Annotated in this window: 38 protein-coding genes and 1 tRNA gene; 21 read left to right on the forward strand and 18 right to left on the reverse strand. The window is 51.3% G+C overall.

The genetic code is table 11. The annotated features are described in order from the left end of the window. From J0A65_RS19530 to J0A65_RS19565, 8 genes are all read left to right on the forward strand, one after another. Nucleotides 1-746: 4Fe-4S binding protein (locus J0A65_RS19530; RefSeq protein WP_206596018.1), on the forward strand; the 746-nt coding region annotated here is incomplete at its 5' end. 23 nt (nt 747-769) lie between these two features. After that, the gene (gene nosZ / locus J0A65_RS19535) at nt 770-2,677 is read left to right on the forward strand and encodes a TAT-dependent nitrous-oxide reductase (RefSeq protein WP_206596019.1); all 1,908 of its coding nucleotides are present in this window, start codon (nt 770-772) and stop codon (nt 2,675-2,677) included. Between the two features lie 38 nt (nt 2,678-2,715). Further along, entirely contained in the window at nt 2,716-3,993 is a 1,278-nt protein-coding gene (locus tag J0A65_RS19540) for a nitrous oxide reductase family maturation protein NosD (protein ID WP_206596020.1), read from the forward strand. Next, entirely contained in the window at nt 3,993-4,910 is a 918-nt protein-coding gene (locus J0A65_RS19545; protein WP_206596021.1) for an ABC transporter ATP-binding protein, read from the forward strand. Before J0A65_RS19540 ends, J0A65_RS19545 begins: the two co-directional genes overlap by 1 nt. Next, a complete protein-coding gene (locus J0A65_RS19550; RefSeq protein ID WP_206596022.1) occupies nt 4,907-5,737 on the forward strand; it encodes an ABC transporter permease in 831 nt (276 codons plus the stop codon). The genes J0A65_RS19545 and J0A65_RS19550 overlap by 4 nt, the downstream gene beginning before the upstream one ends. A gap of 22 nt (nt 5,738-5,759) precedes the next feature. Continuing rightward, on the forward strand, nt 5,760-6,281 hold the full coding sequence (locus J0A65_RS19555) for a nitrous oxide reductase accessory protein NosL (RefSeq protein WP_206596023.1): 522 nt from the start codon (nt 5,760-5,762) through the stop codon (nt 6,279-6,281). Between the two features lie 8 nt (nt 6,282-6,289). Next, a complete protein-coding gene (gene tatA / locus J0A65_RS19560) occupies nt 6,290-6,442 on the forward strand; it encodes a twin-arginine translocase TatA/TatE family subunit (protein ID WP_206596024.1) in 153 nt (50 codons plus the stop codon). Nucleotides 6,443-6,543: 101 nt separating this feature from the next. Beyond that, the gene (locus J0A65_RS19565; RefSeq protein WP_206596025.1) at nt 6,544-6,867 is read left to right on the forward strand and encodes a c-type cytochrome; all 324 of its coding nucleotides are present in this window, start codon (nt 6,544-6,546) and stop codon (nt 6,865-6,867) included. A gap of 30 nt (nt 6,868-6,897) precedes the next feature. Here the strand turns inward: J0A65_RS19565 and J0A65_RS19570 are convergent, their stop codons facing one another. Beyond that, nucleotides 6,898-7,308, reverse strand: coding sequence for a ribonucleotide reductase subunit alpha (locus J0A65_RS19570; protein ID WP_206596026.1), 411 nt, complete (start codon nt 7,306-7,308; stop codon nt 6,898-6,900). A gap of 104 nt (nt 7,309-7,412) precedes the next feature. Next, the gene (locus J0A65_RS19575) at nt 7,413-8,603 is read right to left on the reverse strand and encodes an HPP family protein (RefSeq protein ID WP_232850059.1); all 1,191 of its coding nucleotides are present in this window, start codon (nt 8,601-8,603) and stop codon (nt 7,413-7,415) included. Nucleotides 8,604-8,818: 215 nt separating this feature from the next. On the opposite strand from J0A65_RS19575, the gene nrdG reads away from it, so the two are divergent. After that, nucleotides 8,819-9,310: an anaerobic ribonucleoside-triphosphate reductase activating protein gene (gene nrdG / locus J0A65_RS19580; RefSeq protein ID WP_206596028.1), complete on the forward strand. Its 492-nt coding sequence runs from the start codon at nt 8,819-8,821 to the stop codon at nt 9,308-9,310. Beyond that, the gene (nrdD, locus tag J0A65_RS19585) at nt 9,297-11,078 is read left to right on the forward strand and encodes an anaerobic ribonucleoside-triphosphate reductase (RefSeq protein ID WP_206596029.1); all 1,782 of its coding nucleotides are present in this window, start codon (nt 9,297-9,299) and stop codon (nt 11,076-11,078) included. Before nrdG ends, nrdD begins: the two co-directional genes overlap by 14 nt. A 4-nt stretch (nt 11,079-11,082) precedes the next feature. Here the strand turns inward: nrdD and J0A65_RS19590 are convergent, their stop codons facing one another. The 3 genes from J0A65_RS19590 to ubiT are packed head-to-tail and all read right to left on the reverse strand — an operon-like array spanning nt 11,083 to nt 12,402. Beyond that, nucleotides 11,083-11,496, reverse strand: a complete 414-nt coding sequence (locus J0A65_RS19590; RefSeq protein WP_206596030.1) for a bacteriohemerythrin — start codon at nt 11,494-11,496, stop codon at nt 11,083-11,085. Continuing rightward, the gene (locus tag J0A65_RS19595; protein ID WP_206596031.1) at nt 11,493-11,918 is read right to left on the reverse strand and encodes a hemerythrin domain-containing protein; all 426 of its coding nucleotides are present in this window, start codon (nt 11,916-11,918) and stop codon (nt 11,493-11,495) included. The genes J0A65_RS19590 and J0A65_RS19595 overlap by 4 nt, the downstream gene beginning before the upstream one ends. 7 nt (nt 11,919-11,925) lie before the next feature. Next, the gene (gene ubiT / locus J0A65_RS19600) at nt 11,926-12,402 is read right to left on the reverse strand and encodes a ubiquinone anaerobic biosynthesis accessory factor UbiT (protein ID WP_206596032.1); all 477 of its coding nucleotides are present in this window, start codon (nt 12,400-12,402) and stop codon (nt 11,926-11,928) included. 236 nt (nt 12,403-12,638) lie between these two features. Here ubiT and ubiU point away from each other — a divergent pair, with 236 nt between their 5' ends. The 5 genes from ubiU (at nt 12,639) to J0A65_RS19625 (ending at nt 20,360) form a co-directional block, all read left to right on the forward strand. Then, complete coding sequence (gene ubiU / locus J0A65_RS19605; RefSeq protein ID WP_206596033.1) at nt 12,639-13,634, forward strand: ubiquinone anaerobic biosynthesis protein UbiU; 996 nt, start codon at nt 12,639-12,641, stop codon at nt 13,632-13,634. A 3-nt stretch (nt 13,635-13,637) separates the two neighbouring features. Next, nucleotides 13,638-14,522 (forward strand): U32 family peptidase, encoded by an 885-nt coding sequence (locus J0A65_RS19610; protein WP_206596034.1) that lies wholly within the window; start codon nt 13,638-13,640, stop codon nt 14,520-14,522. 116 nt (nt 14,523-14,638) lie between these two features. Further along, entirely contained in the window at nt 14,639-17,302 is a 2,664-nt protein-coding gene (locus J0A65_RS19615) for a nitrate/nitrite transporter (RefSeq protein WP_206596035.1), read from the forward strand. Between the two features lie 12 nt (nt 17,303-17,314). Beyond that, nucleotides 17,315-18,505 (forward strand): NnrS family protein, encoded by a 1,191-nt coding sequence (locus J0A65_RS19620; RefSeq protein ID WP_206596036.1) that lies wholly within the window; start codon nt 17,315-17,317, stop codon nt 18,503-18,505. Nucleotides 18,506-18,578: 73 nt separating this feature from the next. Further along, nucleotides 18,579-20,360 carry a thiamine pyrophosphate-binding protein gene (locus J0A65_RS19625; RefSeq protein ID WP_232850060.1) on the forward strand — a complete coding sequence of 594 codons (1,782 nt, stop codon included), beginning with the start codon at nt 18,579-18,581 and terminating at the stop codon, nt 20,358-20,360. Here J0A65_RS19625 and J0A65_RS19630 read toward each other — a convergent pair. After that, complete coding sequence (locus tag J0A65_RS19630) at nt 20,350-21,108, reverse strand: HesA/MoeB/ThiF family protein (protein ID WP_206596037.1); 759 nt, start codon at nt 21,106-21,108, stop codon at nt 20,350-20,352. The genes J0A65_RS19625 and J0A65_RS19630 overlap by 11 nt on opposite strands. 120 nt (nt 21,109-21,228) lie before the next feature. Between J0A65_RS19630 and J0A65_RS19635 the strand changes: the two genes are divergently transcribed. Both J0A65_RS19635 and ytfE read left to right on the forward strand, forming a co-directional pair. Beyond that, a complete protein-coding gene (locus J0A65_RS19635) occupies nt 21,229-21,747 on the forward strand; it encodes an NTP transferase domain-containing protein (protein ID WP_206596038.1) in 519 nt (172 codons plus the stop codon). A 155-nt stretch (nt 21,748-21,902) separates the two neighbouring features. Then, the gene (gene ytfE / locus J0A65_RS19640; RefSeq protein ID WP_206596039.1) at nt 21,903-22,586 is read left to right on the forward strand and encodes an iron-sulfur cluster repair protein YtfE; all 684 of its coding nucleotides are present in this window, start codon (nt 21,903-21,905) and stop codon (nt 22,584-22,586) included. A gap of 142 nt (nt 22,587-22,728) precedes the next feature. Here ytfE and J0A65_RS19645 read toward each other — a convergent pair whose 3' ends face one another. The 3 genes from J0A65_RS19645 to J0A65_RS19655 are packed head-to-tail and all read right to left on the reverse strand — an operon-like array spanning nt 22,729 to nt 26,415. Next, entirely contained in the window at nt 22,729-23,865 is a 1,137-nt protein-coding gene (locus J0A65_RS19645) for a methyl-accepting chemotaxis protein (protein WP_206596040.1), read from the reverse strand. After that, the gene (locus J0A65_RS19650; protein WP_206596041.1) at nt 23,866-24,084 is read right to left on the reverse strand and encodes a hypothetical protein; all 219 of its coding nucleotides are present in this window, start codon (nt 24,082-24,084) and stop codon (nt 23,866-23,868) included. It lies immediately after the preceding gene. 57 nt (nt 24,085-24,141) lie between these two features. Continuing rightward, nucleotides 24,142-26,415, reverse strand: a complete 2,274-nt coding sequence (locus J0A65_RS19655; protein WP_206596042.1) for a nitric-oxide reductase large subunit — start codon at nt 26,413-26,415, stop codon at nt 24,142-24,144. Nucleotides 26,416-26,637: 222 nt separating this feature from the next. On the opposite strand from J0A65_RS19655, the gene norR reads away from it, so the two are divergent. Further along, complete coding sequence (gene norR, locus J0A65_RS19660) at nt 26,638-28,167, forward strand: nitric oxide reductase transcriptional regulator NorR (RefSeq protein WP_206596043.1); 1,530 nt, start codon at nt 26,638-26,640, stop codon at nt 28,165-28,167. 468 nt (nt 28,168-28,635) lie between these two features. Here norR and J0A65_RS19665 read toward each other — a convergent pair. After that, a tRNA-Val gene (locus tag J0A65_RS19665) sits at nt 28,636-28,712 on the reverse strand. Between the two features lie 136 nt (nt 28,713-28,848). After that, on the reverse strand, nt 28,849-29,067 hold the full coding sequence (locus J0A65_RS19670; protein ID WP_206596044.1) for a PGPGW domain-containing protein: 219 nt from the start codon (nt 29,065-29,067) through the stop codon (nt 28,849-28,851). Nucleotides 29,068-29,205: 138 nt separating this feature from the next. Between J0A65_RS19670 and ydiJ the strand changes: the two genes are divergently transcribed. After that, on the forward strand, nt 29,206-32,232 hold the full coding sequence (ydiJ, locus tag J0A65_RS19675; RefSeq protein ID WP_206596055.1) for a D-2-hydroxyglutarate dehydrogenase YdiJ: 3,027 nt from the start codon (nt 29,206-29,208) through the stop codon (nt 32,230-32,232). A 28-nt stretch (nt 32,233-32,260) separates the two neighbouring features. Beyond that, nucleotides 32,261-32,479, forward strand: a complete 219-nt coding sequence (locus tag J0A65_RS27945) for a DUF4826 family protein (RefSeq protein WP_416135320.1) — start codon at nt 32,261-32,263, stop codon at nt 32,477-32,479. Nucleotides 32,480-32,511: 32 nt separating this feature from the next. On the opposite strand, the gene J0A65_RS19685 is transcribed toward J0A65_RS27945, so the two are convergent. The 7 genes from J0A65_RS19685 to J0A65_RS19715 all read right to left on the reverse strand — a co-directional run bounded on the left by J0A65_RS19685 (nt 32,512) and on the right by J0A65_RS19715 (nt 38,586). Beyond that, nucleotides 32,512-32,970, reverse strand: a complete 459-nt coding sequence (locus J0A65_RS19685) for a GNAT family N-acetyltransferase (protein ID WP_206596046.1) — start codon at nt 32,968-32,970, stop codon at nt 32,512-32,514. 68 nt (nt 32,971-33,038) lie between these two features. Continuing rightward, on the reverse strand, nt 33,039-34,283 hold the full coding sequence (locus J0A65_RS19690) for an adenylate/guanylate cyclase domain-containing protein (RefSeq protein WP_206596047.1): 1,245 nt from the start codon (nt 34,281-34,283) through the stop codon (nt 33,039-33,041). A 116-nt stretch (nt 34,284-34,399) separates the two neighbouring features. Beyond that, nucleotides 34,400-35,773, reverse strand: coding sequence for an adenylosuccinate lyase (purB, locus tag J0A65_RS19695; protein ID WP_206596048.1), 1,374 nt, complete (start codon nt 35,771-35,773; stop codon nt 34,400-34,402). A gap of 14 nt (nt 35,774-35,787) precedes the next feature. Continuing rightward, complete coding sequence (gene hflD / locus J0A65_RS19700) at nt 35,788-36,417, reverse strand: high frequency lysogenization protein HflD (RefSeq protein WP_206596049.1); 630 nt, start codon at nt 36,415-36,417, stop codon at nt 35,788-35,790. A gap of 1 nt (nt 36,418) precedes the next feature. Further along, nucleotides 36,419-37,519 (reverse strand): tRNA 2-thiouridine(34) synthase MnmA, encoded by a 1,101-nt coding sequence (mnmA, locus tag J0A65_RS19705; protein WP_206596050.1) that lies wholly within the window; start codon nt 37,517-37,519, stop codon nt 36,419-36,421. Nucleotides 37,520-37,605: 86 nt separating this feature from the next. Then, nucleotides 37,606-38,049 carry an NUDIX hydrolase gene (locus J0A65_RS19710; RefSeq protein WP_206596051.1) on the reverse strand — a complete coding sequence of 148 codons (444 nt, stop codon included), beginning with the start codon at nt 38,047-38,049 and terminating at the stop codon, nt 37,606-37,608. After that, nucleotides 38,050-38,586, reverse strand: coding sequence for an rRNA large subunit pseudouridine synthase E (locus J0A65_RS19715; RefSeq protein WP_206596052.1), 537 nt, complete (start codon nt 38,584-38,586; stop codon nt 38,050-38,052). 329 nt (nt 38,587-38,915) lie between these two features. Between J0A65_RS19715 and J0A65_RS19720 the strand changes: the two genes are divergently transcribed. Further along, the coding region (locus J0A65_RS19720; RefSeq protein WP_206596053.1) for an NADP-dependent isocitrate dehydrogenase at nt 38,916-40,596 on the forward strand (1,681 nt) is incomplete at its 3' end.

Below are 40,596 nucleotides of genomic sequence, written 5' to 3' on the forward strand. Positions count from 1 at the left end.
TGTCGGTGGTGAACGTGTTGACCTTTGTCCACGCTATGATGCAGGATTTTCGCTGGGAGCTGTTCCTGATTGACCCAGTGATCTTCATTCTCTGGACCTTCACGGCCGCCTGTATATTGCTATGGGGGCGCGGGGTGTTCTGCGGTTGGTTATGTCCTTTCGGCGCCCTGCAGGAACTGATAAACGAAGCCGCGCGTAAATTAAAAATCCGTCAGTTTGAACTGCCGTTCGCCGTGCATGAGCGACTCTGGGCCATCAAGTACATTATTCTGCTGCTGTTGTTCGGTATTTCGCTGGAATCCCTGGCCACTGCCGAGCGTTTTGCTGAAGTTGAGCCCTTTAAGACCGCTATAACCTTGAAGTTCGACCGTCAGTGGTGGTTTGTGTTGTATGCGGCCATCCTGCTGATTATCAATATTTTCACCCGCAAGGTTTACTGCCGCTATATCTGCCCATTAGGCGCGGCGCTAGCTATTCCCACCAAGCTTAAGTTGTTTGATTGGCTGAAACGCCGCAAAGACTGTGGTAACCCCTGCAAGCTGTGCGCCATCGAATGTGAAATCCAGGCCATTCATCCTGACGGGCATATCAACCACAACGAGTGCCATTACTGCCTGGATTGCCAAATGACCTATCACAACGAACGTAAATGCCCGCCTCTGGTCGCGAAGAACAAGAAACGCCAGCGCGCCGCCAAACAGGAGGCGGGGCAAATCCCGGTCGTTCAGATTGAATCACAAGCTTAACCCTGTTTCTAAAGGAGACAACCATGACAAGTAATAAAGACAACGACAAGCAAGGTATGAGCCGCCGCAGCTTTTTAGGTGCGACCGCCATGACGGGGGCCGGTGCCGCCGTGTTGGGGGCAGTGGGTATTGGTTCAACGGTAATGAGCAAGGAAAGCTGGGCAGTGGCAGTAAAGGACGCCAAGCAAAAAGCCCATATTGCGCCCGGTGAGCTGGATGAATATTACGGTTTCTGGAGCGGCGGCCACCAGGGCGAAGTAAGAGTCTTGGGTATTCCGTCCATGCGTGAGCTGATGCGCATTCCGGTGTTTAATATTGACTCCGCCACCGGTTGGGGCATTACCAATGAAAGTAAGGCCATTATGGGTGAGAGTGCCAAGTTCTTAAACGGTGACTGTCACCACCCGCATATCTCAATGACTGATGGTCAATATGACGGTAAGTATTTGTTTATCAACGATAAAGCCAATAGTCGTGTAGCACGTATCCGTTTGGATATTATGAAGTGCGATAAGATGCTGACGGTACCTAATGTGCAGGCAATTCATGGCTTGAGGCTGCAAAAAATGCCTCATACCAAATATGTGTTTGCCAATGCCGAGTTTGTTATCCCGCATCCCAACGACGGCAAGCACTTCGACCTGCAGGCCGACTACAGCTACACCATGTTTAACGTGATTGATGCGGAAAAGATGGAAGTGGCGTTTCAGGTCATGGTAGACGGTAATCTGGATAACTGTGACGCCGATTACAGTGGTAAGTATGCCGCTTCCACCTGCTATAACTCAGAAAAAGCCTATGATCTGGGCGGTATGATGCGTAACGAGCGCGACTGGGTGGTGGTGTTCAATATTCCGGCCATTGAAAAAGCGGTGAAAGCCGGAAAGTTTGTCACCCTGGGTGACTCCAAGGTGCCTGTGGTAGACGGACGTAAAAAAGACGGCAAGGACAGTCCTTTTACCCGCTATGTGCCGGTGCCGAAAAACCCCCACGGTCTGAACACCTCTCCGGATGGTAAGTTCTTTATCGCCAACGGCAAGCTGTCGCCGACCGTAACTATGATTGCCATTGATAAACTCGACGATCTGTTTGCCGGTAAGATAAGTGATCCCCGTGATACCGTGGCTGCCGAGCCTGAACTGGGCTTAGGGCCGCTGCATACCACCTTTGACGGACGCGGTAACGCATACACCACCTTGTTTATCGACAGCCAGGTGGTGAAATGGAATATGGCCGATGCTATCAAGGCTTACCAAGGACAGAATGTCAGCTACATCCGCCAGAAGCTGGACGTACAGTATCAGCCAGGACACAACCATGCCTCTTTGACCGAAACCCGCGATGCGGACGGTAAATGGCTGGTGGTATTGTGTAAGTTCTCCAAAGACCGCTTCCTGCTGACCGGTCCTTTGCATCCTGAAAACGACCAGCTTATCGACATTTCCGGTGAGGAAATGAAACTGGTGCATGACGGTCCGACTTATGCCGAGCCCCATGACTGTATTCTGGCTCGTCGTGACCAGATCCACCCGCGCAAGATTTGGGACCGTAATGACCCCTTCTTTGCTCCAACAGTGGAAATGGCCAAAAAAGACGGCATCAAACTGGAAACTGACAACAAGGTTATCCGTGACGGCAACAAGGTTCGTGTGTACATGACCTCTGTGGCACCGACTTACGGCATTACCGAGTTTAAGGTTAAGCAGGGCGATGAAGTGACTGTGGTGATCACCAACCTTGACCAGATAGAGGACGTATCGCACGGCTTCTGTATGACCAATCACGGTGTCAGCATGGAAATCAGCCCGCAGCAAACGGCCTCTGTTACTTTTGTAGCGGACAAGCCCGGCATGCATTGGTACTACTGCAACTGGTTCTGCCATGCCCTGCATATGGAAATGGTCGGCCGTATGTTGGTTGAGCCTGCGTAACAACGGGAGCCGGTGGGGTGACCCACCGGCCTTTTGCTATGAACAGACGTAAAGCGTTATTGGCCGTTTGCTTACTTGGGCTTAGCTTAAGTCCGCCTTTGTCGGCAACTGAGCAAACGTCCAAGTCTCTACCACTGGTTGCTACAGATGAGGGTGTTTGGGTATTGCCTGCGGGTGTGTATAGCGGCAATTTTCAGATTGTGCAAAGCCAAGTTGTTCTGTGTCAGCCTGGTGCGATTCTGGATGCACAGGGGCAAGGCCATGTACTGGAAATCCGTGCCGCCAATGTCACCCTTAAGGGCTGTGAACTTCGCGGTGGTGGCCGTGATTTGACCGCTATGCACTCTGCTATCTTTATTCACCCACAAGCCCAGGGTACGGTAGTCCAAGGCAACCGAATCAATACCCCGGGATTTGGGATTTGGGTGGATGGAGCGCCGCAGGTGCAGATTCTGGACAACCATATCAAGGGTGATGCCAGCTTACGTTCTCAGGACAGAGGCAATGGTATCCACCTGTATGCCGTGCGTGATGCCAGGGTGATAGGTAATGAAGTGCGCGACGGGCGGGACGGAATTTACATCGATACATCCAATCACAACCTGCTGGAACATAATCTGCTGGAAGACGTGCGCTACGGTATCCACTACATGTTTTCCCATAACAATCAGGTGATTGCCAATACAACCCGGCGCACCCGCACCGGTTATGCGCTGATGCAAAGCCGCCAGTTAACCGTTGTCGATAACCGCTCAGAGGATGACCAGAACTACGGCATCCTGATGAATTACATTACCTACTCAACACTAGCCGGTAATTATGTCAGCGGGGTGAAAAGTGGCAGTACCGGTGACAGCATGATTCAGGGCGCTGAAGGCAAGGCGTTGTTTATTTACAACTCGGTATTTAACCGTATTACCGACAATTATTTTGCCCACAGTGCCCTTGGTATTCATCTTACCGCAGGCTCAGAAGACAACCAGCTCAGTGGTAATCGCTTTGTGGCCAATCGCCAGCAAGTGAAATATGTGGCGACCCGCACTCAGGAATGGTCGCTGGATGGCCGGGGGAACTATTGGAGCGATTATCTGGGCTGGGATCGCAATGCAGACGGTATTGGCGATGTGCTCTACGAGCCCAATGACAATATTGACCGTCTGGTGTGGATGTATCCGCAAATGAAGCTATTGATGCACAGCCCCGCCGTGGAGCTGTTGCGCTGGGTACAGCAGATGTTCCCGGTGATTAAGTCTCCTGGTGTCAGAGACAGTTATCCGCTGATGTCTGCCACACCAGAAAAACAGGATAAAGGCTAATGAAACTGGTTGAGTTACACAGTGTTCGCCATTGTTATGGGAAGTTGCAAGCCCTGCATGATTTGACCTTAAGCCTTAACGAAGGCGAAGTGTTAGGGCTGTTTGGGCATAACGGTGCAGGCAAAACCACCACCATGAAGCTTATTTTGGGGTTATTGCGTGCCAGTGCCGGGCAAGTGAGTGTGTTTGGTGCCTCGCCACAGCAAGCTAAGGTGCGACAGCAGTTAGGCTATCTGCCGGAGAATGTGTCTTTTTATCCACAGTTAACCGGGCTGGAAACCCTGCGTTACTTCGCCCGGCTTAAATCCGCGCCGTCTGTGCAGGTTGAGGCCTTACTCGAACAGGTAGGATTGGCCCAGGCCTGTAAGCGTAAAGTGAAAACCTATTCCAAGGGCATGCGTCAGCGCCTGGGGCTGGCGCAGGCATTGTTGGGAAAACCCCGCTTGTTGCTGCTAGATGAGCCCACGGTGGGCCTGGATCCTATCGCCACCCGTGAGTTGTACGCCATGATCCAGCAATTACGTGAAGGGGGAACGGCAGTGATTCTGTGCTCCCATGTGCTGGCTGGTGTGGAAGCTTTTATCGACCGTGCTGCGATTATGGCAAGCGGTTGCTTGCAGGCTGAAGGCACGCTGAGCGAGCTGCGCAGCCAAGTAGGTTTACCCAGTCTGATTAGAGTCAATGGCCTGCTACAGGCCAGTCATTGGCAGGCACAACTTAACAGTGAAGGTTTTCAGGCTCGTCTGGTGGGGCAGGATAACCTTGAAGTGGCCACCCATAACGGTGCCAAGCAACAGGTGCTGAAACTGCTGTTAGAGCAGGGCGATGCCGAGGATATCGAAGTGCGTCAGGCCAGCATGGAAGAGATATACAGCCATTTTATGACCCAGCCATTTGCTCAGAGGAATGCGCCATGAAGAGCATTTTTTATATCGCCTTAAAAGAGTTGCAAGACGGCCTGCGCAATCGCTGGTTACTGGCCATTAGTTTGCTGTTTGTGATGCTGGCGGCGGGTATTGCCTGGTTTGGTGCGGCCGCCGCCGGTCAAGTGGGATTTAGTTCCATCTCATCCACCATCGCCAGTCTGGCCAGCCTGGCCACTTTTATCATTCCGTTGATTGCCTTGTTGCTGGCGTACGACGCTATTGTGGGGGAAGACGAGGGCGGCACCTTGTTGCTCCTGCTCACTTACCCTTTGGGCAAGCGTCAGTTATTACTGGGCAAGTTTGTCGGACAAGGCTTGATTTTGGCGCTGGCCACCTTGATTGGCTTTGGTGGTGCAGCGCTGGCCATCGGCTTGCTGGTGCCCGATATCGACAAGCTGCAATTATTTGTGGCCTTTGGTCGCTTTATCGCGTCAGCCATTTTGCTCGGCTGGGTGTTTATCGCCATGGCTTATGTGCTGAGCAGTCGGGCGCGGGAGAAATCCAGCGCCGCGGGTATGGCGCTGGGTATTTGGTTTTTATTTGTGCTGGTGTTTGACCTGGCCTTATTGGCCCTGTTGGTGCTGAGTAAAGGCCAGCTTAATCCAGACTGGCTGCCCTGGTTATTACTGCTCAATCCCGCCGATATTTTCCGCCAGCTGAATCTCAGTGGCCTGGATGGCTCCCTGCAGCTAAGCGGCGTGATGTCGCTGGGACAGGATTTGGCCGGTGCCAGTGGCACGTTATGGGCGGCGCTATTGGGCTGGATGGTGCTTTGCCTGGTGCTGGCACAGCGCAGTTTTATACGCAGACCGATTTAACCAAAGATGTAGGAGAAACACAGTGCGATTAGCAAATTTAGTCTGGCTGGTACCGGCCGTATCCCTGTTGCTCGGCGGTTGCGGTGATAAAGTCGCCCAGAACGAGATGATACAGCCAACAGCGTTTCACAGCGATGATGAATGTCATGTGTGCGGTATGGTGATTACCCGCTTCCCAGGGCCGAAGGGGCAGGCATTGGATGCTGCGGCGCAACAGGTAAGAAAATTTTGTTCAGCCTCTGAGATGCTGAGCTGGTGGATGCAACCAGAAAATCGTCAGGCCAATCTGACCTTGTATGTACATGATATGGGCAAAAGCCAGTGGGATAAGCCCGACGATGCGCATCTCATCCCTGCTGCACAGGCATTTTATGTGCCTGCACCAGATTTGCCGGGCGCCATGGGGCTGTCTCTGGGTAGTTTTTCTGATAAGCAAGCGGCGCAGCAGTTTGCCGATGCGCAGCACAGCGAGGTGCTGAGCTTGGATGAAGTGGTCGCAAGACTTAGCGCCGCACCTGTTGCAGCGCATCACGGCCATCACTAGGAGGCTGTATGGGCATTAGTATTTGGCAGCTAGCCATTGTGCTGTTAATTGTATTGTTGCTGTTCGGTAGCGGTAAATTGCGCCATATCGGTAGCGACCTGGGCGGTGCCATTAAAGGCTTTCGCCGGGCATCCAGCCTGGAGCACAAAGATCAGGAATAACGACTTACCCCTTTTGGGGTACTCACAAGGTCTTGCAGCGTAATGCGAGGCCTTGGCGTAGCATATAGACAGTTAAGCCAATAAAACAAAGAGGTGTAGTGATGAAGAGAATTTTTTTAGGTGCAGCGCTGCTGGTGTTAGGTAGTCAGGCTGCTGTTGCGGCAGGTGATGCCGAAGCGGGTAAAGCCAAGTCCGGTATGTGTGTGGCCTGTCACGGGGCTGATGGTAATAGTTTAGCGCCCATGTATCCGAATCTCGCTGGTCAGCATGCTCAGTACCTGGAAAGTGCCATTAAAGCTTATCGTGATGGGCAACGCACCGGGGGTACCTCTGCGATGATGGCGCCTATGGCGGCGAATCTAAGTGATCAGGATGCAGCAGATCTGGCTGCCTATTTCAGTCAGCAAAAACTCAAGCAAAAATAATCCGAGTGGGGAGGCCGCGAAGGCCACCCCTTAACCCGGCAGCAAATTCAGGATCTCCCCCTGCCGACTAAAGGCCAAAAAGTCGGTAATCTGACCGCTATTGATTTTATTCATCATCAGGTGCAAGGGCTGTGCGGCTTCATCGCTATTAGGAACCTGTCCTGCGCGGCCTGCCAAGGCGGCCACAAAGGCCACATCCCAGCTGATGCCGGTATGCAATGACTCATCCACTAAGGTTTGAAAGGTCCGAACCTCATCGGGTAGCTTGTCTACACAGAGCACCGGATTTAAGGTGCCGCCGTCGCCTTGTTCAAATTGCTGCTTTTGTTTATCTGTATGGCCGGTAGGCAGTTCAGCCTTGGCAAATACAAATAACAAACGTTGTGGCTCTGGCTGCGACAGGGCCGCACTGATCAGGGCTGAGTAACTGTTAATCTGCATGACTTTGTCTCACATCGGTGGAGACTGGCCAGTGTAGCGCTCGTCGTGGTGCTCAGCACTGCCCCCTAAGAGGCAGTGGCTTAACTCTTGTTGGGTAGTGCATGTCAGGCTACGGCCTGGCTTTGTCTACTGTTAGCATATAATGCGGCAATTAAGTCCGATTGTGTGACCATGCCCACCAATTGCTGGTTTGCATCTAATACCGGTACCTGATGCAGTCCTTGCTCTGATAGCTTTGGGATCAGCTCGATAATATGTTCATCGTCGCGTATTGCGGTCACAGCGCTTCGCATTATATCCGCCACCTGTCTGCGATGATGCTTATGCCATTGACGTTTGGCGCTGCTGTGCAGACTGAGGTTAATCATATGTCTGAGCAGTCCCCAGTAGTGGGGCACGCTGATATCTTTCAAAAAGTCAGTGACCGACAGCATACCAAGCAACCGTCGGTCATCCGTCACCACAGGTAACGTACGAATCTTATGCTTTTGCAATAAACGCCAAGCGTGCGCCAGAGAGGTATTTGGCGTCACCGTAATCAGATCCTGCGACATAATATCCCGGCACAAAATAGCGCCCAACTGGCGTTGATAGGCGTGTAACTGCGCCTGTTGATATATCTGCTCCAGATCGGCTTCACTGACATCCACTACAGTTTGGTAATGATTCAAAGCGTGCAGCAAATCCTCTGGCTGCAGACCGGCACGCTTCATTGGGCTGACATCATTATGCAGATGAACAGGATCGAAATTACGTTGTTGGCGCGGTTGTAGCAGACGATTTAACAACAAGGCCATCATCAGCATCACCATGACATTCAGCGCCACAGGCAAAAATAAAAACTCATAGCCCAGCAGTTGCTCGCTTGAAGCAATAACCGGTACTAGGGCCGTAGCGCCGCCGGGAGGGTGCATACATTCAAACAGATACATGGCAAACAGTACCAAGGCAATGGTTACGGCGGCCATCACCGCCATATCGGTAAAAAGGTGTGAGCACAGCAAACCAATGGCGGCGGAAATTAAGTGACCTGCAGCAAATGACCAGGGTTTGGCCAGTGGGCTGGAGGGCAGGCCAAACAGCAGAACCGCTGAGGCGCCCATAGAGGCTAATAGCACCACGGTACTGGCAGGATCCGCCAGGTGTTGACTGCTAAAGGTAACCACAAACAGGGCGATACAGGCGGCACCTGCGACTTTTAGACGCTCAGCAACCGGAATACTGGATAAGCGCTGGCTATCTGCTTTGATAATGCCCAGCCGCGTCAACAGCGGGCTAACAATTTTGCGCAACATCAATCTCATAACCTAACCCGCTGGGCCGGTATCCAAAAAATGGCAGCGGCCCAGGTAAACAACAGACGCGGCAGTGTACAAGGGCAAAGGGAGTAGTTCTTGGTTTATTTGGTTATAAGCTAAACCTCTGGTGTGTGATTTATTGATCCAGATCAATGTGTATTTTGTGTCTGAGACTACCTTTAAACACAATATATTGTGCCTTGGTGGAAAAAATGACACAAGATGCATGGTTGAAGCCGTTTAACAGCTTTCCTCCCCAAATCTGCTTTCAGGAAGTGCCGGATCAGGTATCACTGGCCTTTAGCGTAACCGGCTGCCCACTGCGTTGCCCTGGCTGTCACAGTCAGGATAGTTGGGATCCCAAAGTGGGAGAAGCGCTTACACCGGCGCGCTTTCGCGCTTACCTTATACGTTATCAACACCTGATTGATTGCGTGTTGTTCTTTGGCGGTGAATGGTACCCAAGTGCGCTACAGGAACTTCTGGATATTGCCCATCAGCAGGGGCTTAAAACCTGTCTGTATACCGGTATGGATAACGTACCTGCACGTCTAATCCGCCGTCTGGATTATTTAAAAACCGGTCGTTGGCTGGCCAACCGGGGCGGTTTGTCCAGCCCCAACACCAATCAACGTTTCATGGAGCTTGCCTCAGGCAACCTCCTTAACTTTCGTTTTATGGAGAGAGAGCATGCTGCAGCTTAATGATGAACAACTACAAGACAAACTGGATTTTATCCATGCTTACCAGCATGCCGTTAATGCGGCAGACGGTTCAAAACTGGATGCCAATGCCAATGTTACCCACAAGAACATCGCGACGCTGGAAGCTGAGCTGATGAAAGACTGTGTGATCCAGATAAATCGGGCCTTAGTGAAAAACAAAATTGCCGCTTTGTTCGGGGATGCCTTAGGCGAGGAATACGTGCGCCAAATTGAGCAGCACGAGATTTATGTGCACGACGAAACCAGTCTTAAGCCTTATTGCACCTCCATTACTATGTACCCATTCTTATTGGATGGCCTGACTAAGCTGGGTGGCGAGTCCAAAGCCCCGCAACATTTGGAGTCCTTCTGCGGCAGTTTCGTCAATCTGGTGTTTGCTATCAGTGCGCAGTTTGCCGGGGCTGTGGCGACGGTGGAATTCCTGACGTATTTTGACTACTTTGCCCGTCGCGACTATGGCGAAGACTATCTGAGCACACACAGCAAAGCCATTGAAAACCACCTGCAACATGTGGTCTATGCCCTCAACCAGCCTGCGGCAGCCAGGGGCTATCAGAGTGTTTTCTGGAACATATCTTTGTACGATCGCCATTATTTTGAGGCCATGTTCGGTAATTTTGTTTTTCCGGATATGACGGCACCCAACTGGACGTCAGTCAATGCCCTGCAAGGCTTTTTCCTTGACTGGTTTAATGCTGAGCGCAGCAAGGCGATTCTGACCTTTCCGGTAGTGACGGCTGCCATGCTCACAGAAAAAGGCAAGGTGAAGGATGAAGCATTTGCCCGCTGCTGTGCCCGGAATATGAGTGAAGGCGGTTCATTCTTTATTTATCAGTCACAAAGTGCCGACTCACTGGCGTCCTGCTGCAGGTTACGCAATGAAATAACAGACCATACCTTTTCTTATAGTTTGGGGGCCGGAGGTGTAGCCACAGGCTCAATTAACGTGATCACCCTGAATATGAACCGTCTTATTCAGGACGGTCGGGATTTGGCCCAGGAAGTTGAGAAGCTGCATAAATACCAGGTGGCCTATCGTAAGTTAATGGAGGAGTATCATCAGGATGGCTTACTGAGCGTTTACGATGCGGGTTTTATCAGCCTGGATAAGCAATTTCTTACCATTGGCATCAATGGCATGGTGGAAGCCGCCGAGTTTTTAGGCTTAGAGGCCGGTGTAAACCCTGATTATCAGGCATTTGTCGACAGCCAGTTGCGGGTGATATACGAGGCAAACCGCCGGGCTCGTGAGACCTGGGGTTATTTGTTTAATACCGAGTTTGTGCCTGCTGAGAATCTGGGCATTAAGAATGCCAAATGGGACCGAAAAGACGGCTATTTTGTGCCCCGTGATTGCTACAACAGTTATTTCTATGCTGTGGAAGACGAGCGTATTAACCATTTGGATAAGTTTGTGTTGCATGGTGAGCAGATGACCCGTTATCTGGATGGTGGCTCGGCACTGCATCTGAATCTGGAAGAGCGCTTAACTGAGGAAAACTTCCTTAAACTTTACAATATTGCGGCCCAAACCGGTTGCAATTACTTCTGCATCAACGTGCGTATTACCATCTGCAACGCTTGTGAGCATATTGATAAGCGTACCTTGCAACATTGCAGTGCCTGCGGTACCACAGATGTGGATCACGGTACCCGGGTGATAGGCTACTTAAAGCGGGTGTCGGCGTTTAGTCAGGGGCGCCGGCATGAGCATGAGCTGCGCCACTATCATCGCCAATCGGCCTGAGGGATCAGGCCGTCTGCAGCTCCCGGTCTGAATTAAGAATATGGGAGCTGTACCACTCTGCCAACGAAGCCAGTTGTTCATTAACCGACAGCGCGGACATATGAATATCTGACCCCAGGCGCTCGATAAATGCTTGCATGGCTTGTAAGAAATGCTTGTGGTTGAGCTGATGCAGCCTTTGTTGTTGGTCACTGAGTTTTTGCAGATAGGGCGTCTCGGTGACGAAGTGACGCTGCGTCAACTCCAGCAGGTTGTTCGCCAGCGGCAATACCCTGGGGTTCGGCCAATTTTCGCGGATGGCGGCGTGCAGCAGATTGATAGTATCCAGCAACTGGCGATGCTGGCAGTCAATCTCAGGGATCCCTATTGGCATATTGACCTCACACCACAACACCAGGTGAGCGCGATCTTCCATCATGGATAAAGCTCCATTAACACACGCGTCACGGCATCGGTATTGAGCATTTTGTCGCAAGTGGGGTAGAGCTCAAATTCATCATTTTCAATATGGTCAACCAGCATCAGCTCTAAGGTGCGATCGTCCTCCAAACTATCAATGCGCTTGTCCAGCAGGTTCTCAATCCACTCTAACTGCTGACGCAACTGCTGGTGTTCCTGTTGTGCCTTGCTGATTAACTCAGGCGCGGCAGATACCAATGCCAGCTCGGGAAGCAAGCGCTGCTCTTCATGACGTATATGCAATTCCAGGCCGGTTTTGAACTTATCGAACAGTTGTCTGGACATCACCGGATCGTCCTTTTTTAAGCGCCGATAGGCAATAAACAACAGCTCCAGCCCTTGTAAATTGGTATTGAACAGTTGGGTGATGATTTTTGACATAAATACCTCAGCGCAAAGATTGATAAGCACTGGCGTAATGGGCCAGAGGGGTACGTACAAAGACCGGTAATTGCGTCAGCTCCAGGCTATCGAGCAGATTTTTAAGGGCCAGACCCAATTCGGTGTCGCCACTGATGGACAACTTGCGTTGAAAAAACAGGGTATCGGGATCCACCGCCTGACTGGCCATGAGCAGCAGGCTTTCCAGATCGCCACTGAAACATACCTGTGCCTGCCCACGCCTGTGTACCTGAATCTGTTGCTCAGCAACCTGAAAATACCAACGTTGGTTGATATCGGTGATATGCACTTCTACACAGGCCGAGGCCATAAAGTCCAATTCACCCTCAATCAGCAGCGGCTTTAGCACTTGCGTGAACAAGCGCTCGGTGATGGCTCGTTGCAGCGCTACGGGGGTCTTTCCGAATAACTGTAAGCCCGGTTTTAGTAACCTCGTGCCATATTGGCGTAGCAATGCATGCATGGTGTTTTCCGTGGTTGTTCTGTGACTTAAGACTACGCCACCTTGGGCAGTAAAAATTAATCTACATCAAAGATGCGCAGGATGACGCTGGGCAGAATGGGTACTCCCTTTGGTGGATAGCATTAAAAGCGCGGGGTCGTACACTCGGCCCCGGTTAAATGACGGTTACACCCTGGTCAGTTAGATGGAGCTTGCCGAGTACAAAGGCTGCAAGCGCTGGCTATTTTGGAGTAGTTATGGAATTGCTTTGTCCCGCCGGCAGCATGCCGGCCCTGAAACGTGCCGTCGAGCAAGGGGCGGATGCGGTATATCTGGGTTTAAAGGATGATACCAACGCCAGGCATTTTGCCGGGTTGAATTTCACTGACGATAAGGTCGGCCAGGCCGCCGATTTTTTGCATCAACATCAGCGTAAGTTGCATATAGCTATCAACACCTTTGCCCATCCGGATGGCTGGGAAAGATGGCGTTATGCTGTAGATATGGCAGTGAAAAATGGCGCAGATGTACTGATCGTCGCCGATCTTGCAGTGTTATCTTACATCAGCCAACACTACCCTGATGTGGAGCTGCACTTATCTGTGCAAGCGTCAGCCACCAACACGGCGGCCATTACTTTCTATCAGCAACAATTTAATGTGCGCCGGGTGGTATTGCCAAGGGTGCTGTCTATTCATCAGGTTAAACAGTTGGCGCGTCAATGCTCGGTTGAACTGGAGGTGTTTGCCTTTGGCAGCTTGTGCATTATGGCCGAGGGGCGCTGTTATCTGTCGTCCTATATGACGGGAGAATCGCCTAACACCGCCGGGGCCTGCTCGCCCGCGGCTCATGTGCGTTGGCAGGAAACTTCGCAAGGGTTGGAGTCGCGCCTAAACGGGGTGCTGATTGACCGCTACGGCAAGCAGGAAAAAGCCGGTTACCCGACGCTATGCAAAGGACGTTTTGACGTGGATGGCCAGACCTATCATGCCCTGGAAGAGCCCACTAGTCTTAACACACTCGACTTGCTGCCCGAGCTGGTTAATTGCGGGATCAAGGCGGTCAAAATTGAAGGCCGTCAGCGCAGCCCGGCTTATGTGCAGCAGGTAACGTCTGTATGGCGACAAGCCATTGACTGCTGTTTGCTTGACCCGCAGCAATATCAGGTGGCCGCAGCCTGGCAGCAGCAATTGCAGGGACTGTCCGAAGGCAGTCAGACGTCACTCGGCGCTTATCACAGAAAATGGCAGTAAATTATGCAATACGCACTGGGACCTATTCTTTATTTCTGGCCTAAGGCCGATGTGGAGGCCTTTTATCAAGCGGCGCTTAGCAGCAGCGCCGATATTCTCTATGTGGGCGAAACCGTTTGCTCCAAACGTCGGGAGCTGCGCACCCGCGACTGGCTGGCATTGGCAAAAACCTTGGCCGCTAGCGGTAAACAAGTGGTGCTGTCTACCATGGCGCTGCTGGAAGCCCCCTCAGAGGTAACGACCCTGAAAAGCTATTGTGACAATGGCGAGATTCTTATTGAAGCCAATGACATGGGGGCTATTCAATTCCTTCGTGAAAACAACAAACCTTTTGTGGCAGGTCCTGCCATCAACTGTTACAACCATTATGGACTGAAAACCTTGCTGGATATGGGCATGCAGCGCTGGGTGATGCCGGTTGAGCTGTCCCGGGATTGGTTGGTGAATATGCTGAATAAGACAGAAGAGCTTGGCGTAAGACAGCGCTTTGAGGTGGAGGTTTTTGCTTATGGCTATTTGCCTTTGGCTTATTCAGCGCGCTGTTTTACTGCCCGCTCAGAAAACCGCCCCAAAGATGACTGTCAGCTTTGTTGTATCCATTATCCAAACGGTCGTCTGACTCGCAGTCAGGAAGGTCAGGCACTATTCACCTTAAACGGTATTCAGACCCAATCCGGGCAGTGCTACAACCTGATAAATGACTTATGCAGCATGCAAGGACTGGTGGATATTGTGCGCTTAAGTCCGCTGGGATTGGAAACCCTGGACTGGCTTGAACAATTCAGGGGCAACGAACAAGGTCAACACCCTCAACAAGTAGCCAAAAGCTGCAATGGCTACTGGCACGCCATAGCCGGTATGCACAGAACGTCCAGCAGCGCCTCCTGACCTAACCGGGCTACTCCTTGCGGGGTAGGGGGTGGCCTGCTTGCTGCCCCTTTGTCTGTATAGTGCCGCACGCTTCCTATCTCTATGATCAAGAAGAGATAACCGGGAGTAATAACATGATTGAGGCAGGTACGGTTTCCCCTAAAGACCAACGTCACGCCCTGTGGCTGACCACGTTGGCCTTTACCCTTTGTTTTGCGGTCTGGACGCTGTTTTCTATTCTTGGCATTAAGATCAAGGATGAACTTGGCCTGACCGATACCGAACTGGGATTGCTGATGGCAACCCCCATTTTGACGGGCTCCATCAGTCGCTTGTTTCTGGGGCTGTTGACCGACAGATTCGGCGGTCGCTGGGTGTTTGGGCTGCTCATGCTCACCACCGCGGTAGCGGTATTTATGCTCAGTCTGGCGGACAGCTATGTGCTGCTATTACTGGGAGCACTCGGCATCGGATTAGCCGGCGGCGGTTTTATTGTCGGTGTGGCCTACCTATCCAACTGGTATGAGGAAGGTAAACAGGGCACGGCGCTGGGTATTTTCGGGGCGGGCAATGTGGGGGCGGCGCTGACTAACTTTGCTGCGCCATTTTTGCTGTTGGCGGTAGGCTGGCAAAGTACCGCACAGGTGTATGCTGCGGTGATGGCTGCCATGGGACTTGGCTTTATTCTGTTTGCCAAGGCCGATCCCAGCCACAATCAGCGTCAACAAAGCGCAACCAGTCTGACGGCGCAGTTGATGCCGCTGACCGAACTGCGGGTCTGGCGCTTCTCCTTGTATTACTTTTTTGTATTTGGTGCTTTTGTGGCCCTGGCGTTATGGCTGCCTCACTACCTGATGGAAGTTTACCATCTGGATCTGGCTACGGCTGGTATATTGGCGGCGCTATATACCATTCCCGCCTCATTGTTTCGCATCTTAGGTGGTTGGCTGTCTGACCGCTACGGGGCAAGGAAGGTCATGTACTGGACGCTGATCGCCTCGGTCATTTGTACCTTTTTACTTAGCTATCCACCTACCGAATATCAAGTGCAGGGGATTCGCGGTGAGTTGAGCTTCTCCTTGCATACCAGTCTGCCGATGTTTGTTCTGCTGACTTTTATACTGGGTTTTTTTATGTCCTTGGGTAAGGCCGCCGTGTTTAAACATATCCCGGTTTATTATCCCAAGCACGTCGGGGTAGTTGGTGGTGCCGTCGGCATGGTCGGTGGTTTGGGGGGATTCTTCCTGCCACTGACCTTTGGCATGTTAAACGACGTGGTGGGTATCTGGCAGAGCAGCTTTATGCTGTTGTTCCTGGTTTGCGCGCTGGCCTTGTGGTGGATGCATTTCGCCATTCGTCGCGCTGAACGTCGTGAGTGGCAGGCCGGTGAGGAAGTCACCGACTTGCCTGAAATGACCACAGACAGCTGGCTGCTGGAAGACTGGCGGCCAGAAGACAAAGGCTTCTGGCAGGAAAAAGGGCGCAGTATTGCGACCCGGAATCTATGGATTTCCATTCCTAACCTGTTTCTGGCCTTCGCAGTGTGGTCCATCTGGAGCATTATGGTAGTGAAAATGCCCAAGCTGGGCTTTACCTACAGCCCTAATCAACTGTTCTGGCTGGCGGCTTTACCCGCGCTATCGGGTGCCACCTTGCGTATTTTCTATGGCTTTATGGTGCCTATATTCGGCGGCCGGCGCTGGACCGCTATTTCCACAGCCTCACTTATTCTGCCTTGTTTGTGGATGGGGATCGCCTTACAAGATACCGATACCCCTTACCTGGTTATGTTGATCCTGGCGCTGCTGTGCGGTTTGGGTGGGGGAAACTTCTCATCCAGTATGGCCAATATCAGCTTTTTCTATCCCAAGGCGGAAAAGGGTGCCGCACTGGGGTTGAATGCCGGACTCGGCAACCTTGGGGTGTCAGCCATGCAGCTAATCGGGCCGTTGGCGATTTCTGCCAGTTTGTTTGGTGAGATGGGCGGCGAGCCGCTGGTATTGCTCGACAGTACCGGTGCCAGCCATTCGCTGTGGCTGCAGAATGCGGCCTTTATCTGGATCCCCTTTATCCTGTTTGGCGCTATCGCGGCCTGGTTTGGCATGAATGATATTGCTGATGCCAAGGCATCCTTCAAAGAACAAGCGGTGGTGTTTAAACGCAACGATACCTGGATCATGTGCTGGTTATATCTGGGCACCTTTGGCAGTTTTATCGGCTTTGCGGCCGGTTTTCCCCTGCTGTGTGGCTTGTTGTTCCCGGATGTAGACCCGGTTAAGTACGCCTTTATCGGCCCTTTGGCTGGTGCACTAGCCAGGCCATTTGGCGGCATCATCTCCGACCGCTTGGGCGGTGCTAAAGTGACATTGTGGACCTTTGCCATCATGGCGTTAGGGGTGATGGCGGTGCTGCATTTCTTACCTGATGCGCAGCAAAGTGGCAGTTTTGTGGGCTTCTTTGCCTCTTTCATTGTGCTGTTTATTGCCAGCGGTATAGGTAATGGCTCGACCTTCAGGATGGTTCCACTGATTTTTCTGACGTTGCGAAGCCGCGCCCTGGGCGCCAGCGGCGCAAAACGGGCAGAAGTGGAAGGCAACCGTGAGAGTGCGGCGGTATTGGGCTTTATCTCGGCCATTGCGGCCTACGGTGGCTTTTTTATCCCCAAGGCGTACGGTTCATCTATCGCGGCCACAGGTTCGGTGGCCATGGCCTTATACGGGTTTGTGGTGTTTTATATCAGCTGCGTGCTGATTACCTGGTGGTACTACGCCAGGAAGCAGGCTCCCATCCCTTGTTAATGGAGTTTTGATATGACGGTTTCTGCCCCACAAGAATTACCTGCACCTCTATTCAGACTAGGGTTCAGGCCGATGTTTCTGGTAGCAGCGCTGTTTGCCATAGTGGCAATCGGTGCCTGGGGAGGGACCTTCGCCGGATGGTGGGGGCTGACCCCTTATGGCGGCAGTTATTTCTGGCATGCCCATGAAATGCTGTTTGGCTTTGTCGCGGCCGTGGTAACCGGCTTTTTGCTCACCGCGGTACAAAACTGGACAGGGGTACCGGGCCTTAAGGGCAAGCCATTAGCCCTGCTGGTACTGGTCTGGGCGGTGGGCAGAGTATTGATGTGGTGGGGACCCGGCTGGCCACATTGGCTGGTGGCCTCGCTGGATCTGTTGTTTTTGCCCATGGTAGCCGGGTTTATGGCCTATCCACTGATTAAGGTCAGCCAATGGCGTAATCTGTTCTTTGTTCCTGTGCTGGCGCTGATGACCTTGGCTAACTTCCTTACTCACCTGAGTGTCATAAATGGCGAGGCGCATTGGTTTAAACAGGGCAGTTACTTAATGTTGATGCTGGTTACGCTGCTAATGGCAGTGATAGGTGGTCGGGTCATTCCCATGTTTACCGCCAATGGCACAGGGACAACCAAAGTCGTGCCCATTGCCTGGCTTGAGAAAGCCGCTTTACTCTGTATCTGGTTGTTGGTGCTGAATGTGCTGTTTGGCAACCTGCTGCCAGCCAATGTGCTGGGCTTACTTTGCCTGCTTGCTGGCAGTTTGCATTTGTTCCGCTGGTGGCGCTGGCGGGTACGGCTGACCTTGACAGTGCCCCTGTTGTGGTCACTGCATATCGCTTATTTATTTATTCCTCTTGGTCTGTTTGCACTGGCCGGGCACTACCTGGGTGATTGGCTGCCCCTAAGCACTGCAGCACATCTGCTCACTGTTGGCGGCATGGGCGGAATGATTATGGCCATGATGGCCAGGGTGTCGCTTGGCCATTCCGGCCGACCGCTGCAACCTCGTCCCATTATGAGTCTGGCATTTGCGTTGATCTTTTTGGCCGCCCTAGTGAGGGTCCTGGGCAGCTGGCTGTTGCACCAGCAGATCCTGACCGTATTCGTGCTGGCCAGTATTTTGTGGTGTTTGGGCTTTGCCATTTTTACCTTTGTTTATTGGCCGGTGCTGACAAGACCGCGTGTCGATGGCAAGCCTGGTTAAAGATTTTCTGTCTGGTAGGTAGGAAAATTGGGGCGAGCTGACCTGAGATCTTAACCTCTCTTTGGGTGTAACTATGTATTGTTACGAGCAAAATTTAGGTAAAGCCTACGCTGCGCGTTTACCAACTCTTGGGCAATGTATGGCCGGGGTTTTAGGCTTTTTTGGTGTACAGCGCATCTATGGTGTAGGCGGCGATTTTGCCGCCAACCTGATTAGTGCTTTTGAAACCAGTCTGGAGCTATGCCCTTCCAGCAATGAAATGCATGCCGCTTTCAGTGCCTGTGCCCAGGCGGAGTTGGATGGTCTGGGCGTCTGCTTGACGACCTATACCGTGGGCAGCTTACCTTGTCTGTCAGCGGCGGCGCTGGCCATGGCAGAAAACCTACCTGTGGTATTTATTTCTGGTGCGCCGGGGGAGAGCGAAATCGGTGATGTGGCAATTCATCATACAGTACATGGCCGCAGTGCCTGGCAAACCAGACTGGATGCCGCCTTGCAGGCCTTTGCCGGGCTGGGAATGCGTGCAGAGCGCTTGCAGGGGCAACGAAACAGCGGCCAGCCGAATATGGCCGGCGAGCATTTTTTACAGTTAGTGAATCACGCCTGGCAGCATCGCCAGCCGGTGTTTGTTGAGGTGCCACGCGATCAGGTGTTTGCCCTGACTCAGGCCTTATCGCTGCCCGCGCATCCTGGGTTATTACGACCAGTCGAACAAGTGCTGTCAGGTGCAGGCCTTATTGCTGAGGAAATTGCCCGGCGTTTACGTGACTGTAAATACCCTGTGCTTTTTATTGGTGATGCGGTCAAGCATAACCCACGACTCAGGGCGCAGTTACTGGCGTTTTGTGAGCGCTTGTCTATCCCTTTTGCCACCAGTTGGTTTGCTAAAGGCTTGTTTGACGAGTTTCATCCCCTTTGTCTGGGTGCTTACAACGGGGTATTTTCTGATAATCCCAGCCGTGTCTATATAGAGCAACAGGCAGACTATGTGCTGGATGTTGGCAGCAACATCTTCAGTCAGGACACCAACACCGCGTTTTCCACCGGCAGCCATTTTATCCACGCCATGCACAACAAGACGGTATTAAAAGGTACATCGGTTGGTGAAGGAGACTTGATTGAATTATTTGATTGTCTGGCAGCCTGTCCCTTGCCGTCTTTTGACTTAACTCTGCCAGACTGGGCTGCGCTGACAGTGGAGCCACAAGCGAAGCTGGACTTTCACAATCTGGCCCAGACCCTTAATTACCTGCAGACTCGGGATCCTCACCCTTTTCTCTATCTTCCTGAGGTAGGCAACAGCTATTTTGCCAGCTATGGATTGCGTAACCGGCTTGGTATTGTCGGCCGGGGTTGGCTGACCAATCCCTGGTATGGTGCGATGGGCACCTGTCTACCTTATGCCCGTGAGGCTGCTCGTTGTATCAAAGACAAGCAAGGTGATGAACGGGTGGTTGTTATAGTGGGAGACGGTGGGCTGCATTTTCAACTCAATGAGTTGATTGAGCTGCAAAAAGATAAGGCAGCGGTCATTATCATTTATATGCGCAACAACCTGTTCCATCTGGGCAAAAGCAGTGATGCGCCAATATATTATTGTAATGATCCGGCCTTTGATGTTGATAAGCTGATTTCGGCTTATGGCGGCAGGGTTAGCCATTGTCATGATGTTGGTCAGTTTTGTCAGGCTTTTGCTGAGGCGGTAACAAACAATCAGGGAATGACCGTGATTTCGGTTCAGGCCAGTATAGAAAGTCAGTATCAGTGTCGAGAGATAACCCTGCTAAATCTATATATCCGCAGTCAGAATGGCGACGAGCAGGCCAGGGAAGCTTGGTTGGCGGCTACGGGGTAGCTTGACCACAAGTCGGGCAATCAGGTCTGGCGGCGAGACGAAACTGCTGCCATTGGGCGGTTTTGGCATCAAACAGATTCAGCACCCCGGCCTGGATTTTCACTCCCGCTAGATATTTTACCGCTTCCAGAGCCTGCATGGCGCCAATGATGCCGACTACCGGTGAGAGAATGCCGGACTCCACACAGCTGAGCCTCTGTTCACCGAACCTGTGGGAAAGGCAGTGATAACAAGGGAAATTCGCACCGGGAAGGTAGCAAAATACTTGTCCTTCCATGCGGATGGCGGCACCGGATATCAGGGCAGTGCTATGCTTTACACATAGCTGATTTATGAGGTTGCGACTGTCCAGATTGTCGGTGCAATCCAGCACCACATCATGCCGGATAACCAGTTCTGCCAGTTCTTCTGGCGTAGCTCGACGGTCTAACGGCACAATCCTGGTTTCTGCGTTACAGGCTTGCAAACGTGCTGCTGCGGCATGGACTTTGTTTTTGCCAATATCACTTTGTGCGAAAAGTACCTGACGCTGCAGATTACTCAGCTCCACTTTGTCATCGTCGCATAAGGTCAGCGTGCCAACGCCTGATGCTGCCAGGTATTGCGCCGCCGCATTGCCTAAACCGCCAACGCCGATAATCAGTGCACTGCCTGCCAGCAGCTTTTCCTGGCCTTCCAGATCAAAACCGGGTAACAAAATTTGCCGGTTATAGCGCAGTGCTTGCTGGCGGGTGAGACTGTCATGCATTGAAATACTCCGTAGGTTTTGTTCTTTTTAACCTTGCCCGTCAGCGCTGGCAATACCAACTTGGCTTTGGATACTACCTATTTGGAAGTATGGCGTCCGGCATAACTAACTGGTGAACTGATGACCAAAAGCTCGGAGGTAGGCATGAATACGGTAGGGATGGTTGTTACCCACCAATGCAGCGATGTCTGGCTGGCGTCTAAAGCATTTGATAAGGCACTGTGCAGAGTTAAAAGCATACTGAACCAATGTGGTATCAAAGATATCAAGATCAGTCGCAACTGCTTTACGGCCGGCCATTTGCCGGATATTTACCCTCAGCAAGGGGTGTTATCGGCATTGCACGCGGCACTTTTTTATCAAACACACTCCCATGTGCTTTGTGTTCCGCCGGATATGCCCGGCCTGTCGGTTGAACTCATCCGCTGGCTGTTGGTATCTGGTCGGATTGCCAAGCGCAGCTGCCATTACCGTGATTATTCATTACCTATGTACTTGCACAATGACAAGGCGCTTCGCGAACGCCTGGAATATCGGCTAAGTGAGGGGCTGCCGGTAAATACCGACAATATTGAGATCCTGAAATGCCGCAGTTTGGTAGCCCCAGACCCCAGCCGATTGGTACGAATTTTTGATTAGTGGTGTTTTTTACCTTGGTGGTGATTTTTACCCTGTTGAAGTTAGGGTGAAAACTACCGTGTTTTTAAAATATTCATTTAAAACATTGAGTTATGTTTGGCCTGGGGTTTGCTTTACTGGTTACGTAGATCAGTACACAGCCAACAGGAGACATTATGGAAATGCTGTACCAATCTCTGGGAAATCTTGCGACGCAAATTGCTGGGGCAACCCGGGTTTTTCATCACTATAAACTGGATTTTTGTTGTGGAGGGCATCGCACTTTGGCGGAAGCCCTGCATAAAAAAGGTTTGGATGCACAGCCTATTGTTGAGGAGCTGACCCGTCTGTCAGAAAAAAGCGAGACGGGGCAGAATTGGGCATCGGCCAGTAATCAGGCGTTAATCGCCCATATTCTGGAACGATTCCACGCTAAGCACAGAATACAGCTGCCTGAACTTATACGTTTGGCCAGACGGGTTGAACAGGTACATGCTGAATCGCCGGATTGCCCGAACGGCTTGGCGGAGCATCTGGAAAAAATGCAGTTGGAGCTGGAAAACCACATGATGAAAGAAGAGCAAATTCTCTTCCCTATGTTGTCCAGCGGTATGCGGCCAACTGGCCCTATCACTGTGATGCAGGAGGAGCATCTTGAGCATGGGGAAGCCTTAGAGCAAATGCTGGTGCTGGCCCATGATCTGGAATTACCGCCCGGTGCCTGCAATACCTGGACGGCCCTATATCTGGGATTGCGTGAACTCAAAGAAGATTTAATGGATCACATTCACCTGGAAAATAACATTCTGTTTGTTGATCGCAGCAGCGGTGAAGGAAGCTGTTGCGGTAGTTGTCACTAAACGCGGCTTTCCAGCCATCGGGTGGGCGTAGTGGTTTGGTTGCCCACCCGATTTTTTCTATCTTCGTATCTTATCTGTGGTCACTTTTTTTTGTGTTAGCCCGGGGGCTGATATGCATGTCGGATAGATGCGGGGCGGCTTGTCAGGCCACCCGGGTCGATAGGACATGATTGCTCTGTCCGTGAATCAGCGCTTCGGTCAGGCACTTAATCAGACTGGCCACTTCCACAGCCGCTTGGTTCATACTGAGCAAACAGGTTTTTGCGGTTTTGAACTGTTTCTCGTTTGCTGCCTGCAAAGCCAGGCGGGCAAATTCATGTACCTGTTCATGCGGTTGCTCCAGTTGCCGGAATTGCCGAATGGATTCGAAGTGGGTGCGAAACATGGGGTTGTAATACCAGCGACCAATGCCGCACTCTTCTTTGCCAATCGCCTGCGTCAGGTCAATGGGCAACAGGCCGAGCACCATACGTTGTACGGTGACGACCAACTGCAATTCCTCTATGTTGCCCAGCTCAATCTCTGCCAATAGGGCACTTTTAACCAGGCTGGCCTGAATATGCCGCATATCCTGCAGTTGCTCACTGATATTTCCGATATGCTGCTCCACGTGCCCAAGCTGATGTTGGGTCAGAGCGATATCCTGCTGGCTTTGTTTGTGGGTTTGCTCCACTTTGCGCTCTATTTCCTCTGCCTTGTCACCTATATGGCCGGTAAGCTGCCCGGCTTTTTGTGCCAGTGTCCTCACTTCGTTGGCCACTACGCTAAAACCCCGCCCGTGTTCCTGAGCACGAGCCGCTTCAATGTTGGCATTGAGAGACAGCAGATTGGTGGTTCGAGCCACGTCGTTGACTTGCTCGCTAATTGCCTGAATTTGCCCGGTGTGTTGTTTCAAGTCGACGATATCTGCTGCCATTTGCCGGGTTCGGCCGAGAATGTCGCCAAGATTGCCCAGCACCTGACTGAGTGCATGCTGAACATGCACAGAGCGTTTGTTCAGAGATTCCATATTGTCTCTTTCGTCGGCCAGGAATGTCTGCAGTAACTGAAAGCTTTGCCGGTAGCCATCCAGCGAATCAGCAAAGCCGGTTAATATGGCCTGCTGTTCATGGCGTAGGCTGTCCTTTTGTTTGAGACGCTGGTTTTCCTGTTGACACAGATATAGCTGCTGTTGCATATCGCACTTGGCCTGTTGTTCTGTGCGCAGTGTTTCTGATGCTTGCAACCATTGCTGTTTGTAGTGCTGACCGAAATATTGTTGTAGGAAGTGAAGCAGCATTTAAACCTCCAGTTTTTGTGCATGGCGTCCAATACATCTGAGCACATAGGCGATTTTTAGCAGGGTGGCTGCAAAAATCAGACTGATATGGGCACTCACCTGCACAGTGATGCTGAAGTGATCGGCGGCCAGGTAACCTACCCAGATTGTCAGCAGTATAATGCTCACAGATAAAACCAGCAGGCCTTCAGCCATTCGGGTCAGTTGCGGAAATTTCATGTATACCTCCAGAAACTGTTTGGGCAATAGGGCAGGACGTGTGCCTGCCCCAAGGGGTTAATCTTGTTCCGCGGTGGCGGGCTGCGTCAGGGCCGAATTGTGTCCCCATGCCAATAAGCCTTTAACCACCTGCCAGGACAAGGCGAGGGCGCCGATGATAAAAATTACATCGCCTAAGGTTCTGACCCAGCGCAGTGTTTCCAGCAACGGAGTCTGCATAAAGGCTTCACTGCGGGCATACCAGAATCCCTGTGACACACTGGCATAAAATTGCAGTACGCCAATGGGTAGCAAACTGGTGAAGAGCATCAATACCAGACCGCCGTTTAACCACCAGAAGCCGATTTTCATCAGTCTCTCGCTAAAGACTAAACCTGGCCGGATATAACGCAGCACCAGCAGGGCAAAGCCCAGAGCCAGAAAGCCGTAAACACCAAACAGGGCGGCATGGGCATGGGTGGCGGTGGTGTTTAAACCTTGCACATAGTAAAGAGAGATGGGCGGGTTAATCATAAAACCGAATACCCCGGCCCCCAGCATGTTCCAGAACGACACGGCCACAAAACACAGTAGCGGCCATTTTATTTGTTGCATCCAAGGGGCTCGCTGTTTCAATCGCCAGTTCTCAAAGGCTTCATAACCCAGTACCACCAGAGGCACCACTTCCAATGCGCTGAAGGTGGCACCGACTGCCATCACCGGGGTGGTGGTACCGGAAAAATACAGATGGTGGAAGGTGCCAGGGACACCACCAAGCATAAACAGGGAAGCTGAAGCCAGGCTGGCCGTGGTGGCCATTTTGCGCGATACCAGCCCCAGGCTGCAGAAGATAAAGGCCAATGCGGTAGTGGCGAATACTTCAAAGAAACCTTCTACCCACAGGTGGACTATCCACCAACGCCAGTATTCCATGATGGAAAGGTGGGTGCGTTCGCCATAGAAAAAGCCAGCACCGTAGAACAAGCCGATAGCCACGACCGACGCGGTAAGCAAGGCTAGCAAGTTTCGATCACCTGGGTGGCGCAGGGCTGGCACGATACCGCGCAGCATCAGGCATAACCAGAATACAATGCCGGTGAACTTACCGATTTGCCATAGCCTGCCCAGATCAACAAATTCATAACCCTGATGACCGAGCCAGAAATTCCACTCAGATGGCATAATCTGCGCAATGGCTAAATAATTCCCGATAAAGGACCCTGCCACTACCACTACGAGCGCCCAGAACAGAATGTCTACACCGAGTTTCTGAAATTTAGGATCCTTGCCACCGTTGATTATCGGTGCCAGGAACAAGCCGGCGGTGAGAAAACCGGTGGCAATCCAGAATAACGCCGATTGAATATGCCAGGTTCTGACCAGGGAGTAGGGAAAATACTGAGATACATCCAGACCATAGAATTGCTGGCCTTCCACTGTGTAGTGCGCGGTAAAGCCACCCAGAAACACCTGAAAGGTGAAAAGGGCGACAACCAGAAAAACATATTTCCCCAGGGCTTTTTGCGACGGAGTTAGCGTTACCAGGCTTAGCGGGTCCCGCGCCGGTGCATGAGGCTCGGCCTCTTCCCGTCGCAAAAATGCCCAGGCCCAGACCAATCCGCCGACACCGGCAATTAGTAGCACCACTGACACCACCGACCACAATATGTTCTCACCTGTGGGTTGGTTGCCAATTAACGGTTCATGGGGCCAGTTGTTAGTATAGGTTGCATCTGAATCAGGACGTTCAGTGGCGGCCGCCCAAGCTGTCCAGAAGAAGAAATTTGCCATGCGTTCACGTTTGCTGGCATCTGGCAGGGTATTTTCCTTCATGGCAAAGCTTTCACGACTGCTTTGCAACTCTGGATGGTCACTGAACAGTTTGTCGTAGTAGCTGGCGACCAATGCCATGGCTTGGGAGCGACGCTCGCTTACCACCAGAATATTCCCTGCGTCCGGGCCATTGCTACGATATTCCTGCTTGAGTCGGAAGGTCAGTAAAGCTTGCTGCTCCGGGCTAAGCGCACTGTAGTCGAGACCATAGATTGCATCGGCAGCTAACGTCAGCCAGGCCGTCAGTTCCCGGTGTAACCAATCTGCGCTCCAGTCTGGCGCTTGATAGGCACCATGGCCCCAGATCGATCCCAGTTGCATGCCACCAATGGACTGCCAGGCGGTCTGGCCATCAAGAATATCTGAGGCGGTCATCAGTACCTCGCCGGTTGGCGAGATCACTTGTTCTGGGATAGGCGGCGCCTGTCGATAAACTTCCCGGCCAAAATAGCCGAGTAGGGCAAAGGTGATGGCGAGAATACCAATCAGTAAAAACCACAAGCGACGATAATTAGCCATGGTTTTTCCCCTTTGGATAACGATGAAGTGGATAAAGCAAAACCCTGAGAGCACAGTGAATTTGCATGGAATAACTCCTTCCTGTTGTTTGATGTGCCTCCCGTCTTCGCAAACCCTATGCCACAACATAACCAATTGAATAAAAAGAGGTAATTTTTTGTGTGGTTGTTTTAACCTTATCGTGATAGGGTGTAATTAACCTTTTATATGGTAATTAATACCATGATGAATGAATTTCTTGTTGCTGATTTAGCCGTTGAGCTGCCCGACTTACTGCGCCTTGAACGACTGGTAAAAACCCTTAAGGCCGAATTTCAGTGTGGCGCCGTAGCCCTGCTGAAGCTGGAAGGCGAGGTACTGAAACCCTTGGCAGTAACAGGCCTGGTCAAGGAAACCCTGGGACGACGTTTTCTGCCAGCACAACATCCTCGTTTGGCCGCGATTCTGACCAGCGAGCATCAGCCGGTGTGCTTCGAACACAGCAGCGCCTTACCGGATCCCTACGACGGTTTACTGGATCAGATAGAAGGGCAACCTTTACCCGTGCATGACTGTATGGGAATGCGTTTGGAGCAGGACGGTAAGGTCTGGGGCGTGATCACCTTCGACAGCCTGCTTCCTGGTACCTTTTCCACGTCAGCCCAAAGCACTCTCAAGCAACAAAAACTGTTGCTGGAAGCAGCGGTACGCACCACCAGACTGGAGATAGAGAACCGCAGTTTAAGGCAATCGAGGATCAATGCGGCGGTGCGACAGGAAGGAAGTGCCACAGAAGATGCTGAAATTGTTGGACGTAGCCAGGTTCTTCAACAGTTGTTAGGGGAATTGGATACGGTAGCAGATTCGGAATTACCCGTGCTATTGCTGGGGGAAACCGGGGTCGGCAAAGAGCTGTTTGCCCGACGTCTGCACCAACATTCGCGCCGGGCCAACAAACCCCTTATTCATGTTAATTGTGCTGCACTACCTGAGTCCTTAGCTGAAAGTGAGCTATTTGGCCATGTCAAAGGGGCGTTTTCTGGTGCGCATCAGGAGCGCGCTGGCAAATTTGAGGCGGCCAATGGCGGTACCTTGTTTTTAGATGAGGTTGGGGAGTTGCCGCTAGCGGTTCAGGCTAAATTACTGCGCGCCCTGCAAAACGGTGAAATACAGCGACTGGGGGCGGATAAACCACGTAAGGTGGATGTACGTATTATCGCGGCGACCAATCGCCAGCTAAAAGACAGCGTTAAGCAGGGGGACTTTCGCGCTGATCTGTATCATCGTTTGTCCGTGTACCCTGTACCTATTCCCCCCCTTCGGGAGCGGGGCAATGATGTGTTGCTGCTGGCCGGCCATTTTCTGGAGCAAAATCGTGCCCGTCTCGGGCTTCGTAGTTTACGTCTTTCCACTGAGGCAGAATCCGCCTTACTTGCCTATCAGTGGCCGGGTAATATTCGCGAGCTTGAACATGTCATAAGTCGAGCCGCCATCAAATGTCTGGGGCGTAATCCCGCTCGTGGTGATATCTCTACACTAGTTCCGGAACTGATGGATTTGGATATTGAGCATAGCCGCCCAACAACCCATATTGGCGATACGCAACCAGGGTCACTGCTGATGCCCTTAAAAACACTGTTGGACCAGACCCAGCGAAATGCCATTCAGGCGGCATTGGACACCAATGGACAAAACTGGGCGCAAACCGCCAAGTTGCTTGAAGTGGATCCCAGTAATCTGCACAAATTGGCAAAACGCCTGGGTATGAAGTAACCCTAGTGTTATGAACCCACTGGCGGATCGTTAAAATCTAGTTGCTGAACATCCTGCTGTGGACTGAAAAAGGCGTTATTAGTTCTGAACCCGGTTATACGGAACGGCGATACCTGCACCAGCTTGACGAAAAGATTTTGGGATAAATCATATAGAAGTGGTGTGTCCGAGTAGACTTGGATTGCCGACCATCGGACCGGGTCATAGAGAGCGGTGGTGTTTACACCAACTTGACGAAAATACTATGGGAAAATCAAAAGAATGGGGCTTCTGAGTAAGTTCGGGCTGCCGACCATTGGACCGGGTCATAGAGAGCGGTGGTGCTTACACCAACTTGACGAAAATACTATGGGAAAATCAGAAGAATGGTGCGTCCGAGTAGACTCGAACTACCGACCATTGGACCGGGTCATAGAGGGCGGTGGTGCTCGCACCAGCTATTAATAATCGGGAATTTAATAAGGAAAGTGGTGCGTCCGAGTAGACTCGAACTACCGACCCCCACCATGTCAAGGTGGTGCTCTAACCAACTGAGCTACGGACGCACTTTGATGATTTGTTTCAGATTTGCGACGCATCTGAGAACGGCGCGTATAATAACGACGCCTAATTCCCGGCGCAACTGCTTTTTCGGCTTTTATGTCTGACTGCTGATTTTGTATTCAGCAAGGATTAAAGCGTCTAGCGACTTAATTTACGATTCAGTAATGCGCTGTCTAATCTGCTAGCGCCTTTATGCATGCCACGTTGGCAGCGTTTCAACCACTGACGGGCAACCGGAAAGTCCACACTTAACAGCACTAAACCCGCCAGCAGGAACAAGATGGAGCCTGGCAGAATAAACAGCACAGTGCCTATCAAGGTAAAGGTCACACCCAAACCAATTCGCAGACTTTTCATATTTCAGCTCCTGTGACCTGATTCAGCATATGGCTATCAAGTATAGAGAAAGGGAATAGATATTCAGCTGCCAAGTTGTTACAGGAGGTTGCACCCTTGTGTATACTAGCGGCACATTTTTCCAGCCAGTCTGTTCGGATGTTACCGCTAGTCGATTCCAAAGCCAGTATTGAACAGGATTACCTTGATTACCTGGATGCTTTACGCACTTCCCAATTTAAAGGTGAAATAGAAACCAGCTATGCCAGCCGCTTGGCCGTAGCCACGGATAATTCCGTGTATCAGCGTCTGCCTCAGGCGGTGGTTTTTCCAAGGGATGTCGCTGACCTGCAGTTGATTGGGCAGTTAACGCAAAGCCACAATAAGGTGCGCTTCTCGGCCCGCGGCGGCGGCACGGGCACTAATGGACAGTCCCTTACCGATGGTTTAGTGGTGGATTTGTCCCGGCATATGCGCGACATCCTTGAGTTTAATGCCGAGGAACGTTGGGTTCGGGTGCAGGCTGGTGTAATCAAGGATCAGCTTAACGATTTCCTGCGTCCCCATGGCTTTTTCTTTGCCCCGGACTTGTCCACCAGTAATCGGGCCACCATTGGCGGCATGATCAATACTGATGCATCAGGGCAAGGCTCCTTGGTGTACGGTAAAACCAGCGACCATGTGTTGGCGCTGCGTTCGGTGCTTGCTGATGGCAGCTTGCTGGATACTGCGCCCATGGGACTTGATGAAGCACGGGAACTAGCGGGGCAGAGCGGTGTTATCGGCCAAGTGGTAGCACAGGTGTTGCAAAGCTGTGAGCAAAAGCGTGAACAGATCCTGGCGAAATTTCCGCGACTGAATCGCTTTTTGACCGGCTACGACCTTGAGCATGTGTTCGATGCTGATATGCAGTACTTTGATCTCAGCCGTATTATTACCGGCTCAGAAGGCTCACTGGTGTTTGTGGCCGAAGCTAAGCTGAATGTCACGCCCATTGCGCGCTATAAAACGCTGATAAACGTCAAATACGATTCTTTTGAATCAGCCCTTCGCCATGCCCCGGCGATGGTGGCGGCCCAAGCAACCTCGGTGGAGACTGTTGATAGCAAAGTCCTGAATCTGGCCCGGGAAGATATTATCTGGCACTCGGTAAAAGCGCTGATTGAGGATGTGCCGGGTAAAGACCTGCAAGGCCTGAATATGGTGGAGTACAACGCCGAAGCCGAGCAGGATATGCAGGATAAAATCACCGGCTTAGTGGCCATGCTGGATGATTGTATTGCCACCGGCAAGTCTGGGGTGATTGGTTATCAGCTTACCTCGGATAACGCCGATATCGGTAAAATTTATGCCATGCGCAAAAAAGCGGTGGGTCTGCTGGGGAAAACCAAAGGCAGTAAGAAACCCATCGCCTTTGCCGAAGACACGGCTGTGCCGCCTGAGAAACTAGCCGATTTTATTATGGAGTTTCGAGCGCTGCTGGATGCCAAAGGTTTGCAATATGGCATGTTTGGCCATGTTGATGCGGGGGTGTTGCATGTGCGTCCGGCACTGGATTTGATTGACCCTTTGCAGGAAATGCTGATGGCCGAAGTGTCCGATCAAGTTGTGGCCTTGGTGGCTAAATACGGCGGTTTGATGTGGGGCGAGCATGGTAAGGGCTATCGTAGCGAATACGGCCCGGCGTTCTTCGGTGAAGAGCTCTTTACTGAGCTACGTAAAATTAAAGCGGCCTTTGATCCCTTTAACCGCATGAACCCAGGCAAAATTTGCACGCCTTATGAGTCAGATGAAGTGCTGGTAAAAGTATCGGATACCAAACGCGGCACTTATGACCGTCAGATCCCTCTGAAGGTGCGCGAGGCCTTTGAGCCAGCCATGAGCTGCAACGGTAACGGCTTGTGTTTTAATTATGACAGCACTTCCCCCATGTGCCCCTCCAGCAAGATTAGCAAAGATAGGCGCCATAGTCCTAAGGGACGGGCGGGATTGATGCGCGAGTGGCTGAGATTGCTAAGCAAGCAAGGGGTTGATGTTGCCAAGCTGGATAAAGTAGGTACAAAGCAAAGCTGGTTCAGCCGCATGTACAACACCTACAAGCAAGACAACAGGGGGGATTTCTCTCATCAGGTGATGGAAGCTATGGACGGCTGCCTGGCCTGTAAAGCCTGTGCCAACCAGTGCCCGGTGAATGTAGATGTGCCGAGCTTCAGAGCGCGCTTTTTGCATATGTATTATGGCCGCTATGCCAGACCGTTCAAAGATTACCTGGTCGCGAATGTTGAGAAGATGGCGCCGCTATTGTCCAAGGCTCCGCGCCTGGTCAATGCCGCACTGGTGTTAGGCGAGTGGCCTTTGCGCAAGTGGGTGGGCTATGTGGATGCGCCAACACTTTCTTATCCAACGCTGGCCGGGCGGCTCGACAAGGAAGTGCAGGCTTTTGACTTGTCCCTGCTGACATCCCTTAATCCCGAGCAACTGAGCAAAAGGGTTTTGATTGTACAAGATCCCTTTACCAGTTTTTATGAAGCGGAACTGATTGAAGATTTAGTTAAGCTGATCCGTAAACTTGGTTTGCACCCAGTGCTACTGCCTTTTAAACCCAATGGTAAACCTCAGCATGTAAAAGGGTTTTTAGCCGAGTTTGCCGCTACCGCTAAAAATGCTGCCGCATTCTTTAACCAGCTCTCGGCGCTTAACATCCCAATGATTGGTGTGGATCCGTCTTTAGTACTTTGTTATCGGGATGAATATAAAAAAGCCCTGGGCAACGACCGTGGTGATTTCAACGTGCAGCTGATACATGAGTGGCTGGAAAGCGTGGAGTTGCCTGAAGCTACTGCTCAACCTTTACGGTCATTTGCTTTATTTGGCCATTGCACGGAAAAAACCGCATTGCCTTCTGCGGAAAAGCAATGGCAGCAAATTTTTAAACGAATGGGGGCGGATTTGACCCCGGTATCGGTAGGTTGCTGTGGCATGGCCGGCACTTATGGACACGAGACGTCGCATTTGGAGCACTCCAAAGGAATATTTGAGCTGAGCTGGCAACCAGCGTTGGCAGGTTTTAGAGCTGAACAGGTATTGGCCACCGGCTATTCCTGTCGCAGCCAAACGGCCAGAATGCAAGGGGTTAAACCTAAGCACCCGCTGCAGGCGTTGCTTGGATTGATAGAGGAAAAATAAGTATGGCAGAGCAACTATCGGATAAGGGATCAGTACCAAAAGGTGGCGATTTACCCTCCGATGTCGCACCAGCCGGTGTGGCGGGGCACTTAAGCATTTTTCGCTGCGCTGGCAGTTGAAAGCGAAGAACCTGTCGCGAGCAGAAAATCCTGACCAAACACAGCGGGACTTTGTAAATATATTGATTAGTCGTGCAGAAGGAATATACGACTTAGCTGAACGCTCTGATCTCTGGCAAACAGGCTGAAAATACGCCCTAGGGCGCCCTTTGGGGGCACCCTAGTGGGTAAACTCCACTTTCGGGAGTGAGAACTGTTCTATGTTACAAGCTAATCTCTGACGAGCTATGCCTGCATCCATATAAACTGCACCGACAGGACGAAATCCTTGTTGTTGGTAGTAGTTGACACCTTCCAACTCGCACTGCACTGAGACAGTCTGCATACCTTGTTGCTTAGCAATCGCCAGCAAAGCGGTCAGCAGTTGTTGATATACCTCAGGTTTACGGCAGTTGTTTAATACAGCAATCCGTCCTATTTCACCGTCAGCGGTGATACGTCCGGTTGCTATCTCTATGCCCGCGTCATCCAACAGTAAAACATGGCAGGCCGCACTGTCCTGGCGATCAAACTCCACATCTTTGGGAATTCGCCATTCGTAAACGAATACCTTTTCTCTGAGCTTTGTGAGCTTGTCTTTGGCGCTTCTCCAGTCGACGTTTTTAACGGTAAACGTCATCTGTATTGCCTCCAAAACCGGCACCTCATTGTGCCGAAACTTCAGTCTATGATTTGAACAAAAAATAGTCAATCGCCTGTTTGGTCTGATGTCTTTATTGGACCAATAAGCCAATAGGTTTCACAGTCTTGCATGCCCCGTACGCTGAGTCTGCCGCGAGGTTCAAAGACAAAGTCATGTCGGCTGAGTCTATAAGTGTGCTCTGACACCTGAATCTTATGGCTTTGACCTTGGCTTTCCATTCGAGAGGCCAGATTCACACTATCTCCCCATAAGTCGTAACTGAACTTATGCTTACCTATGACACCTGCAATCAACTGACCGCTATTCAGGCCAATTCGCAATCCCTTGTTGATATGATGGCGTTGGTTAACCTGTTCAAAGGTGAGTAACATTTGTAAGGCGCAAGCGCAGGCACGTTGGGCGTGATTGGGGTGATGAACGGGCACCCCGGATACCGCCATATACTCATCACCATTGGTTTTGATCTTTTCCATGTCATAGCGCTTGAGCAGTTGGTCAAACTCACTGTACAAATCGTTAAGATAATTCACCACGGCTTCCGGTGCCCTGTTGTTAACAATGTCACTGAATCCCTCAATGTCAGCGAACAACACTGTGGCACTGGCAAAGTGCTCGGCCACGGGTTTATTCGAATCTTTTAGGCGCTCGGCAATAGGATCAGGCAGCACGTTCAAAAGCAGGTTTTCTGAACGGCGTTGTTCGTTAGCAATGCGTGTCCAACTTTTAGCGTGGTCCAGAAAAATGTGGTAGGTACACAGCATGCAAGTTAGTGGGAAAGTGAGACTGGTGATCTGCTTAACCCTTTGTTGGTAGTTTTGCTCTAATCCGAGCAGAGGTGCCACTTCAAAATGCTCGAGCAGATAAAAACCCAGAGCAAAACTGCCTGCTGCGAGTAGCAGGAGCACAGTTTCTTCGCGGTAAAACAGAAAAGGTACGGTCAGAAAGCCCAATATCAGAAACCAGTGGCTGGCACTTTGATAGCCCAGGTAAAGGCTGGTCAGGGATATAAAGCTGGCATAGCCACCAATAAGCACCCGGCGCGCTAATCTGGTTTGGCCTATATTGCTGCAAAGCGGCACTAATGGGCAGAGCATAGCGTGGAACAGCAATATCAAAATTTGCACATCACCGCCCTCTGCCCAATAAAACAGATGCAAAGGCAAATGCACCAACATGACACAAAACAATACCAGGGAAATGAGATTGGTTAAGCGGGCAGGACTGATATTTTTACAGCCGTTTTTTTGAATACCGGCCCAAATCCAGGTCTTCAACAGCGCGGTGATCATGCCAAGCTCCTTATGGCTGTTCGTTCCTAAACTGCGTGGAAAACTGTACCCCTTATCGAAAATAAAAACGCCCGGTTCCCCGGGCATTTAAGTGTAGCTGTTAAAAGCCTTGATGGTTAGCCAACCAGCTGCTCAACCAGTTCAACCGCGCGGCCAATGTAACCCGCTGGTGTCCACTGTTTAAGCTCGGCTTTTACCTCATGAGGCAATGCCAGGCCGTCAATAAACTCGGCCATCATTTGTTGGTTTACCCGTTTGCCGCGCGTCAGTTCCTTGAGCTTTTCATAAGGCTTTTCAATACCATAACGACGCATCACGGTTTGAATGGGTTCGGCTAGCAGCTCCCAGTTAGCATCAAGCTCGCTGAGCAGGCTTTGCTCGTTCACTTCCAGCTTGCTGATACCTTTTAAGGTAGCCTGATAAGCAATCAGGCTATAGCCCATGCCTACGCCTAAATTGCGCAGCACGGTGGAGTCAGTCAGGTCACGCTGCCAGCGGGAAACCGGAAGCTTGGCGGCCAGATGGTCAAAAATGGCATTGGCCAGTCCCAGGTTGCCTTCGGAGTTTTCAAAGTCAATGGGGTTTACTTTGTGTGGCATGGTGGAAGAACCAATCTCGCCTGCCACGGTTTTTTGCTTAAAGTGACCCAGCGCAATATAGCCCCAAACATCCCGGTCAAAATCGATCAGTATGGTATTAAAGCGTGCTACCGCATCAAATAGTTCAGCAATGTAATCGTGAGGTTCGATCTGCGTGGTGTACGCGTTCCAGACAATCCCCAGACTTTCTACGAACTCGCGGGAAATGGCTGGCCAATCCAGCGCCGGATAAGCAGACAGGTGCGCGTTATAGTTGCCAACTGCGCCATTTAACTTACCGAGCAGCTCCACACCGGCAATCTGCTCACGTTGACGCTGCAGACGCACTAAAACGTTAGCCATTTCCTTGCCCATAGTGGTAGGGCTGGCTGGCTGGCCATGAGTACGAGCCATCATAGGAATGGTTTTGTATTCCAGTGCTAAACGGCGCAATTCACTAATCAGCTTGTCACAGTAAGGCAGAATCACCTGGCTACGTGCTTCGCTTAGCATCAGAGCATGAGACAGGTTGTTAATATCTTCTGAGGTACAAGCAAAGTGAATAAATTCGCTAACTGCACTGAGCTCTGCGTTGTCGGCGACTTTTTCTTTTAAGAAATACTCAACGGCTTTTACGTCATGGTTAGTCGTACGCTCTATTTCTTTCACGCGGGCCGCATCGGCTTCGCTGAAATCGGCCACTATAGCATCTAATAATGCCTGAGCTTTGGCGCTAAAAGCAGGAACTTCCTGTAAGGCGTCAATGCTGGCAAGCTTTTGCAACCAGCGGACTTCTACCTGAACCCGGTATTTGATCAGACCGAACTCGCTGAAAATACCGCGAAGTTCTTGGGTTTTGCTGCCATATCGACCGTCTACCGGGGAAATAGCTGACAATGCAGAGAGTTCCATGCTGTGGCTCCTGATTAGTGGTTAATGCGTTTGAACGCCTTCTCGGCGTTTTCCAATACGTTGCGACGGCTGAGCAGGATATGGCGACGTTTGCCACCTAACTGACGCCAAAGCACCGCGGAACGAATACCGGCCAGCAACAAAGCTCTGACTCTGTGCTGAATGGCGGTTTGTTTTAACAGATTGGGGTCGCCAGCGACCTGAATACGTGGTCCGATAGGGCTGATAACATCAGAATAAATGCGCGCCATATTGGCCAGCATGGGTTCATCGGTAAGGGCATACAGGCTTTGCTGACGCTTGATATGGTCTATACGCTCACCCAGTTCGGCCAGCTTATTTGGTTGCTTGGTTAGCTTACGTTCCAGCCCCAGGATACTGGCAATATAGCGGGTGATTTCGGCGTCTTTGGCTACCGGTTTATTGGATAGCTGTCCCTCAAGGGTGACAAATCCCAGCCTTAAATTGGCCAGATTGCCATAAATCTCTTCGGTGCTTTGGGGATCAGTGACCACCAAGCTTTGAATACTGGCAACGAAGGCCCCGTCATCGCCATTGCCTTTACGGGCAAATTGTTGCACCAGGGCGGCTGATTGGCAAACCGCGGCCAGGGCCAGACTTTTGTCAAATTCTCTGTCGTTCATATTAGCGAATGTAGCTCTCGATAATGCCGCCGCCCAGACAGACTTCGTTCAGGTAAAATACGGCTGACTGCCCTGGCGTTACGGCTTTTTGCGGTTGGTCAAACAGCACCTGCAACTGGCCGTTTGCCAAGGGGGTTACTTCACAGGGGATATCCTGCTGCCGATAACGGGTTTTGACCACACAGCGAAGGGGCGTGGTGGGGCCTTGTCTGTCAACCCAGTCCAGTTGCTTGGCGATTAGCCCTTTGGAATAAAGACGTGGATGATCATCGCCCTGACCGACGATAAGCACATTACGGGCGACATCTTTGTCCACGACGTACCAGGGCTGTTCGCCGTGATCTTTCAGACCACCTATATGCAACCCCTTGCGTTGGCCCAGGGTGTGATACATCAGCCCTTCATGCTCGCCAATAACTTCACCTTCTGTCGTTTCAATTTTGCCTGGCTGGGCAGGAAGATAGCGACCCAGAAAATCTTTGAATTTTCGCTCACCAATAAAGCAAATACCGGTACTGTCTTTTTTATCGTGAGTAATAAGGCCTTGTTCAGCGGCGATTTCACGCACTCGGGGCTTTTCGATATCACCGATAGGGAACAAGGTATGGCCGACCTGCTGCTCGTTTAGGGTATACAAAAAATAGCTCTGGTCTTTGTTGTCATCCAGGCCGCGCAATAGCTGCCAATGACCATCCTGCTCGCGACGTCGCACATAGTGTCCGGTCGCAATATAGTCAGCGCCTAGATCTTCTAAGGCGAACTCCAGAAAGGCTTTAAACTTAATTTCCTTGTTGCACATAATATCCGGGTTCGGTGTGCGACCGGCTTTGTATTCGGCCAGGAAATATTCAAAAACGTTATCCCAATATTCGGCGGCGAAATTGATAGTGCGTAACTTGATGCCCAATTTGTCGGCAACGGCCTGGGCGTCTTTCAGGTCTTCGGCAGCAGCGCAGTATTCTGCATCGTCATCTTCTTCCCAGTTTTTCATAAACAGCCCTTCCACCTGGTAGCCTTGCTGTTTAAGCAAATAGGCTGAAACGGAGGAATCCACACCACCGGACATACCGACGATGACTTTAATTTGGCTGTTCTGCTGCATGGGCTTGATTAACTTGACGCTGCGCTTAAATTACGGAGCGCGAATTCTAGCAGACTTGTCCGGCGGACGCATCTGCTATGGACGGCTTAGGGCAGATAGTGGAATTGATTAAGGAGCGTGATTTGTCCTTGCCGGTAGTCCTCGATACAGTGCAGTACCATGGGGGAGCGCAGTTGGGATTGACGTTGTTTGATATCATCCAGGCTTAACCAATGACAGGCCTGAATTTGTCGGTCTTGAGGGGCGGTTGCCAGGGGCGTATCGAGCTTCAGGGCAAAGCAAAAGCGTAAAAACGTCAAACCCTCTCTTTCCACCGGATACAGGTAGGTACCTACCAGACCCGTCGGGAGCAAATCCAGACCGGTTTCTTCACGCAGTTCACGGCGAGCAGCATCTGGTATCGATTCCCCTGCCTCTAAATGGCCAGCTGGCTGATTGAACACCAGCTTGCCGTTAATATTTTCTTCAACCAGTAGGTATTGGCCTTGGGCTTCTACGACACAGGCCACGGTGACATTAGGTTTAAACACTTAAATCTCCAAAAACTGACCAGGGGCAATGCCATCTAAGGTCCAGCTTCCCACCCGATAGCGAATTAGGCGCAGGGTAGGGTAACCAATGTGGGCCGTCATGCGTCGAACCTGGCGATTACGTCCTTCACTTATGCTAATGGACAGCCAACTGGTAGGAATGGACTGGCGAAAACGCACGGGCGGATTACGTGGCCATACCTCTGGTTCCGGCATTAACGACACTTTCGCTGGCAGTGTCATGCCGTCTTTTAACTGCACGCCGTCACGCAGCGCTTGCAAGGCCTTTTCTTCAGGTGCGCCTTCTACCTGCACCCAATAGGTTTTGCTGGTTTTGCTTTTGGGGTGAGCCAGCTTATGCTGAAGTTTGCCGTCATTGGTCAGTACCAGTAGGCCTTCGCTGTCCATATCCAGCCTTCCTGCTGCATACACCCCTGGAATATCGACATAGTCTTTCAGGGTTTGGCGGCCTTCCTGGTCGGTAAATTGGCAAAGTACGCCGTACGGTTTATTAAGTAACAGAGTTCGAGTATGCATAACCTATAAGGAAAGATTTCTTTTGCTTGGCGTGATTGGCTTTATTATCCGGGTGCCCAGCGGCCAGTCAACTAAGCCTTTAGCTAATTAAAACAGGCGTTTGGATTGAGTCTTTTAGCGGGTATATACCCAAGTAGCACTTGTACTTGGCGGTTTCGGCCATATATGATTCAGACACTTTTTTGCGGGAAGCATGCTTCCCGATGCCATGGTGGGGATGTGGCCCGGTCACGTTGGAACCGGGTTTTACAGCAGGAGATAGTGAGTGGCCCCTGTTGCCCCGGAATGTTCCAACCGGCCGCATCCAGCCGTAACAACAGAGGTATCACATGACAAGCAAGTCAAAAATTATTTACACCAAGACCGATGAAGCGCCGGCTCTTGCTACGTATTCTTTGCTGCCTATCATTAAGGCATTCGCGTCAACGGCGGATATTGAAGTTGAGTTAAGCGATATTTCTTTGGCTGGCCGTATGTTGGCTGCTTTCCCAGAATTTTTAACTGATGATCAGAAAGTGCAAGACGCGCTGGCAGAATTGGGCGAGCTGACTCAGCACGCTGATGCCAATATTATTAAGTTGCCCAACATCAGTGCGTCTATTCCTCAGCTTAAAGCAGCCATTAAAGAATTGCGCAGCAAAGGCTTTATGTTGCCTGAGTATCCGGAAGAGCCGAAAAACGATGAAGAGAAAAGCATCAAGGCTCGCTACGGTAAGATTTTGGGTAGCGCGGTAAACCCTGTACTGCGTGAAGGTAACTCAGACCGTCGTGCACCTACTGCGGTTAAAAACTACGCCAAAACCCATCCGCACTCCATGGGAGCTTGGAGCCAGGCTTCACGCACGCACGTAGCGCACATGCGCGGTGGTGATTTTTACTCTCGTGAGAAGTCAGTGACAGTGGACAAAGCTGGCTTTGTTCGCATCGAGCACACAGACAAGCAGGGCAACAAGACGGTACTTAAGCCTCGTATTGACCTGTTGGCCGGTGAAGTGATTGATGGCATGTACATGAGCAAAAAAGCCCTGTGCAAGTTCTTCGAAGAACAAATTGAAGATGCCAAACAAACGGGCATTTTGTTCTCGCTGCACGTTAAGGCAACCATGATGAAGGTGTCGCACCCCATTGTGTTTGGCCACTGCGTAAAAGTGTTCTACAAAGATTTGTTCGAGAAATATGCTGACCTGTTTGCCGAACTAGGTGTGAACGCTAATGATGGTCTGGGTAGTGTTTACGATAAGATTGCCAGCCTGCCAGAGTCTCAGCGTAGCGAAATCGAACGCGATATCAACGCCTGTTATGCTGACCGCCCACCTATTGCCATGGTGAACTCAGACAAAGGTATTTCCAACCTGCACGTGCCTAGTGACGTGATTGTTGACGCCTCTATGCCTGCCATGATCCGAAGCTCTGGTCAAATGTGGGGACCTGACGGCAAGCCTTATGACACCAAAGCCGTGATCCCTGAAAGTACTTACGCCACTATCTATCAGGAAGTGATCAATTTCTGTAAGACTCACGGTGCGTTCGATCCTACCACTATGGGTACTGTACCTAACGTGGGTTTGATGGCGCAAAAAGCCGAAGAGTACGGTTCGCACGACAAGACCTTTGAAATTAAGGCTGACGGCACTGTGCGTATCGTTGATCAAGACGAAAACGTACTGATCGAGCATGATGTGGAAGAAGGCGACATCTGGCGTATGTGTCAGACCAAAGACGCGCCAATCCGTGACTGGGTGAAACTGGCGGTAACTCGTGCCCGTCAATCTGGTATGCCGGCCGTGTTCTGGCTGGACGATGAGCGTGCCCATGACATTCAGTTGATCAAAAAAGTAAATACCTATCTCCAAGAGCACGATACCGAAGGCCTGGATATTCAAATCATGTCTCCGGTTCGCGCAATTCGTTACAGCATGGAGCGTTGTATCCGTGGTCTGGATACTATTTCCGTAACTGGCAACGTGCTGCGTGACTATCTGACAGACTTGTTCCCTATTCTTGAACTGG

Source organism: Bowmanella yangjiangensis, assembly GCF_017255015.1.
GTDB lineage: Bacteria > Pseudomonadota > Gammaproteobacteria > Enterobacterales > Alteromonadaceae > Bowmanella > Bowmanella yangjiangensis.

What these genes read in the sequence shown, in the direction of transcription:
- nosZ (WP_206596019.1), top strand. Translation starts at nt 770, where the DNA reads ATGACAAGTAATAAAGACAACGACAAGCAAGGTATGAGCCGCCGCAGC.
- J0A65_RS19540 (WP_206596020.1), top strand. Translation starts at nt 2,716, where the DNA reads ATGAACAGACGTAAAGCGTTATTGGCCGTTTGCTTACTTGGGCTTAGC.
- J0A65_RS19545 (WP_206596021.1), top strand. Translation starts at nt 3,993, where the DNA reads ATGAAACTGGTTGAGTTACACAGTGTTCGCCATTGTTATGGGAAGTTG.
- J0A65_RS19550 (WP_206596022.1), top strand. Translation starts at nt 4,907, where the DNA reads ATGAAGAGCATTTTTTATATCGCCTTAAAAGAGTTGCAAGACGGCCTG.
- tatA (WP_206596024.1), top strand. Translation starts at nt 6,290, where the DNA reads ATGGGCATTAGTATTTGGCAGCTAGCCATTGTGCTGTTAATTGTATTG.
- J0A65_RS19565 (WP_206596025.1), top strand. Translation starts at nt 6,544, where the DNA reads ATGAAGAGAATTTTTTTAGGTGCAGCGCTGCTGGTGTTAGGTAGTCAG.
- J0A65_RS19570 (WP_206596026.1), bottom strand. Translation starts at nt 7,308, where the DNA reads ATGCAGATTAACAGTTACTCAGCCCTGATCAGTGCGGCCCTGTCGCAG.
- J0A65_RS19575 (WP_232850059.1), bottom strand. Translation starts at nt 8,603, where the DNA reads ATGTTGCGCAAAATTGTTAGCCCGCTGTTGACGCGGCTGGGCATTATC.
- nrdG (WP_206596028.1), top strand. Translation starts at nt 8,819, where the DNA reads ATGACACAAGATGCATGGTTGAAGCCGTTTAACAGCTTTCCTCCCCAA.
- nrdD (WP_206596029.1), top strand. Translation starts at nt 9,297, where the DNA reads ATGCTGCAGCTTAATGATGAACAACTACAAGACAAACTGGATTTTATC.
- J0A65_RS19590 (WP_206596030.1), bottom strand. Translation starts at nt 11,496, where the DNA reads ATGATGGAAGATCGCGCTCACCTGGTGTTGTGGTGTGAGGTCAATATG.
- J0A65_RS19595 (WP_206596031.1), bottom strand. Translation starts at nt 11,918, where the DNA reads ATGTCAAAAATCATCACCCAACTGTTCAATACCAATTTACAAGGGCTG.
- ubiT (WP_206596032.1), bottom strand. Translation starts at nt 12,402, where the DNA reads ATGCATGCATTGCTACGCCAATATGGCACGAGGTTACTAAAACCGGGC.
- ubiU (WP_206596033.1), top strand. Translation starts at nt 12,639, where the DNA reads ATGGAATTGCTTTGTCCCGCCGGCAGCATGCCGGCCCTGAAACGTGCC.
- J0A65_RS19610 (WP_206596034.1), top strand. Translation starts at nt 13,638, where the DNA reads ATGCAATACGCACTGGGACCTATTCTTTATTTCTGGCCTAAGGCCGAT.
- J0A65_RS19615 (WP_206596035.1), top strand. Translation starts at nt 14,639, where the DNA reads ATGATTGAGGCAGGTACGGTTTCCCCTAAAGACCAACGTCACGCCCTG.
- J0A65_RS19620 (WP_206596036.1), top strand. Translation starts at nt 17,315, where the DNA reads ATGACGGTTTCTGCCCCACAAGAATTACCTGCACCTCTATTCAGACTA.
- J0A65_RS19625 (WP_232850060.1), top strand. Translation starts at nt 18,579, where the DNA reads ATGTATTGTTACGAGCAAAATTTAGGTAAAGCCTACGCTGCGCGTTTA.
- J0A65_RS19630 (WP_206596037.1), bottom strand. Translation starts at nt 21,108, where the DNA reads ATGCATGACAGTCTCACCCGCCAGCAAGCACTGCGCTATAACCGGCAA.
- J0A65_RS19635 (WP_206596038.1), top strand. Translation starts at nt 21,229, where the DNA reads ATGACCAAAAGCTCGGAGGTAGGCATGAATACGGTAGGGATGGTTGTT.
- ytfE (WP_206596039.1), top strand. Translation starts at nt 21,903, where the DNA reads ATGGAAATGCTGTACCAATCTCTGGGAAATCTTGCGACGCAAATTGCT.
- J0A65_RS19645 (WP_206596040.1), bottom strand. Translation starts at nt 23,865, where the DNA reads ATGCTGCTTCACTTCCTACAACAATATTTCGGTCAGCACTACAAACAG.
- J0A65_RS19650 (WP_206596041.1), bottom strand. Translation starts at nt 24,084, where the DNA reads ATGAAATTTCCGCAACTGACCCGAATGGCTGAAGGCCTGCTGGTTTTA.
- J0A65_RS19655 (WP_206596042.1), bottom strand. Translation starts at nt 26,415, where the DNA reads ATGGCTAATTATCGTCGCTTGTGGTTTTTACTGATTGGTATTCTCGCC.
- norR (WP_206596043.1), top strand. Translation starts at nt 26,638, where the DNA reads ATGATGAATGAATTTCTTGTTGCTGATTTAGCCGTTGAGCTGCCCGAC.
- J0A65_RS19670 (WP_206596044.1), bottom strand. Translation starts at nt 29,067, where the DNA reads ATGAAAAGTCTGCGAATTGGTTTGGGTGTGACCTTTACCTTGATAGGC.
- ydiJ (WP_206596055.1), top strand. Translation starts at nt 29,206, where the DNA reads ATGTTACCGCTAGTCGATTCCAAAGCCAGTATTGAACAGGATTACCTT.
- J0A65_RS19685 (WP_206596046.1), bottom strand. Translation starts at nt 32,970, where the DNA reads ATGACGTTTACCGTTAAAAACGTCGACTGGAGAAGCGCCAAAGACAAG.
- J0A65_RS19690 (WP_206596047.1), bottom strand. Translation starts at nt 34,283, where the DNA reads ATGATCACCGCGCTGTTGAAGACCTGGATTTGGGCCGGTATTCAAAAA.
- purB (WP_206596048.1), bottom strand. Translation starts at nt 35,773, where the DNA reads ATGGAACTCTCTGCATTGTCAGCTATTTCCCCGGTAGACGGTCGATAT.
- hflD (WP_206596049.1), bottom strand. Translation starts at nt 36,417, where the DNA reads ATGAACGACAGAGAATTTGACAAAAGTCTGGCCCTGGCCGCGGTTTGC.
- mnmA (WP_206596050.1), bottom strand. Translation starts at nt 37,519, where the DNA reads ATGCAGCAGAACAGCCAAATTAAAGTCATCGTCGGTATGTCCGGTGGT.
- J0A65_RS19715 (WP_206596052.1), bottom strand. Translation starts at nt 38,586, where the DNA reads ATGCATACTCGAACTCTGTTACTTAATAAACCGTACGGCGTACTTTGC.